The organism is Brevibacterium sp. JSBI002 (assembly GCF_026013965.1).
GTDB lineage: Bacteria > Actinomycetota > Actinomycetes > Actinomycetales > Brevibacteriaceae > Brevibacterium.
Window position 1 is genome coordinate 3571609 of the sequence record NZ_CP110341.1, and the last position, 57671, is coordinate 3629279.

Consider the following 57671-nt stretch of genomic DNA (forward strand, 5'->3'; position numbering starts at 1 on the left):
TCCACCCCGCCGAGGCGGCCGTGCAGTTGGCGCAGATCGCCGCCGAGGTTGCCGCGGAGTCCGACAGGTAAAGCGCGAGTGCGAACTGAAGAGGCCCGACCGTGACAGTCGGGGCCTCCTCTTCGTCGGCGAGCTGAGAGGCGAGTTCAGCTGAGCTGAAAGTTGTCCGGGTTCTTGTAGGGTTCGATCTCAACCACCGGGGCGCCCTTGCCCATCAGCAGTTTGGAGATGGGGCAACGAGCGTGCGCACGAGCAGCGTACTTCTCGGCGTCGGTGTCCGAGACCCCTTCGATGGAGATGAATGCCTTCGGGGTGAAGTAGAAGCCGTTGCCGGAGGGTTCGTTGTGCAGCTCGACCTCGACGCGCACGCGTGAGAGCGCTTCGATCTCATTGACCGCGAGGACGACCTTGAGCGTTTCGCCGAGGCACGTCGACCAGGCCATGGCGAGGAACTGTTCCGGGTTGTTGCCTTCTTCGACCCGTGAGGTCGGGGCCGTAGGCAGGGTCTGGCCGTCTTCGACGCGCACCTCACCAGAGGTGCCGCCGAGGTTCTCGACCTTCGCGGTGTAGATCGGCGCACTCGGGCTCTTCGGCTCATCCGCGTCTCCGGTCGGAGCCTGCGGCTGAGCGTATCCGGGTTTCTCAGTCATTGCACCATGCTACGACAGGCACGCAACAAGGTCACTGGCGTTTCAGTGAATGGTCAGTGACAAAACCCGCAGACCCATCCGCCGCCCCGGTGGCTCCGAATGATCACTATGAATCGGAAAACCCGTGCAACCCACCCTTTCCGCGGCACGTCGGCAGGCATCGTCGCCGCAGTCATGATGTTCGGCCTCGCCGACCTCATCGCGCGTGCCTTCACCCCGAGCGCGGCACCCCTGCTCACCCTCGGTCAGGCGATCATCCCACTGGCTCCCCCGGCAGCGATCAAACCCGTCATCGCCCTCTTCGGCGACAACGACAAACTGGTCCTCGTCCTCTCCACCGGGCTCGGGGCGCTCGTTCTCGCCGGGCTCATCGGAGCCCTGGCCGCCTCCCGCCGGCGTCTGGCCACGGCGCTGCTGATCGTCGCCGGTCTCGTACCCGCCGTCGTCATCATCCTGCGCCCCGAGGCGGGCGTCCTCGACATCATTCCCACGCTCATCGGCATCGCGGCGGGAGTTGCCGTCTTCGTCGTGCTGCTGCACCTCGGGGTACCTGAAACCCCCGCCGAGGCGGCCGACCGTGCCGATACCGCGCGCAGTATCGCGCCCGGTTCACGGACGTCGGATCCTTCACGAACTTCGGATCCGCTCAGCCGCCGCCGCTTCTTCGGCCTCGCCGGAGCCGTCGGCGCCATCGGAGCCGTCACCATTGCCGCTGGCCAGACCGTTGTCTCGCTGACACAGGACGCCGGAGCCGCAATCGCCAAACTGGTTCTCCCCACCCCCGCGAAGAAGGCGGCAGCGATCCCGGCGGCCGCGAGCACCGACGTCGACGGCACAGCCCCCTTCGTCACCGAGGCGAAGGACTTCTACCGCATCGACACGGTGCTCTCACCACCGGTCATCGACCCGGAACAGTGGTCCCTGCGCATCCACGGCATGGTCGAGGAGGAGGTGACCCTGACGATGGATAACGTCCTCGGCCTGCCGTTGGAAGAACACCACATCACTCTCACCTGTGTGTCCAATCCCGTCGGCGGGGACCTCGTCGGCAATGCGACCTGGCTCGGATATCCCGTGCGCGACCTGCTCGCCCGAGCACGCCCGAACTCGCAAGCCGATATGGTTCTCTCTCACTCCTTCGACGGATTCACCGCCTCGACCCCACTCGGTGCGCTGACCGATGACCGCGCCGCCCTGTTGGCGGTGGGAATGAACGGCGAACCACTCACCCCGATCCATGGCTTCCCCGCCCGCCTCGTTGTTCCCGGACTCTACGGTTTCGTCTCCGCAACGAAATGGGTGACCGAACTCGAGGTCACCCGCTTCGATGAGAAGACCGCCTATTGGACCGACCGCGGGTGGGACGAGAAGGCCCCCATCCTCGTCGCTTCCCGCATCGAGGTGCCGGGGCCCTTGGCCAAGGTCGCTGCCGGGGACCTCCGGGCCGGCGGCACCGCCTGGGCGCAGCATTCAGGGATCGAGCGCGTCGAGGTCAAACTCGACGACGGCGAATGGACGCAGGCGGATCTGGCCGAGGAGGTCACGGTCGACACTTGGCGACAGTGGAGGGCCGAATTCGCCGAGGTGGCCGCGGGCTCACATACCCTCACCGTGCGCGCAACGGACAAGGACGGCACAGTGCAGACAGCGAAACGTCGGGATTCCATCCCGAACTCGGCCACCGGGCATCACCACATCCAATTCCGCGTCGAATGACGGTCCCTCCGCGGCCGCCTCGGCGAAGGAAATCTTAAGATTTCTTCCCCATCCACCCATCCGAACCCGACACCACACCGAATACCCAGTACACAGCGAGCAATGGAGACCACTTCACAGCTGTGGGTTCATCCGCATCACTGTTTAAAGGAGAAGAACAATGAAGACACTGCTTCGCACACGCACCGCCACCATCCTCTCGGCCGGCGCCATCGGCCTTCTGGCTCTGAGCGGCTGCGGAATGGATTCCGGTTCCGGCGGGGAGGAGTCCGGTTCGGAATCGGGCAGCTCCGAATCTCAGCCCGCTGACACGGGCGAGTCCGAGATGCCCGACGAGTCCGGCGACTCCTCGATGGCCGATTCCGACCTCGTCGGCAAGGGCTGCTCGACCTACGCGGAGGCGAACCCCGACGGTGCCGGATCTGTCGAGGGCATGGGTCAGGATCCTGTCGCCACCGCCGCCTCGAACAACCCGATGCTCACGACCCTGACCAAGGCTGTCTCGGGCAAGCTCAATCCCGATGTCGACCTCGTCGACACCCTCAACGGCGACGAGTTCACGGTCATCGCCCCGGTCGACGACGCCTTCGCCGATGTGCCGAAGGACGACCTCGACGCCCTGGCCAAGGATTCGGATCAGCTGACGAAGGTGCTGACCTACCACGTCATCCCCGGTCAGCTCTCTCCCGATGAGATCGCCGGTGAGCACGAGACCGTCGAGGGTTCGAAGGTCAAGATCTCCGGTGAGGGCGAGGACATGAAGTTCGACGATGCCGGACTGGTCTGCGGCGGAGTCAAGACCTCCAACGCCACGGTCTACATGGTCGACTCCGTGATGATGCCGAAGAAGTGACCGGAGAGTCCACAGCGAGAGAACACCACGATGCAGTGGCCGGGAACCGATCAGCAGCAACAGGATCGGCTCCCGGCCGCTTTCGGTTCCTCGCCGGTCCGGGCGGCTTCAGACGAACGTCGACTGACCGTTTCGGCAGCACACGCCCACACCACTGCGCCCACCCCGCTCGACTCGCTCACCTGGGAAGGGTGTGATCGGCTTCTGCATGCATGGCATGATTGGGCAATGAGTTCTGATCACCAGCCGGCGGATTCCGCCGATCCCGGCGGTGCCCTGCTGATCCGCATCGCCGAGGGTGACCGGTCCGCATTCGAAGAACTGTTCACCACTCATTCGCGCATCCTCATGGCCGTGATCGTCCGGATCGTCAAGAGCCGAACACTGGCCGAGGAGGTCCTCCAGGACTGCTTCACCGAAGTCTGGACCCGGTGTTCGGGCTTCGACCCGGGGCGCGGCAGCGGACGGGCGTGGCTGATCACCCTGTGCCGCAGGCGAGCCATCGACTGTGTGCGCAGCGTCCAGGCTCAACAGGACAGAGACTACGCGGACGGGCTCCGTGCCACCGCCGAAGCAGGCGACCAGGTGGAGCAGACCGTCATCGCCCGTGCAGAGTCGGACCGGACCGTCTCGGCTCTGCGGATCCTCCCGGATGAGCAGGCCGAACCGATCGTCATGGCCTTCTACCAAGGCATGACCCACACCCAGATCTCTGAGAATCTCCAGGTGCCACTGGGTACCATCAAGTCACGGATCAGGGACGGAATGAAGAAGCTGCGAGAAGAGTTGGAGGCAAGCCGATGAGCGCAGATCGTGACTATCTGGCTGCCGGGCTGGCCCTCGGCGGGCTCAGCGACTCAGAACTCACCGAGGCTCAGGCGCTGGCCGATACCGACGCCGACTTCCGCGCCGAAGTCGCCGCCTATGCCGACGTGATGGCCGAAGCAGCCGAATCCGATGAGCCGGTCGAGGTCAGCTCGGTGACTCGAGAGGCGATTCTGTCGATCCCTGAGAGCCACCAGCAGGAGTCGCAACAGGAAACGTCCCCCGTTGCCGAGCCTGAGACCTCCGCGGTTGCTGCGGATGCCGACAGGGATGCACTGACCGCACCGACATCGCTCAGCGAGCATCGGGAGACCCGCCGATCCAACGCGCGCGCTGAGGACAGCGATGAGCTGCGGTCCGGCCGCGGTCCCTGGCTGCCCTGGGTGGCGGCCGCGGCGGCGATCGTCGTCGCCGCAGGTCTCGGTGCGACCGTCTGGCAGCAGAATCAGCGGCAGAACGAGCTGGAAGAGGACCTGGCCGCGACTCAGCAGCAGCTGGATGATTCCGCTCGTCTCATGGAGGCCAGCGATCTGCAGACGAACACCGCGGATATGCCGGAAGGCGGCACCGTCACCGTGTTCTCCTCCGAGAGCGAGCAGCTCATCCGTCTCAGTCCCAAAGACATCGGACAGCCTCCGGCCGGAAAGTCGATGCAGATGTGGGTCATCGGTGCCGACGGCCCGGAGAGCGCCGGTCTTATGTCGGGCGAGCCGGTGACCATCGCCGGGGAGAAGTTCTCCGCCGGCAGCGTCTTCGGCATCACCGTCGAACCCGAGGGCGGCTCGAAGCAGCCGACCACGGATCCGATCGTCGCCATCGACCTGTAGGGCCGCGAGGAGTAGGCTTCGTCGCACCGGCGAAGGAGCTGACATGTCCGATTTCGAGTGGGATCCGGAGACCTACCTGGCGCTCATGGCCGAGGAGATCCCCGATTACCCGCGCCTGCAGACCGAGGTGGCAGCTGCGGCGGCCACCGGGGCACCGAGGTCAATCCTCGATCTGGGCGTCGGCAGTGGACTGACAGCACAGCGCGTCCTCGAGGCACTCCCGGAGGCCGAGCTGCTCGGCATCGACGCGAGTTCCGAGATGCTCTCCGCTGCCGAGTCGACCCTTGACCCGGAACGCACCCGGTTGCAGCTGGGCCGCCTCGAAGAATCATTGCCGAAAGGGCCGTTCGACCTGGTCATGTCGACGCTCTCCGTCCATCATCTCGACGGCCCCGGCAAGGCCGACCTCTTCGCCCGCATCGCGGCGGTGCTCGATTCCGGCGGGAGGTTCGTCCTCGGTGACCTCATCGTGCCCGCCGATCCGGCGGACGTCGTCACACCGATCGACTGGATCGACGACACTCCCAGCTCGCTCGCTGAACAGCTGACCTGGCTCGCCGAGGTGGGGCTGTCCACCCGCGTGCACTGGCAGCACCGGGACTTGGCAGTCATCGTCGCGCAGAAGGACTGAGCGGGTCTCACCGACAGTCATGGATCGTGCCGCCTCCAGGATCTGTTCCGACCCGCACCTCCACCACCAGTGGGAGAGGGGACCCGCGAACTCCTCACTGAGGCGGATGCCGACTGACCCGACAACTGTCTAAGCTGGAAGGATGACGGAGAACGAGTCATCCACACGAACCACCAAGGGCGATGTCTACATCGTCGTTGCCTTGTCCGTGTCCTCGGTGCTCTTCGCCGTGCTCTACAGCGCCTCCAGCATTCAGGTCCTCGAAGCCCCCTTGTGGGCGTGCGCCCTTGCGTCAGTGCTTCTCACGGTCCCTCTGCTCTATCGCCGCCGTTATCCGAGTCAGAGCGCTACCGTCATCTGCCTCGTCTATTCGGTGGCGCTGGTCAACAGTGCCATGGAGATCGGTGTCTCGCAGATCATCCTGTTCCTGGGAATCTATTCGATCGGTCCGTGGCAGCGCAGTCGACGAGTGGCCTTCTGGTCGCGTCTGCTGCTGTGCATCGGTATGGCGGTCCTCTTCACGGTGTCGCTGACTGTCCTGTTCCGGACGCTCGGGGACTTCACCGTCCTGCAGTTCGCGGCTTCGGGCGGGGTGTCCTTCTTGACGAATGTCGCCTTCTTCGGTGGAGCGTGGGTCTTCGGCAACAGGGCATGGAAGCAACGCAGACTCATGGCCGATCTCCGAGCCGCCAATGACGAAGTCCGTGCACAGGAGAAGCAGCTGACCCGGCAGGCTCTCGATCTCGAACGGGTGCGCATCGCCCGCGAACTCCACGATGGGGTCGCCCACCACATCGCCGGAGTCGGCATCCACGCCGCAGCCGCACGCCGCAGTCTCGAGAAGAACCCCGACAAAGCCAAAGAATCGCTCAGGGTCATCGAATCCTCGACTCGCGAGACCGTCGACGAACTCCGCGCCCTCGTCTATACGCTGCGCGATACGGACTCCGCGACCGACAGCGCCGCCACAGCGGACGAAACGGCCGCGGCCGGCGACTGTACGGTCGACAGCGCAGCTGCGGCATCGACGAAAGGCAACCCCAGCCTCGGCGACCTTCCGGAACTCATCGAATCGGCCCGACGATTCGACCAAACCGTCGAGTACGCAACGATCGGGAACCCTCGCCCGCTCACTCCGATCACCGAGATGTCGATCTATCGTGTCATCCAGGAATCCCTCACCAACTGTTCCCGCTACGCGGGCACCGGCGCCGAGGTGGCTGTGCGGCTGCGTTATGGCAGCACTGATCTTGAGGTCGAGATCAGCGATTCCCGCCCGGCAGGTGCGACCGCGCCGGCGCAGTCCACAGATTCCCGATCTGTCACCGAGGGGCGCCCCGTGAGCGAAGGGCTCGGCCTCGGCATCGTCGGCATGAGGGAACGCATGACCGCTCTCGGCGGAAGCCTCGAAGCCGGCCCGAAGTCCCGCGGTGGATGGATCGTGCGCGCCCGCATCCCCTATCCGCGCAGCACTGCAGATCACTCGTCCCCCGATACTCCAGCGAAGGCATCCGCATGATCCGAGTCCTCCTCGTCGACGACCAGTCCATGGTTCGCACCGGCTTCCGCACGATCCTCGAAAGCGAGGTCGGCATCGCCGTCGTCGGCGAGGCCGAGAATGGGAAGATCGCCATCGACAAGGCACTCGAACTGTCCCCGGATGTCATCTGTATGGATGTGCAGATGCCGGTCCTGGACGGGCTCGAAGCGACAGAGGAGATCGTCCGCCGCGGCGCTGCCGGAGCCGTCCTCATGCTCACCACCTTCGACCGCGACGACTTCCTATTCCGGGCTCTCGCCGCAGGCGCCAGCGGATTCCTCCTCAAGACTGCCGAGGCCGAACAGCTCATCGACGCAGTCACCGTCCTGGCCGCCGGAGACGGACTGCTCTCCCCCGAGGTCACCCGCCGAGTCATCGAACGCTCCGTGTCCACCCCGGAACCGGCGGCACCGAGCGCGCCCGAACTCGCGCAGCTCACCGACCGTGAGCTCGAGGTGCTGCGGCTGATCGCGACCGGGGCCAGCAATTCCGAGATCGCCGACGGCCTCTTCGTCGGCGAAGCGACCGTGAAGACCCACGTGTCGAATCTGCTGTCGAAGCTCGGCATCCGCGATCGCATCCACGCGGTCATCTGGGCGTACGAGAACGGAGTCATAGCCATCGGTCAGCAGGACCGAATGCGATGAGGTGGTCTGAGTCAGCCGCCTCGGCGAGGCGATCGTCCCTTTCGCCGCAGGCAGCGCATAACAATTTCGGGCAAAGAATTCTCCCCCATCGACAACGGGAGTAATGTTGTTCACGTCGAGTCCCGAAAAGCGACTCGTCCCTCCCCACGGATACCCACCCTCCCATTCACGGTCACCCCCGGCGAACAGGACTGCGGCCCGCACGGCTGCCCCGTTTCGCAGACCGGAAAGGCTGCACCCCCATGCACAGTGTGGACAGTTTCGTCCCCGTCGACCCCGCCTATGACCGCCTCGTGCATCTGGCGCCGACGCGCAGCCGAGAATCGAACCAGATCCTCGATCTGCTCCGCTCCGGTCGCTCCGTCATCGTGGCCTGTCTGACCGGCGACGGTGCCCTGGATTTCGGACGTTCGCTGGCCGTTGCTCTTGGTCGTCCCGGTCAGACTCTGCTGCGGGTCGGTGCGCACACCTCCGCCGAGGAGGTCGCGGAGTTCGTCGGCGCCAGCAGGCTCGGCGGCGGACCGAGGATCATGAGCGGGGCTCACCTGCTCACGGACGACACCGCATCCGTGGTCGACCAGGCCCTCCACGTCTCGCGAGTACCGATCGCCTACCTCGTCGATGGGGATTTTCTGCGTGCGGTTCACCAGGGCGGCAACAGTGTGCTCAAACAGATCGCCTTGAGTTGGAGCGCCGGGGAAATCGATCGCATCGACCTGGCACCACTCACCGGCAGCGAAACCATGGCCCTGGTCGCGGGTCTGTCTGCAACGGCTCCGCTCGATGACCTGCAGCTGCGCACGCTGGCGGCGTTGTGCGGCGGCAGGCCGTTGGTCGCGGCAGATCTCGTCGCCTGGGCGGAGGAGGATCCCGATCGGGTGCCCCGTCACTACCCGCATGCCAGTTTCGGGGCTCCATTCTTCGGCACACGCGTGCTCTCGCGCCTTGCTCCGCTGTATCCGCGGATGCGGGAAACCACACTCATCGCTGCCCGCCGCCTCGGTGATCTCAGCCCCATGCCCACTCGAACGGCCAAACAGCTCTTCGGGGATGCGGTGGTGTCCCGACTCATCGACCTGCGTCTGGCCCGAGAGTTCGAGGTCAGTGGCCAGCTGTCCGTGGCTGTCTCGCCGCTGCACATCGATGCCATGGGCAACCAGTTCATCGGAGAAGCCGATTCCACGGACGAGGAGCAGTTCAATCGCCGTCTCGCAGTTCTGTGGAAGGCCGGCTACCCGGTCGGTGATGCCGCAGAGATCGCTCTGGCACGCCAGGTCATCGGCGAGGGCCGCGAGATCGACCGCTCCGATGTATCGCTCCTGCTGAAAGCGGCGCGCACGCTTAACCGCCTCGGCGATCCGACGGAAGCTTCGATCATGCTCCACATGGTCGAAGGACCGACCGGAAATGATGCGCCGATGCGCCTCGAATGGAAGCTGCAGACGATCACAGCTCGACTGCTGAGCGGCGATCGGACCGGTGCCGTCGAACTCGTCAGAACCGGTCTCGAGCACTGCCCGCCTGGTTTCGAACGCGAACCGGTTTGGTTCGAGCTGCTGTTCACCTCGGCCGCGACGCTCGCGGGAGAACCGGAATTGCCCCGCTGGTGGAAGGACCACCTGCGAAACGCATTGGACCCGGTCATTCCCGGAATCGCGAATCTCGTCACTTCGTTCGCCGGCAGCGGGATGACTCGTGTCGAGGACGCACGCGCGGTCGTCGATTCACCGTTGTCTCCGCATTCCCTGCGCTTCGCTGCATATGCGGCTCTGTGCCAGTATCACCTCAAGACCGACAATGCCGAGGCGCTCGCAGCCGCAGCCAAGGAAGGGTACGAATACCACGTCGAACTCACCGGCGCCAGCCCCACGTCACTCACGGGCTTCACCTACACCATGGCCTGGTACTTCATGGTCGGAGCGACGGTGAATTGCCTGTTGGCCGGAATCGAACCACAGCGATCGGAACTCATCACCCGCAAACTGCTCGAGGCGGCCAGCGGAGCCTCCACTCACAGCGGCTGGCAGCTGAATGCGACAGCATCCTGGTGCATCGGCATCCAACGCCTGCTCGACGGAGAGACCGATCTGGCCGCACGGGACTATGAGGCCGTCGCAGCCACTGTCACCCCAGCACTGCTGGCGGTGGGATGGGGATTGCGCGACACCCTCGGACGGTGGCAACGCAGCAATGCGCCGTACTATCGCCCGAGGTCGGGCGATGGCTCGATTCCGACGCAAGGCTATCGCTTCCACGATGGCTTGGCCGCCTTCCTGCTGGGTCCTGGTGCGTCGAATCCCGGCCCGACGCCTGCGTGGATGCATACCGTGTTCGCTCATGCGCGAGTCCTCGACGGCACCATCACCGCCGTCGAGGCGGTCCAGAGTCTTCCGGACGAATCCGCCGACCTGAATCTGCCCGGACCGCGTGCCGCACGTCGACATCTCGAGGCCTCGGCCGCTGAGGACGCCGAGGCGCTCCTGGCCGCAGGTCTGGAACTGCGGTCCGTCGGCTACCGGGGTGCCGCCCGCCATGCCTTCGCCGAAGCCAGGGCGCTGTTCCTCTCTCAGCGTCTCAGTTCCCGCGCACGGGTAGCCGGTGAGGGGCTCGGTGCTTTGCGCCAGCGAGCGGTCACGCCTCCGGAAGATCCGCAGCCGCGCGAGGACACTGCGATCTCCGATGCCGCAGCTCCTTCCGTCACTCTGACCGAACGAGAGCTCGAGGTGTGCCGGCTCGTCGCTGAAGGCCTGACGAATGTGCAGATCAGTCAGCGTCTCGTCCTGTCTGTGCGCACGGTCGAATCGCATGTGCTACAGGCGCGCGCGAAGCTCGGTGCCGAACGTCGCCGCGATATCCCGACGCAGATGCTCAAGCTCCGCGACACCGGACGGATCAATGCCGCGGGCCGCGCGCGGGCTTAGCCCTCTTCGTACGGGACTGCTCGGCCGCCTCGGCGGGGGTATCGGTCTCTGCCTTCTCACCCTTCGAGCGCACCGGACGCCCGGACCACCAGACGTAGATTCCCGCGGCCACGAGGCCTGCGGCCATGATGACGATCCACCAGGGGAACCCGGGCAGATCGGATTCGGCGAGCCCTGATTCCTGGTCGGCGGCCGGGGTCGGGTAGACGCGTTCGGCGGTGACGAGGATCCGCTGGGAGTTGATGCCCAGAGGCGTGCAGGTGACGAGGGTGACGAGGTCGCGGTCGGAGATCGTGCCCAGGGATTCGGTTTCGTCGGGGTCGACGACCTGGGTGCGCACCACCTGGTAGCTGAGCACCTGGCCGAAGGTCGTCAGTGTGAAACGGTCGCCTTTGCCGACCTTGTCGAGGTTGGTGAACATGGTCGCCTCGGCGAGTCCGCGGTGGCCGGTGATGACCGAGTGGGTGCCGTCTCCGCCGACGGGCAGGCTCGTGCCCTCGAGGTGGCCGAGCCCTTTGAGCAGAGTGTCGTCGTCCGTGCCGTGGTAGACGGGCAGGTCGAGGTCGATGGAAGGGATGCGCAGACGCGTCATCACTCCGGGTCCGCCGTCGTCGAGCACATCCTCATACGCCGGAGCACCAGCGGACGAGATGCCTTTCCCGGACGGCAGACGGTGGTGCGATTCCAGCTGCGCACCCGACTCGAGGGCCCGGTTGTACTTGTGGGCGAGCGCGATCTGACGAGCGTTCTCGGCCTTGTCGCCTTCGGTCACCCCGGCTGCGTTGTCGACGATCTTCGCCTGGTCGAGCTGAGAGAACCACGCTGCCGCACTCGGGTAGGTCCAGATGCCCAGACCGGTCAGGGCGATGAGCGCGATGACGAGGGAGAGAACAGGCACGCGCCAGCGGCGCCCGTCGGTGGACGGACGCCGCGTGGACGTGCCCGGCACGGCAGTCTGGGTGGGCTGCCTGCCGACAGGTGAGTGGGTCACACCTGGTTCTTACGGCGGTTGGCTGCGACGATGCCTGCACCACCGGCGATGAGCATGAGGCCGATTCCGGCGATCATCGCGAGCAGTTTGCCGTCAGCACCGGTCAGCGGCAGGTCGGGGTGGCCCTGCTGGGTGTTGGCGAATTCGTACTTGACTGCGGCAGCGGTCTCGCCGGCCTTCACGGTGACTTCATTGATGCTCTCGTCGAGGATGTAGCCGGTCGGAGCCTTCGTCTCCTTGACCCAGTACTTCTTCTCGGTGACATCGTTGTTGCCGACCCACAGGGTGATCGAAACAGTGCCGTCAGCTGCGGTCTTCACCGAGGCGACCTTGTTCTGTCCGTCCTTGTCAGAGAAGATGTCGAACTCGGCGCCAGCCAGGGTGCGCGCTTTGTCGCCGGCGACGTGCTTGATGATCTGTAGCGAGCCCCAGTTGGTGCTCACTGCCGGGGTTTCGACGGACGAGTCGTTGGTGTTGACCAGCGCGGTGTTCTCGATGGTGCCGTCGCCCTGCGAGGTGACCTTCGTCGTGACGGTTGCAACGACCTTCTGCCCGGTCTCGAGCTTGCCGATGCCGGCTGCGGTGAAGTTGATGGTGATCTTCTGACCAGCTTCATCGATCGTGTAGTCGGTGCCTGCGGTGAAGCCGGCGACCTTGGCTGAGACGAAGCTCAGACGTGGGTCGAGCTGGTCGACGATCGAGAACTTCTTGATGCCGTTGTTCGCGGCCGGAATCGGTGCGGTGATCGTCCAGTCGACGGTCTCACCGAGGACGGGCGCCGAGGGGTTCGAGACCTCCTTGGTCGGTTCCGTGTTGTTCACCGAGTTCTTCGGGTAGACGTTGACGTCGTAAAGCCACTTGCCGTTCGACTGTGCTAACGGCAGGGTGACGAGGAACGGGTCGGTCGTCGACGTCGCGTTCGTCGGAGCCTTGGTCTCTTCCACGAGGTAGAGGCCCAGCGGCAGTCCGCCGAAGGTCGCAAGTCCGCCGTTCGCGGTGGTCTTCGAAACACCGTTGCCCAGCGAGAATCCTCCACCCTTGACATCGGAGGCCTTGAGACCGCTGATGAGGTCCCAGCCTTCGGGGGTCTTGAGGTCGATGGTCTGGCCGTCCTTGGCCGTGACCTGCTTGACCGTGAACTCAGCACCGTCGAGTGGCTTGCCGAGGTTCGAGGTGTCGGTCTTCACCGATCCGTCACCGCCGTCGGTGCCATAGGCGCCGTCGTACTTGTGGACGATGATCGAGCCGGTCTTTCCGGTGTCGATGTTGCCCACGTTGCTGTCGGCCTGCGCCGTGCCGGCCAGGCCGAGCACGCTCAGCGAGGCGATCGCGGCCACCGCGGTCAGACGCCGCAGAAGACCCATTTTCTTAACTTTCATTGTTTCCCTTTCAGTGCTTCCGGTTCCTGCGGCGCAGGCCCTTGAGAAGTGCGATGGCACCGGCGGCTGCGAGCAGTGCTGCTCCGCCGATGAGGTAGATCTGGCTTCCGGTTCCACCCGTGAGTGGCAGCGCCACCTGGGGCTTCTGCTCGTTGGTGTACGACCCAAGCTTCTTGTCGAGCTCGGACCCTGAGACCGTGAACGTGTGTGGGGTGTCGTCGAGGATGTATCCTGCCGGGGCCTTCTTCTCCGTCAGCGTGTAGTCGCCCCATTTGAGGCCGGTGACCGAGAATTTCCCTGCCACCGGGTCCTTGTCCTGACCGTTGCATTCACTCGCCGAGGCGGCTGCGCAGTCCTCGATGGTCAGTTCGGATCCGTCGGGTCCGGTGAGGGTCCACACCGATCCCTTGAGTGCGTTGCCGGATTCGTCGGTCTTGCCCCAGGTCACGGCGCCGGTCTTCGCGGTGTTCGTGATGGTGCAGGTGACGTCGTCACCGGACTTCAGGGTCACGGAGCTCTTGTCAGAGGTGACGACTCCGGAGCCGGAGGTCGGCTTGCACACCCAGTCGGAGGCCTCGTAGCCCTTCGGAGTACCCGCCTCGGACAGTGAGTACTTGCCGGCCTTGACCTTAGCCTTCGTGACTTCGGTCGATCCGGTCTTGCCTTCGATCGTCTTGTTTCCTGAGGCGGTGTCACCGGCTGCCTTGAGTGTCCAGTCGGTGTCCTTGGCGGTGCCGGCGGCGGCCTTGTTGTCGACCTTCTTCACCAGGGTCAGCGCGGTGTCGCTGACCTTGTTGACGTAGGCGCAGTCGACGTTGTCGCCCGGCTTGATTCCGGTGAGATCGGTGCTCTTGTCGCTGGTGAGCTTCTTCGTGTCCTTCGACCCGTCGAGATGGGTGATCTCGCAGGAGCCGCTCTTGAACTCGAAGCCGTCCTGCTGGGTTTCGGAGATCGCAACCGTGGCCCGGCCGGTGGTTTTCGAGAACTTCAGTCCCCACTTCGCGTCGCCGTTAGAGTTGGTCTTCTGTGTGGCAGCGGTGGGGTTTGAGGTCACCGAGTCAGTGGTGGCCGTCGCTTTCGCGCCAACTGTCCAATCCTTGCCCGGCTTCTTGTTCTCACCGTTCTCGTCGACGACGTCCTTATGGATCGAGACATTGGCGGTCAGTGGAGCATTCGTAATCGTGCAGACCACGGCGTCACCGGTGGTGGGAATGGTCACCGTGCCCGAGGTTCCGGTACCGGCGGAACCCGAAAGTGCCTTGCCATCGACGGCGCACGAATAGGTGCTGGCGTAGTTGCCCAGGTCGGCACCTGTGGCAGCGGATTCGGAGAAGACAATCTCGGCGCCGCGCTTGGCGGGCAGTGGTCCGACGATCTCGTCCTGGATCCCGGCCTGAGTCCCAGTGGTTGTGGTGGCACCGAGTTCCGTGCTGCCCTGCTTAAGGGAGAGACCGAACTGATCGCTCGATTTCGCACGCCCGCCCTGCACGTCCTTCTGAAGAGTGATGGTCGCCGGCGAGGAGCACGACGCGAGGTCGGTGCTCGACCAAGATCCGCTGGCGAACGAATGCTTGTTCGACCAGTTGGGCATGTCGTAGCTCGTGATGGTGTCGCCGGTGCCGAGATACGCCTTGCCGGCGGCGTCGAAGGACACGCCATTCACATTGGAGTTCGTCGTGAAGCCCGCGGACTTCGACGAGGAGATGGTGCCGCCGTTTGCCTTCGCCAAGTTGGCCGAAGTCACTGAGAAGACGGTTGTTGTGGTTCCAGATCCCCTGACGATGAAGAGGTTGCCGTTGGTATCGAAGGCGATGTCACCGTTGGCCGCGCCACCGGAGCCGGCGCTCGTATCGATGGTGCCCTTCAACGAGATGCTGTTGTCGGACGAATCGTAAGAGTACAGGCTAAACGTCGTACCTCCGCCGTTGAACCCGCCGAAATAGAAGGTGCCGGTCGACAGATCGACCGCACCGCCGATGAACTGGACACCGCTCCGGCTTTGTTTGGCTCCGGTTGATTTCCAGGACCCTGTCGAAGAATCGAATCGGTAAATCTCGACAGTCTGTGCCGAGTTTGTTCGTTCGTATGCATAAATGGGCGACCCACTTTCGCCGATTCCCAGCCCATTGAACGAAGTCACCGGCACATCGCGGTTGCGATCATCCTTCTTTGTGGCATAGTCACCGACGTTCTGCGAACCGGCAGAGGTAATCTTACGCAGTTGCCCACCGGCCGACACCGAATAGACGACGCCGGGCTCGCAGCTGATCGACACCGGTGCCGCCTGGACAGGAGCGGCCGGCAGCACGATGGCACCGCCGGCGGCAACCAGGAGCACAGCGGTGAGTGCAGCCCACCAGGCGCGCACGCGCAGACCTAACCGGGTCATACATTCCTCATTTCGAAGTCGAGCAAGGTGTTTCAGCTCGCTTCGGGTCCCTGAGCGCGCACGACGAAGTGCGATCGATTTCGGGGATGGGGAGAGAGGAGCTGGTCGAACTCCTCCAAGCTATGGAATCGCAGCCTCAACTTCATTGCTCAGACCCTGCCCTTCAGCAGTATTCGAGTAGTCCGCGACCATCTGAGTAGTTTCGGTTTCGACTACTCAGTAGTTAGCTTTTCAATTACAAAGACGCCGGCCCACCGCCGGCCTCCCCCGCAGGTAGAAGCTCGAATTCACCCTTAAGACTGATCCGCTGGCACCGGTCTCCGCATAGCGTTGAGACATGATCACCTTGGAGAACATCAACCGCAGCTTCGGCGACAAACAGGTGTTGCACGATCTCAGCTTCAACATCGGCGATGGCAGGATGACCGGTTTCGTCGGGTCGAACGGCTCCGGCAAGACCACGACCATGCGGGTCCTCCTCGGCGTGCTGGCCGCGGACTCCGGACGTGTCCTCGTCGACGGCAACCCCATCACCGCCGACCACCGCGGCGCGATCGGCTATATGCCCGAAGAACGCGGCCTCTATCCGAAGATGCCGATCATCGATCAGCTCGTCTACCTCGCCCGCTTCCACGGCCTCACCCGCCAGGCGGCGAAGAAGCGCGGCCTCGACCTCCTCGAACAGCTCGAACTCAAGGGGGAACCCACCGACACCCTCGAATCGGTCAGCCTCGGCAACCAGCAGAAGGTGCAGATCGCGGCGGCACTCATCCACGGCCCGCAGGCGCTCGTCCTCGACGAACCGTTCTCCGGACTCGACCCCGTCGCCGTCGACCGCACTCTGAACGTCCTCACCTCGTTCGCCTCCTCCGGCGCGCGTCCTGTTCTCCAGCCACCAGCTCGACCTCGTCGAACGCCTCGTCGACGACCTCGTCATCATCAATGACGGCCGCCTCGTCGCCGCCGGCACCACCACGGAGCTGCGCCGCCAACGCAGCCTGCCCGAATGGACGCTGCATACCGATGCGGACCTCGGCTGGGTGCGCGGTCTGCCCGATATCTCCGTCGTCGAACTCGACGGCAATTGGGCCCGGTTCACCGCCCCGAATGCCGATGCCGCCGAGGCGGTCCTGCGCCACGCACTCACCGTGTCCTCGGTGACGTCGTTCGCTCCGCACGAAGTCGCCCTCAACCGTCTCTTCCAGGAGGTCACGCAGTCATGAGTACCACCGATACGACCACCGCAGCCGACAGCACCCCCACAGCCCGCACCGCCACGAGCCGTGCCGGCTTCACCACCGCTATGGGGCTCGTCGTCGAACGCGAGATCATGGTCCGTCTCAAGTCGAAGGCCTTCATGGTCTCGACGATCCTGTCCATCGTCCTCTTCGGTGTCCTCGTTGGGGTCTCCGGGGCGCTGCCCTCACTGTTCTCCTCCACGGACGAGGTGGCGGTCACCTCGGCGGGGGCGAAAGCCATCGAAGGGATCGACGATGTCGAACCCGTCGCCGTCGCTGATGTCGACGAGGCGAAAGCCCTCATCAACTCCGAGAAGGTCGAAGCTGCAGTCGTCGAGTCAGAGGATTCGCCGACCGGGGTTGCCGTCCTGTCGCTGCGGTCGGCTCCGGAGTCGCTCATCGGCTCACTCAGCCTCACCCCCGAGGTGGAGCTGCTCGACCCGGATGCCCCGGACCCGGTGCTCACCTACTTCATCGGGCTCGGGCTCGGGCTCGTGTTCTTCATGGCGGCGATGACGTTCGGAAACACGATCGCCTCGTCCGTGGTGGAGGAGAAGCAGTCACGGATCGTCGAGATCCTGCTCGCATCCACCTCGGCGCGGGTGCTCATGTTCGGCAAGGTCATCGCGTGCACGATCCTCGCCTTCGCGCAGATCGGGCTCACCGCCCTCGCGGTCCTTGCGGGCGCCGCCATCAGCGGAAACGACATGGTGTTGGGCAAGGTTGCCGAACCGATCGCTTGGTTCATCCCGCTCTTCATCGTCGGCTTCGTCATGGTCGCCGCGCTCTACGCGGCCGCCGCCTCGATGGTCTCGCGCACCGAGGATCTGCCCTCGACGAGCACGCCGATCATGATGCTCATCTTCCTGCCGTATATGGGCGTCATCATCTTCTCGTCGAATGAAACGGTCATGGCGGTGCTGTCTTACATCCCGTTCTCGGCGGCGGTGGCCGTGCCGATGCGCGTCTTCCTCGGCACCATCGAATGGTGGGAACCGCTGGTGTCCCTGCTCATCCTCATCGTCACCACGTTGCTCGCCCTTCTGCTGGCCACAAGGATCTTCGAGCGCTCGATCCTGAAGTCGGGTCCGAAGCTGTCGTGGGGGCAGGCGCTGAAGCGGTGACAGAGCGAGCATGTCTGAGATGTCGAAAGTTAACAGCTGAGCTCTAACATGTCCTCGACGGCGAATTTCAGTATCACCGATCCTGACAACATCGGCTGTCACAAAATGGCAGACTGGAAGCATGTCCGAGAATTTTTCTGATGACGCCCGGTCGCCGGAGGTCGATCCGCCGCCGGTCAGCCGTCGACAGCGCCGTGAAGAAGAATTCGCGGACTCCCGCTCCCCCTGGAAGCGCCGATTGGGCATCGTCCTTCAGGTGGTCGCGTGGACACTGGCCGGCATCTTCGCGCTCATCATCGTGGTCACGGTTGTGGTGCCGAAAATCATCGGAGCAGAGCCGTTCACGGTGATCTCCGGATCGATGGAGCCGACCATTCCGACCGGCTCGATCGTCGTGTCCAAGCATGCCGAAGCCGGCGAGGTCGCATTCGGCGATGTCGTGACCTATCAGCTGAAGTCCGGAGAGCCTCTGACAGTGACACACCGCGTCGTGGCGGTGGATGTCGTCGAAGGCAAAACTCGCTATCGGACCCAGGGAGATGCGAACAACGCCGAAGATCCCCTCCCTGTCCGCCCCCAACAGATCCGAGGAGTCGTCACTTACCACATTCCCTACGTCGGATACCTCGGCCAGTTAGTGCCGATGGGCAGCCGACAAACCATCGCCACGATCGTCGGAGTCTGCCTCATCGGCTACGCAGTCATCATGTTGATCCGCAGCTTCATCGAGCATCGACGGACGAAACGCCCTTCATCTGACCCCGGTATCAAACAATGAACTCTGCGGTCAAGGTCACTCCTTTTTCGCACAATTTACATTGCCTGTTGTAACTTTCACGGCTACCATCATTCATGGATGCTGAATATGTGCACCATGGCGCAGGTGAAGTTCGGTAAGTGACTATTTGATGACTTCACGCGTCGACAACCACCCCTCCCGTACACACAGGAGCACACGTGAAGAAATCAACGAAGGCACTCATCGCAGGCGGCATCGGCGTCGCTCTCCTCGTCGGCGGTGCCAGCACCGTCTCGTTCTGGACCGACGAAGCAGAAGGCGGCGACGGAGTCATCTCCTCTGGAACTCTCGACCTCGGCACCCCCGCCGGTGGTGGCTGGGAGATCAGCCACGAAGGCGACGGATCCGGCACAGCGACCGAGCCGGTGGCGTTCAACCCCGGTTCTGACCAGATCGTCCCCGGCGACATTCTCACTTACACGCAGTCGATTCCCGTCACCCTCGAAGGCGAGAACATCAAGGCTGAGTTCAACGGCAACCTTGATGTGACGCCTTCTAGCGCCGCTGATGCTGACGCGGCACTTGCCGAAGCCATCACGGCCCAGGATCTCGCGGCCAGCGGCCTGACTGACGCGACCGGAGGCCTCACCCTCGACGGCGAAACGCTCACCGGTGAAGGTGACGGCTCGGTCGAGGTGACGACCACGATCACCTTCCCGTGGGGAACCGAGGGTCAGTACAACGATGCCAAGCTAGGTGCACTCAACTTCGCTGTGGACTACACCCTCACCCAGGTCCCCGGCAACTGATCAACATCACCTTCAGGGTGGGTTCGGCTGTTTCGGACCCACCCTTCGACTCTTCCTCAATCCCCGTCTCTACCTGAGGAGTACGCACATGTCTCTCCGTCGCGCAGTGTTCGCTGCCGCAGCCGCCGCTGCGGCCGGCGCACTGCTCATCGGCGGCGGAGCGACGTATGCGGCGTGGTCTGATTCTGCAGAATCCGAAACTGCGAAGATCAGTGCAGGGAGTCTTGAGGCTGACATCTCTCAGTCGGGTCCCTCGGACGTGTCGTACGGTACGAATCCGAGTATCTACCCCAGTTCAGGCAGCAAGGGAATCATCCCCGGAGTCCAGGCTCAACGGTGGACATACACAATCACGAACTCGACGAAGTCGGCGACCGCTGCAGTGGGGACAGTCGATATCGTCGGGTCTCCGTCGAACGACGATGACTACGCAGCTATGCGTTCCTATCTGCGCGCTTCCGCCACCATCGACGGCACGAAGAAGGTCATTCCCAGCTCCGCTTTCGGTTCCAGCGGGTTCTCCCACAAAATCGATCTCGGCAAGACTCTCAAACCCGGTGGCACGGCGACCTTCACTCTCGATCTGTCGATGCCGGCAACTTCGACGAACTCGGCAGGGAAGAAAGTCGACGTCGCCGTCGAACTTCTCAACCGCCGCAGCGCCAGCCTGGACGTCCAGTCCATCTTCACGATGAGAAACTCGCTACAGCTCAAACAAGCAGGCAAGCCTTGACGCATCGCTTTCCGAAACCGACGACGCGTAAAGCGTGGATGGTCATGGCAATCCTTGCCGCACTTCTGCTGCTCGTCCCAGTGAGCGTAACGACGGCCTACCTCACCAGCCGAGCGACAGCGGGCCAGACCGCTGGCGGCGTCGGTCGCTGGTGCTCGGTTCCCAATCCGACGGAGCACCCTAATGTTTACCGGCTGAACGAATTCGACCGACAGAACTGGGGCGGATCAGAAGTGTCATATATGATCATCGTCCCTGTAGTCCGGAATGGAGAATTCGGCGCTGGCGGAGGGGACGGCCGGCTGGGGATTCGAACCTGGGCCTGCGACTCCAGCCGGTTGACTAACAACTCCAGTCTCAAGGTCACCGCGTGGCGCAACGGAAGTGCATCGACGGACTTCACATGGTTGCCGCCGAAAAACGGTTCTGGACTTCCTTCTCGACGACTCAGTCCTGCTTCTGGCTTTGGGCAGATCATCAGCAAGCTTCATCGGAACGGCACCTCAGGCGGCACTCTGAAAGACAACGACAGACAGTTATACTCCTGGCTTCTGTCCTCAGGGCGCACAAAATCCGATCCGACGAAGGTTCCGCCTTATACAACCCTGACTCACAACTACGATGTCACCCCGGCCCCTACATTCGCCGCAGCGTTCAACGGGGACACCGGGAGCTCAAGGAAATTGACGAACAGTGTCCCGTACCGGGCTAACGCGTATTGGAAGGACGCGGGCACATGGACCGGCTCGTTCTTATCTCAGCCCACCGTTCAAACCGTGAACCTCGCCCCATACGGCAATTATCTTTCAAGCTCCGACGGGCGTCAGGTCGAATGGGTAGTCATGGAATGGTGGGGCTCGACCACTCCAACCGATGACATGGTGCTCGAGGTGTTCGTGGAATGAGCCACCACACTGTTCGAGCCATCATGGCAGCAACAGCCGCATTCGTCCTCAGCTCGGTCCTCGCGACCTTCGCCCCCATCTCGGCAAGCGCCGATGGGCAGATCGTCGTCACCCGTCCCGATGGGAGCGCACCCGGCAAGCTCTTCACCGACCTCACCTTCGTGCCCGGCGACACGAAGACAGAGAAGCTCGTCGTCTCGCAGACGACCGAAGCGGACGTCACGACCGGGATCCGGTTCGAATCCACCTCACCGCATGGCCCACTCCATCACTCCGCCGAGGTCACGATCAGCGGTTTCGGCGACTCTGTATCCTCACCCCTCGGCGAAGCACTTGATACCGAATCCCCATTCTGGCTCGGCACGCTCTCCCCAAGTGACAAGGAATCAATTACGATCTCCGTTCGCCTCCCCGAATCTGCAGGGAACGACACCAAGCGAGAACAAGCGCGATTCCGCGTCATCGTCACCGCTCAAGGCGATGGCGTCGGACCCACGCCTCCGCCGAAGGACTCCACGGCCGATTCCGACGACAGTGCATCGAGCAGTGCAGATGTCTCCGGCTCAGATCAGGATGACGACTCTTCAGCAGACGGCGGCAGCGAAGCCACTGCCACTTCAGATTCGAAAGCGAACGCCGACGAGAGCACCGAGGCCGACGGCGGCTCAGGTTCAGGTGCTGATTCGGACGCTGGAAGTGGAAGCAGTTCAGACGCCGACGGCACAGATCGTGGCGAGTCAGACACAGCTGCGGACACAAACGCAGACTCAGATTCCGATGCCGACGGTTCGCTTCCGCGGACAGGCCTCGGGTCGGTGTCGGTGCTCCTCGTCGGTGCCGGACTGCTGCTCCTCGGCGTCCTTGCCGTCTCCATTGTGCGATGGCGCAGAGGCCGAACTGCGAGTTAACTCAGGCTTCACGTTCCCTCCACTCACCTTGTGTGAATGCTGAGTAGGTTGGAGGCCGTCTGCTCGCACACGACGCTCACGCACTCGTCCGAGCCCTGCCTCCGGCACCGCTCGAATCGTCCCGACAACTCCGCTTCGGTGAGCGTCTGTGCACCTCAACGAAAGGACTGCACATGGCCAGGACAACCCTGCGTCTCGCCGCGGCAACCGGCGCACTCAGCCTCGCACTCTTCGGATTCGCAAGCCCCGCCCAGGCTTCAGGAATCGACGAACCCGGCGGAGCCCGCCAACTCGACGGGGACAACACCGACGCCATCCGCGACGCGGTCGAGGACTCCGGCGCGAAGAACGTCATCCTCCTCATCGGCGACGGCATGGGCGATTCGGAGATCACCGCTGCCCGCAACTATGCGAAGGGCGCCCACGGTCGCTTTGACGGTCTCGATGAGCTGCCCCTGACCGGCCAGTACACGACGTACGCGGTGGACAAGGACACCGGTAAACCGGACTACGTCACCGACTCCGCAGCGAGCGCGACCGGCTGGTCCTCGGGCACGAAGACCTACAACGGGGCGCTCGGCGTCGACCGCAAGGGCAACCCGCACAAGACTCTCATTGAGATGGCCCGCGCCAAGGGCATGAAGACCGGCGACGTCTCGACCGCGGAGATCCAGGACGCGACTCCGGCCGCGCAGCTCGCCCACATCAGCCAACGCGGCTGCTACGGCCCCGAGGAGACGGCCAAGGACTGCTCTGGTGAGGCGCTGGAGAACGGCGGCCTCGGGTCGATCAGCGAGCAGATCCTCAATGCTCGCGCCGATGTCACTCTCGGCGGCGGTTCGGCCTCCTTCGAGCAGAAGGCCACCGCCGGCGATTGGAAGGACAAGACGCTGCGTGAGCAGGCGCAGGACCGCGGCTACCAGCTCGTCGACGACTCCGACTCACTCGATTCCGTCACCGAGGCGAACCAAGATGCACCGGTACTCGGTCTCTTCACAGAGGGCAATTTCCCCGTTCGCTGGGAGGGACCGAAGGCCACCCACGGAGGCGGCACCGAACCGGCCGTGAAGTGCAAGAACAACCCGGAGCGCACCTCGGACGTGCCGAAGCTCGATCAACTGACGAACAAGGCCGTCGATCTGCTCGACAATGACAAGGGCTTTTTCCTCCAGGTCGAGGGGGCGAGCATCGACAAGCAGGATCACGCAGCCAACCCGTGCGGTCAGATCGGTGAGACCGTCGACCTCGACGAGGCGGTCAAGACAGCCCTCGACTTCGCGAAGGAGGACGGCGAAACTCTCGTCATCACCACCGCAGATCATGCTCACACCAGCCAGATCGTCAGCGCCGGTTCGGACACCCCGGGTCTCACCCGGACCCTGACCACCGCCGACGGCTCCGACATGACGATGAACTACGCGACCGCCGACGAAGAGGAGTCGCAGGGTCACACCGGCACGCAAATCCGCATCGCCGCCTACGGCCCGGGTGCGGCCAATGTCGTCGGACTGACCGACCAGACCGACATGCACCACACGATCGCCGACGGCCTGGGACTCGATCCCGACGCCGAAGTGCCCGGCGACCCGGGCGACGACGCGAACGGCAACGACGACTCGAACGGATCTGATGACGCAAACGGCTACGACGATGCCGCAGGCTCGTCCGATGCCAGTGGCAACGATGGTGCGGCAGGCAGCGACGACTCGAACGGGTCCGAGGACTCCAACGGATCGTCCGATTCTGCCGGAGGCGGAGCGGACGCGAACGGCGGAGACGAAGGCGGCGAAGGCAATGCATCGACCGGCGGCGGAGACGAAGGTCCGGGCCTGGCGGGCGGTGGCGGTGGAACCCTGCCGCGCACCGGCGTCGAGATCGGTGCGGCGATCTTCTTCGGCGTGGCCGCAATCATCGGCGGATCAGCCCTGATCCGCATGGCCAAGCGCCGCGGAATCCTCACCGCCTGACATAGCCCGACTGCGGCCAGACTGACAACGGTGCCGGACGCTTCCCAGCGAAGCGTCCGGCACCGTTCGTCTTTCCCACAGGTCGACCTGGCACAGTGGGCACATGGAACCCCTCGACTTCCCGCTGACCACCGACCGCTTGCGACTGCGCACCTACGTCGAATCGGATGCCGAGGAGCAGCTGCGGATCTTCTCCCGCGAAGACGTCGCCCAGTTCCTCCTCGAAGATCCCTGGACCGCCGAGGTGGCCCGGACCAAGGTCTCAGAACGCATCCCGAGAACGGGGCTCGAGACCGAATCCCGTGCCCTGGCCCTGGTCGTCGAAACCGCTGACGGACTCAAAGACATCGAGGGATCACGCGTCATCGGCGACATTGCGATCTGGCTCGACAACGACAGCGATGAGAAGGCGGAGGTCGGGTGGATCCTCGATCCCGCTGCCAGTGGTCATGGATTCGCCACCGAGGCGGCCATCGCCGTCCTCAACGTAGCCTTCGATCACTACGGCCTCCACCGGGTGTTCGCGCAGATGGATGCTCGGAACACCACCTCGGCGAACTTGGCGAAGAGGATCGGGATGCGGCAGGAAGCGCACCTGCGCAAGGACTTGTGGTCCAAAGGCGAATGGACCGACACACTTGTCTTCGGGATGCTCTCCAGCGACCGGCACCAGGCGTAACCGATCCGCCACCACGCCGGTCCGAGCTGATTTTCTGAGATCTCCGCCTCTTTGTGTCACCCTCCGTAGTCGCCTGCCCCTCCGATATGAGACTCTGAGGTGGCCGCAGACGCTCCTTCCGGATCCAGAGGGCAAGCCGGTCACGGGCAGCCCACGAGAAGAGGACAGCAGACACCGATGGCATCAGCCGACCACGACCGCACTGAGTCGCGTCCCACCGCCGAATCCACCGCCTCCACCGCACCCGTCGAAGATGAAGGCAACGCCGGTCTGAAGAGGGGCCTGACTGCCCGCCATATCCGGTTCATGGCGTTGGGCTCCGCCATCGGCACAGGACTGTTCATGGGTTCCTCGGAATCCATCCAAGCCGCCGGACCCGCCGTGCTGCTCGCCTACATCATCGGCGGAGCTGCCGTGTTCATGGTCATGCGGGCACTTGGCGAACTCGTCGTCCGCCACCCCGTCTCCGGCTCCTTCGGCCAGTTCGCCTCCACCTATATCCACCCCTTCGCAGGGTTCCTCGTCGGTTGGACGTTCGCCTTTGAAATGGTCCTCGTCGCCGTCTTCGACGCCACCGCGATCGGCGTCTACATGGGCTTCTGGTTCCCGGATGTGCCCAAGTGGATCTGGGTGCTCGCCGTCGTGTTCTTCATCGCCGCGATCAATATGCTCGGCGTCAAGGTCTTCGGTGAGCTCGAGTTCTGGTTCGCACTCATCAAGATCGCCGCGATCATCGCCCTCATCGTCGCAGGCGTAGGCATCATCATCTTCGGCTTCGGCATCGTCGACCATGACCAGATGGGGCCGCAGGCGCTGTTCCACAACGGCGGCTTCTTCCCCAACGGGTTCTGGGGTCTGCTCTCGTCGTTCACCATCGTCATGTTCGCCTTCGGCGGCGTCGAGATCATCGGCGTCACCGCTGGTGAGGCAAAGAATCCGAAGCAGGTGATCCCGGCCGCGATCAACTCGGTGCCGGTGCGCATCCTCCTCTTCTACGTCCTCACCCTCGGCGTCATCATGTGCATCCTGCCGTGGAATCAGATCACCTCCGAGATCAGTCCCTTCGTGGCGATCTTCGACTCCGTCGGCTTCACCGCGGCCGCCGCCATCCTCCAGATCGTCCTCATCACCGCTGCCCTGTCCGCCATGAACGCCGATATCTTCGGCGCCGGACGGATGCTCCACGGCCTTGCCGAACAGGGGCAAGCTCCACGGTCCTTCGCCCGCACCTCCCGCAATGGCGTGCCGGTGATGACCGTGATCACGATGATCATCGCCCTCCTGGCCGGCGTCGTCCTCAATTACCTCTACCCCGATCAGGCGCTGTTCCTCCTCGGCGCGCTCGCGACCTTCGCCACGGTCCTCGTCTGGCTGATCATCCTCGTCGCCCATATCCGGATGAAGAAGGTGATCGCCGAGGAGGCCCGCCTTCCCAGCGAATTCCCTGTTCCGCTGTGGCCGGTGGGGTCGTGGGTGACGCTCGCGTTCATCGTCTTCATCGTCGTCATGATCGGGGTCGTCCCCGATTCCCGCCCGGCCCTGTGGGTCGGTCTGCTGTGGGTGGCGGCACTGTGGCTGTGCTACATCGCGTTCGTCCGCGGGCAGGGACGTCGGCCATTCGCGCTCACCGACCGCACCGAACCCATGGGCTCCGGAAGGAGCTGACGACCCGGCTCGTGAGGTCGCTGCGACTCACGGCGTCCGGCGGCGCAGCGTCAGCGACCCGACGGTGACGGCTCCGACGATCCAACAGGCGATGAAGCCCACCCGCAGCCAGATGTAGGCATCGTCCTCACTGCCCGTCGACACCGCGACGTTGGCTGCTCCACCGTCCGAGTCCGAGGAGACTCAGACAGGACACCACAGTGGCGAGAACAGCGAAGGTGACCGTCGACGCAACAAGTCCAGTGAGCACCGCCAGCACGCCGACCCCGATGATCGGAGCCGACATCGCCAGATAGGCGAGAATGAAGTACGACGTCGTCACGGCTGTCCGGTTGCGGACCTCGGTGACGGCGGTGATCGCCCTCATCCCCGTAGCAAATAGGAAACCCTGGCCAGCTCCGCCAAAGAGAGCGGAGACGACGAGAAGTACAGTCGAGTCAGTCAGCAACGCAGCCGCCAGAGAACCCATGCTGGCGATCTGGATGATGCCACCACACAGGACCAGAGTCCGGTCAGCCAAGCTCTGGAACAGCAGCTGACACGCCGCAGAAGCTCCGAACAGTGCGAAGACCACCGCTCCGATGACAGCCGACGACTGAATGCCGAGGGCTTGATGCATGAAGCTCGGGGCGACGGCCGAATACAATCCGGCAATGGCGAAGCTCGACACAGCTCCAGGTGCAGCCCGAATGAAGACAACGCGGGACTCTGGCGGGATCGCCGGAAGCTGCATGGCCAGAGAGTGCGAACGGGTCGTCACGCTCTCCCTCACACCCAGCAGCGCAGCGCCTGCGAGGCCGAGGAGGATCACGTGGATGAGGAACGGTGTGAACAGGGGTCGCGGCAGCGCTGCCGCGACCGCTCCCGACATGAGGTTTCCGAGCCCGAGACCTCCGATATTTGCGGCCGTCGCGAGCGAGGTCGCCAAACGGCGACGGCCCTCAGGGGCGTTCTCCAGCACAGCCACCGTTCCGGTCGCAGTGAAGATGCCCGCCGCGACTCCAGACATCACACGCCCCGTGTACAGCAATCCGAGGTGACTGCCGTACATGAAGAGCAGGGCGGAGACCACTGACAAGAGGACTCCAGCGCTCAGCAGCGGCTTGCGCCCCCAGGCCTCGGACAATCTGCCGAAGAAGATGAGAGAGACGATGACAGCTACGGCATAGACCGAGAACAATAGAGTCGTCTGTGTGCTGCCGAACCCGAATTCTGCCTGGTAGCGAGGGTACAGCGGGGTCGGCAGGGTGACACCGATCATCACCACGGCGAACACATAGGTCGACGCAGCCAGAGTCCACCCACTGCCTGTGCGTCGACTATTCGATACGACCGCCGCCTCCGCTCTGCGTTGTTCGCTCACAGTGCCCTGTCACCTCCGCTCACATTCTCTCCTTCCAGTATCTCCTCCACCACTCTCGCCTGTCACAGCGAGGGGCGATGGTGCCCGTGCCCCGTCGCCGCCTCGAAGCAGCGAGCGACGTGGAGGACCATCTCCTCACCGCCGACGGGGCCGATGATCTGCAGTCCGATCGGCAGTCCGGAAGCGCTGAAACCGGCAGGCACGCTCAGTGCCGGGCACCCGGTGGCGGAGAACAGCGTTGTGGAATCGACCCATGCCATATAGTCCTCGACCGGACGCGAGTTGATCATCTTCGGATACTCGTCCTCGGCGGAGAACGGCAGCACTTGGGCCGTGGTGGTGACGAGGACGTCGTGTGTGGTGAAGTAATCATTCATCGCCGAGCACAACCGCACGCGCGCACGATCGAAGTCGAAGAGATCATCGGCAGTCAACGCCAACCCGGCGTCGACATCAGCCTGGAGCGAGGCCTTCAGAGTCCCGGGATTCTCCCGGTTGATGTCGCGCAGGTTGGCCGCGAACTCATAGGCTCTGGCGGTGCGGAACACGTTTCGGGCCTCGCGGAGATCAGGCACGGACTCGCTGAGTCTCGCCCCGAGCCCGGTGAGAACCGGCCCCGCCGCCTCCACCACGGTCTGCACCTCGGCTTCGAGTTCCAGCCGCCCTGCGAGATCGGGCGAGAAGCCTGCCATAATGCCCTGCAGGTCGACTGCGCCGCGGGACAGGATTTCCGACCCGCGCATGTCTCGGCGCTGTGCGCTCGGACTGGTCAGCTCCATGAGCCACGCGACGTCGTCGACAGTGCGTGCCAGGAACCCCGGTTGGCTCAGCCATTGCCACGGGTCCTCCGGCGGCACCTTCGGCAGACGGCCGTGCGAGGGGCGGAGGCCGACGATGTTGGCGAAGGAGGCCGGCAGACGCAATGATCCGCCGGTGTCCGATCCGTCTCCGGCGGCCTGAATGCCACTGGCGATGGCCACAGCCGCTCCGCCGGACGACCCCGCAGCGGAACGGGTGAGGTCATAGGGATTGAGCGTCGTGCCGAACACGCGGTTGGAGGTGTGCGCTCCTGCCGCGAACTCGGGGACATTCGACTTGCCGGTGGAGATCACCCCCGCCGCCTGCAGACGGGCGACGATGGAGCTGCTGCGCTGCGGAACATGATCGGCGAAGATCTCACTGCCATAGGTCGTGCGCATCCCCGCGGTGTCGTGGGTGTCCTTGTGGGTCATCGGAATCCCGAGGAGCGGCGGCAGGTCGTCACCTCCTGCCATACGTCGTCGATCCGCTTCTCTGGCGCCGGCGATCGCCCGCTCGGGTTCGAACGTCACGATGGCGTTCGTGACCGGATTGACCTTCTCGATGCGGTCAAGGTGCGCGGTCACCAATTCGACGCTGCTGATCTCACGGCGTTCGAGTGCAGCCGCCTGTTCGGTCAGGGAGAGCCAGGTCAGAGCCTCAGAGGTCACCGACGACCGGCCACGATGCCGAGGCAGACGCCGAGCAGCGCCGCACCCGCTCCGACGGCAGCCCCCGCGAGGAAGCTGTCTCCGACTGGTCGGCACGCCCCCGGCGCACAGCAGTTCGCGCTGGTCCCGGGGCCTGCCTGCGCACCGACGGCCTCCGGGGCACCGAGCCCGGACGCGCTCCCGCGCCCGGCAGCCTCGGCGCCGTTGCCGGCGGCGAGAACGGTGCCCTCCTCTGCTGGACTCCCAGCGTCTCGGGACATGGCTGCCTCCGGAACGCCGTCGCGGATCGCGGCGTCGATATCGGCGAAGAACTTCTTGGCGATGCGTTTGGCGACTCCGCCGAGCATCCTCTGGCCGACTCCGCCGATGGGTCCGCCGAGGACGGCGTCGGCCTCCCAGGTGATGTCGCTGCCGCCGTCGGCGCCGGGCGCCAGGGCCACCGAGATGTCCGCACCGATGGTGCCGGGCCCGCCCGCCCCCTTCGCGCTGAGAACGAACGACGTGTCTGCGACCTCCTCGGAGAACGCGACTGTGCCTTTGTACGTTCCCTTGATCGCGGCGACGCCCATGGTGAGGACGACGTCGAAGCTGTTCTCACCGGTTCGGGTGAAGCTTTCGACGCCGGGGATCGTCGCGGCCAGGATCTTCTCGTCGTGGAAGGCGGCGTACGCCGTAGCCGGATCTGCGGTCATGGTGGCCGTGGAAGCAATGAGCATGAGTATCGGTCCTTCGTGTCCGGTTGAGGTCAGCGGGAGTGGGCGGCGTCAGCGGCGTGGTCCGCCCGCATGTGCCACAGCGTCGAGGGATCCAGCGGCATGGATCGGATCGCAATCCCTTCGGCGTCTTCGATCGCCGAAGCGATGGCGGTGGCAGCGGGGATTGTTCCGGCCTCGCCGGCGCCCTTGATCCCCAGTGGGTTGAGTGGGCTCGGCGTCTCGAGATGGTCGGTTTCGACGTGCGGGATCTCGGAGGCGAAGGGCATGAGGAAGTCCATGAATGACGCGTTGAGCAGCTGGCCGTCGGTGTCATAGGCCATCTTCTCGTAGAGCGCTCCGCCGACACCTTGGGCGACTCCGCCGTGGACCTGGCCTTCGACGACGAGCGGATTGACCATCGGCCCGCAGTCATGGACGACGCAGTATCGGAGTATCCGGATATCCGCCGTCTCCGGGTCGGTTTCGACGATCGCGGCATGGATGCCGTTGGCAACGGTCGAGCGCAGAGGCGAGAAGAACTCCTGCTCTTCGAGCCCCGGCTGCTCCCCCGGACGGATCGACGGCTCGTCCTCGTCAGATTCCTTGGCGAATTGCGTGGCGGCGCGTGCACTCTCGTCGAACGCATAGCGAAGCGGATTCGACAGGACTGACACCGCTGCCAACGGCATCGACGCACTCGCATCGCCCTTGACCTGGACCATTCCCTCGACGATCTCCAGATCTTCGGGGTCGGCTTCGAGAGATTCACCCGCGATCCGCAGCGCCTTCTCACGCACCTTCTTCGCGGTGAGATGAAGTGCATTGCCTGCCATTACCGCCCCGCGCGAGCCCCATGTGCCCACCGAGTACGGCAGTTTGCGCGTATCTCCGGTCGTGACGTGGACCGTGTCGAGCGGGACTCCCAGTTCATCGGCGACGATCTGAGCGAATACCGTTGCATGGGCTTGGCCGTGTGAGGTCAGCCCCGTCCACACGTTGACCCGTCCTGAGGACTCGATCTCGATGTGGCCGCCTTCATAGGGCCCGGCTCCTGTGCTCTCGATATAGCAGGCGAGTCCGATTCCGACCTGGCGGCCTTCGCTGCGCGCCTGCTCACGATACGACTCGAACTCATCCCAGCCGACGAGTGACTTGAGCTTGTCGAGCGACGTGACGAAGTCGCCGGAGTCAATGCAGCCTTCCGCTCCGTCCTGCATCCGCAGGCCCATGGGATGGGGGAATTCGCGGACGAAGTTGCGCAGACGCACTTCGGCCCGGTCGAGGCCCAGTTCGGCCGCGATCGCGTCCATCGTCCTCTCCATCATGAACACGGCGTGAGCTCTGCCCGCGCCGCGATACGGGGTGACCATGACGGTGTTCGTGTAGAGCGACCAGTACTCGACGCGGAACGCCGGGATCGCGTAGGGGCCCATGATGTGCGTCGAGGTGTTGAGCGGGACGATCACCCCATAGGGCAGGTAGGCGCCGTTGTCATGCCAGAACTTGACGTCGAGCCCGAGGATCCGGCCCTCGTCATCGAAGCCGACCCTGACCCACTGGGTCTGGGCCCTCTCGTGGGCGGAGGAGATGAAGTGCTCGCGACGGTCCTCTGTCCATTTGACCGTGGTCTCGAGCGCTCGGGCGGCGCAGGCCACGGCGAGTTCCTCCGGCCAGGGATGGTTGATCTTCACTCCGAAGGCTCCGCCGACATCAGGTGTGATGACCTCGACCTTAGTCAGCGGAAGTTCGAGCTTGGCGGCCAGAACGGCCCGCAGACCGGTGCTCGTCTGCGTCGAGGAGTGAACTTCGAGGCTGCCGTCGCCGGAATCCCACCGTGCGACGACGCCTTTGCCTTCCATCGGCATGCAGGCGCTGCGTTCGAACTCGAGGTCGAGTTCGAGGACGTGGGGTGCTCCCCCGAGTCCCGAATCGATGTCGCCGACCTCCTGCACCAGGTGCGCGGCGACGTTGTCGGTCATTCCCTCATGGACGATTCGCGTCCCGGCGCGCGAGGCTTCGACGCCGACGACCGGATCACAGAAGCGGTAGTCGACTTCGATGCGGTTCGCTGCGTCTTCGGCGATATAGCGGTTCTCGGCCACGACCATGACGATGGGCTCGCCGACGAAATTCACATGGTCCTTGGCCAGCGCGTACCCGGTGTGAGGGGCGACGATCGAGGGATGCGGGATGAGCATCGGCAGCCGCTGGGCGGCCTCGCCGGGCAGGTCCTCGTGCGTCCACACCGCAATGACGCCGTCGACGTCGAGGGCGCCGGAGACATCGATGTCGATGATGTCCGCATGGGCGTGTGGACTGCGCACGAATGCCGCTGCAATCGCCGAGCCGGAGACATCATCGACATAGCGTCCGTGACCGGTGAGCAGACGGGGGTCTTCGCGCCGGGTGATCTTCTGGCCGAAGAGGCGGGTGGTCATTGCGAAGCCCCCTCAGCGCGCAGCTCGGCGGCTCGTTGCACGGCGGAGACGATGTTCTGATACCCGGTGCAGCGGCAGAGGTTTCCGGACACCGCCTCCCGCGCTTCCTCCTCGCTCGGGTGCGGGTTCTCGTCGATATAGGCATCGATGGTCGTGATGAAGCCGGGGGTGCAGAAGCCGCATTGGAGCCCATGGCAGTCAATGAATGCCTGCTGCACATCGGCCGGATGCTCGGGATCGTCGCCGATGCCCTCGACCGTCGTCACCTCATGGCCCTGCGCCGAGCCGGCGAACATGAGACAGGAGCGCACAGGTTCCCCGTCGAGCTGGACGGTGCAGGCCCCGCATACTCCGTGTTCGCAGCCGACATGTGTTCCGGTGAGCTCCAGATCCTGCCGCAGCACATCGGAGAGCAGCTTCCGGTCGGGGACTTCGAGCACGTGCAGAGTGCCGTTGACGGTGAGACGGATGGTCGATGTCGGTTCGGTGTCGAGGCTCTCTGTCATGCTCGTCCTCTCTTCGTGTCGGTTGCTGGTCTCCGGGTGCCGCCGGCCCGCTTCCGTGGGTTCTCACCGCGGCACAGGCGTCGGAACAGTCGAGATGCGAGCACTCCGGTGAGGTGGCGACGGTAGTCAGCCGAGGCGTGGATGTCCCCGCCGGGATCGATGAAGTTCCGCACCGCATCGACGACTGCATCGGCGGCCTCGGGTGCATCGTTGAGCCCGGTCCCGGACACGAGAGCGTCGAGGTTGAGGATTTCGGGGACGTCGGTGACTGAGATGAAGCCGCAGCGCAGGCCCGTCACGGTGTCGTCGTCGACGTCGACGATCATTCCCACGCCCGCAAGTCCGTAGTCCCCGCTGCGCCGGGCGAGTTCGTCGAAGCCGGCCCGAGCCCCGGCCGGCAGACCGGGGAAGACCGCGCGGGTGATGAGTTCGTCAGCTTCGAGACAGGTCTCCAAGGGGCCGACGTTCAGCTCGTCGGCTTCCAGGGACCTTTCTCCCCGGGTGCTGCGAACGTCGACCCGTCCGCCGGTGAGCGCAAGGATCATGGGCATCTCACCATTGGGGTCGGCATGAGCGATGGAGCCGACCGTCGTCCCCCTGTTGCGCACCGCCGGATGGGCGACGAAACGCAGCGCCTCACCGAGGAGGGGATTGGCCGCGGCGATCTCCGCGGAGCGTTCGACCCGGCGATGCGTGGCCCTGGCCCCCACGATGATCTCGGTCTGCCCGTCATCGCCGGTGACCAAGAGTTCGTCGAGTCCGGACACTGCGGTGATATCGATGAGATCGCTGGGAGCGGCGAGCCGCATGTTTAGTACGGGGACGAGACTCTGGCCTCCGGCGAGCACCTTGCCCGCGGCCGAGTGCTCACTCAGCAGATCGAGGGTGTCCTCAAGCGTCGTCGGCCGGTGGATCCGCAATGGTGGTGGCTTCATCGTTCTTATTCGCTCGATTCCGGTTCGCGACGACCACGGTTGTGCTCAACCGTGGCGGCGACCTGTGCTTGGTGCCCTTCTCTGCCGACGGACAGCACTGCTCCCCCGGCTCCCCTTTCGGAATCATCGCGCAGGCCAGCAGGTGCCAGCCACCGCGCAACATGGTACATGACCAGCATAGATATCGTTCCCAACGCGATTCCGGAGAGCACGAAGTCTTCGCTGAATTTCAGGCTCACGTCGCCGATGGCGATGATGAGTCCCGCAGACACGGGCACTATGTTGAGCGGATTGGCGAAGTTCACGCGGTTCTCAATCCAGATCTTCGCGCCGAGCATGCCGATCATGCCGTAGAGGACGACGGTGATGCCTCCGAGCACTCCGCCCGGCACGGCAGAGATGAGAGCACCGAACTTCGGTGAGAGACCGAAGAGGATCGCCACGAGCGCCGCAACCCAATACGCGGCAGTGGAGTAGACCCTGGTTGCGGCCATCACACCGATGTTCTCTGCATAGGTCGTCGTCGGTGAGCCGCCGACCGACGTTGCGACGACTGTGGCAACGCCATCGCCGATGACCGCCCGACCCATGTACTTGTCGAGTCGGTCGCCGGTCATCTCCTCCACCGCTTTGACGTGACCGACGTTCTCGGCCACGAGGGCGATGATGCCCGGCAGCATGACGACGATGGCCGCCGCGTTGAAGACGGGGAGGTGGACTCCGACGACTCCGGCCGCCGTGTCGGTCATGGGAGGAAATCCGATCCACGGGGCCGAGGCGACACCCGAGAAGTCGACTCGGAAGTGTGTCGTCACTTCTCCGGCGGTCGCGCTGAAGGAGGTGATCTCACCGAAGACGCGGTCGAAGATCCAGGAGAGGGCATAGCCGAGGACCAGACCGAGGAACACTGCGATCCGCCCCAAGAAGCCGCGCACCCACACGGAGACGAAGACGATGAAGATCATGACGATGACGGCGATCCACTGATCCTGCGGCCAATAGGTGCTCGCCACCACCGGAGCGAGGTTGAAGCCGATGAGCATGACGACGCCGCCGGTGACCACAGGCGGGAGCACCTTCATGAGCGCTCCGGAGCCGACGAAGTGGATGAACGTGCCCACGAGCGCGAGAATCACGCCTGAGACCATGATCGCACCGGTCACCTCGGCGGGTGTGCCGCCTTGGGCAGTCACGGCGGTGACACCGCCGACGAACGCCGCGGAGGTGCCGACGTAGCTGGGGACCTTGCCTTTGACGATGAGCAGGAAGATGATGGTGCCCACACCGGACATCATCACGGCCAGCTGCGGATTGAGCCCCATGATGATCGGGAAGACGAAAGTCGCACCGAACATGGCCACGACGTGCTGGACGCCGAGGCCGACCGTTCTGCCCCAGCTCAGGCGCTCACCTGGGGCGACGGCACCTCCCGGCGCAATGGTCTTTCCATCTCCGTGAAGTGTCCAGGAAAACATCGACATATGCCTCTCCTCGCCCTCGGGCATCACAGCGAACGATCCCCTACTCGCGGTGGAATGGCCACCAGAGCTGACAACCAGGTGCTGACGGACCGTTCCAGCTTAGGTTCAGACTCTATTGCCCCAGTGAGTCATACATCACGTCATTATCTGACAAATACGCCGCATTCCCTTCGGCATTCTTCGCCAGAGTCTGCGATCACGGCAGCTTCATGATCTGGAGTGCGAGCGCCAGAGACAGGCGCAGACCTGGATCTTCGGTGAAGGGACCGACGATGTTCTCGAGTTTGCTGATCCGATAGCGCAGCGTGTTGTAGTGGAAGAAGAGCGCACGGGCGGTCTCCGCAACATTGAGATTGTGGTCGAGCAGCATCTGCAGAGTCTCACGCAGACCCGCATATTCCTCTTTGGCGTCGGTAGCAAGCGGCCCCAGGACCTCCTCGGCGAATCTCCGCAGCTCGGCCTGCTCTCCGACCTGCAGCAGCAGTCGATAGACTCCCAGCGAATCATAGTGGCGAAGCCCCTGGCCGCCAGCGAGCTGACGCCCGACCTCCAAGGCGCGCATGGCCTCCTGATAGGCCGCGGCCAATCGTGAGACGTCATCGGCCGGACGAGAGATTCCGACGGAGAACTCCCGCCGACCGCCCCCGCCCAGTCCGCGGACCGACGATGAGAAATCACGCAGACGTGCGATGACGTCCTCGCGTGATTCCGCTGCCAGCAGCAGGATCACCTGGTCACCCGATCCGACGACCGCTGCGTGCGGATCGTGCTGGGCGACGGTCTTCGCCCAGGCGTCGGAGAACAAAGATTGCATCGCACGTTTGTCTCGGGCTTCGGTCATGTCGGATTCGGTATCGATCTCAGCGACAGCCACGCTGATCGGGCGATTGAGGTTCCACCCCAGAGAGTCCGCACGTGAGAGCACTCTGTCCGTCGACACGATGTGCCCGCGCAGCACCTCGAGGACGAAGTCGGTGCGATATTTGCTCTCGACCTCCGTGATGGCCCGCTCACGCGTGATGACCAAAGCGGCAGCCGCCGCGGCCTGTTCGAGCAGTCGGAAGTCGTCTGCGCCCAGCTTCCGATCGCTGAAGGCAACGACGCGACCGAGCGTCTGCGAATTCGTCGGCACCTCACTGTCGGACCGGCGGCCACCTTCGATGACGACGTTCGCCCAGGTAGGACCCGATACGGGTCCAGGGCGACTGCGTCCGGACGGTTCATCTTCGACCCGGAAGCGGCCGGAGGAGTCGAAACACGACAGTCCGAGGACATCATCGTTCGAGTAGTCGCCTGCATTTGAACAGATCGACCGCACCCGACCGTCGAGCGTCGTCACTGCGGCGGCCACCCCAGTCCACTGCGCGAGCATCCGACACACATCATCCAATTCTCCTCCGCCGATGATGACGTCGACGAGTTCGCGCATCGTCTGTTCCGTCCGCGCGATGACCTTCGCCCGCCTGTCGAGGCTGCCGGTGAGCACCTCGTGCATGATCTCGTCGAACCCCACGCCTTCGCCCAGGTGGATGAGGGGGAGGCCGAGGGAGTCGGCTGCGGCGATCGCGGAATCGGGAATCTCTGCCATATAGCGTCCCGATTTGATTCCGATCGCCGAGATTCCATGCTCGTCGAAGGTCTCGAGCAGACCGGCGAGGTTCTCAGGATGCTCGCGGATCGGGTATGCGGTGGTCAGCAGCAGCTCGTGCGGCTTCACCCAGGGCAGGATGTCGGGGACTTCCATGACGTTGGTCATCTCCACCGGCCGCTCGAGCCCCGAGGCACCGGCGACGAGCCGTGTGCCCTGCATGCTCGGCAGCTTGAGAACATCGGCGACCGTGAAGGTCCCGGAGGCGAATGTGCGGTCACCGCGAACCATGGATGTCAATTCCTGCTGACTGGCAATCGATTCCTTGGCATCATTTGACATCCATTGACGATAGCAGGCCGGGATACTCTGTCGAAATGAGGTCTCGGTCCGTGATTCTGCCTGGCACCGCCTCGGTGCTGCCGTGTCCCAGGATCCCAGGGGATGCGACCGCGCGTGCCTCGCGTCGCCCGACCGCACAGCGCGATCTCACGTGCGAAGCCGAGGTCATTCAGACCTTCGCTTCCGGCTTCTACCTCGCCGTCGACGACCCCGGCCCTCACGCACCACCTCACCGGTGGATGCTCCCGATCATGGGGCCCGAGGCCATGGTGCTGCCTTTCGGCGTCGTCGTTCCCACGCTCGACAGCACCCATCTTCGGTCTCTGCAGACCGGGACCCGCGCATCGGTTGTCTGGGAGCCCCCACCGGCTCGGCCGCAGAGCTCGCACCCACGCACGGCTGCGCACGGCAGCCAGCCGACAGAACCGCCGGTCATCCGAGAGATCGAATTGCCCGACTTCACCGTCGATGTCGTCCGCGAACACCGGCCGATGCGGGTTCCCGCGCTCCGTTGGCCCGACATCGACCGCGCACGCGTCACGGAGCTGAGCAGGCGCCTGCACCCGGGATCTCCCGATCTTGCGGACCGCTCCCTCGCTCTCGCATCGGCGCTGTGCACAGGTGATGCGGCAGGTGCTCAAGCCGGTGTGAAGGCACTTGTCGGGTTCGGGACCGGCAGCACCCCCAGCGGCGACGACGCCTTGTGCGGAATCGCTCTCGGCCTCCGCTGCCTGGGGAAAGACAGGGACGTGGATCTGCTGCGGCAAGTCCTCGATCCGATGCCGCTGGCGACGATGACTCCCGTCATCTCCGGCGCGCTCATCCGTGCCGCGGTCTCCGGCTTCTGCGTGCCCGCGGTCGCAGCCGCAATCCGTACCTGCCACCGCCTCCACGCCTCAACCTCCGGCGGCGAATCCCTCGTCGGCGACGTTCTGGAGCCTCTCGACAGGATCGGCCACAGCTCCGGTCATGATCTGTTCACCGGCTTCCTTTCCGTGCTCACCACCGCCTCGGGCACCCGCGCTCCGCATTCTCCGCTCCGCTCCGTGACAGAGTCTTCTTCGAAAGGATCCTCACCATGCCTCGTTCACTGATCGTTCGACACGGCGTCTATGTCGACTCCGTTGCTCTCATGCAGGTGTCAACGGATATCAAGGCCACTGAGGGAGTCGACGATGCCCTCATCGGCATGGGCTCCGAGCTCAATCTCGAGCTCATCTGCGCCGCAGGATTCAGCATCGAAGAAGACATGACTCCGAACGATCTGCTCATCGCGGTGAACGCTCGGTCCGAGGAGGCGCTCGCCGCAGGACTGGCTGCCGTGGACGCGGCTTTCGACAGGCTTGCCGCCGCAGGCCGCGACGCGTCGGGCCTCGGCGGAACCGTGCAGCCGGCACTCACAGTCGAATCCGCTGCAGCCCGATCCGATGCCGCTCTCACCTTCGTCTCCGTTCCCGGCGCGTATGCCGGAGTCGAGACCCTCGCAGCCTTGGATTCCGGCTCCTCCGTGCTGCTGTTCAGCGACAATGTCGATCTGGAGACCGAGGTCGACCTCAAGACACGCGCTGCCGCCGACGATCTCATCGTCATGGGCCCCGACTGCGGAACGGCGATCATCTCCGGAGTGGGTCTCGGGTTCTCCAACCAGGTCCGCCAGGGCAGCTTCGGCGTCATCGCGGCCTCGGGCACGGGCGCCCAACAGGTGTCGGTCCTTCTCGACGCGGCCGGAGTCGGCGTCAGCCACCTCATCGGCACCGGCGGTCGCGATCTGTCTCGTGAAGTGGGCGGCATCAGCGCCCGCCAGGCGCTGCGAGCTCTCGCCGCCGATGCCGACACCGAGCAGATCCTCGTCGTGTCGAAGCCGGCCGACACCGGAGTGGTCGCAGAGATGGAAGCTCTCGCTGCCGAACTCGGCGTCACGGTCACCTGGGCGGTTCTCGGCCCCGATTCGCCCAACCTCACAGCGGGAGTCGAATCCACCCTTGCGGCCGCCGGGCACACTGTCCCGGTATGGCCGAATTGGGGAGTCTCCGGATCCCCGACGCCGCGTTCGGGCTCGCTCATCGGCCTCTTCTGCGGAGGCACCCTCGCCGACGAGGCGATGCTCATCGCCCGGTCCGCGCTCGGCCCGATCACCTCGAACATTCCGCTTCCGGGCGCCCCGTACGTGAGCGGGACCGAAGCGAGCGGCGAAACCCATACCGTCATCGACTTCGGCGATGACGAGATGACCGCCGGGCGCGCACATCCGATGATCGACCCCTCACTGCGCCTGCAGGCGATTCGGGACCTCGGGCCCCGCGCAGGTGTGCTTCTGCTCGACCTCGTCCTCGGTTACGGGGCACATCCGGATCCTGCTGGTGATCTCGCCGCTGCGATCTCAGAGGTGCGCACGTCGGCTGTTGAGGCCGGACACGATCTCCCCGTCGTCGTCAGCCTCATCGGCACGGATGCCGACCCTCAGGGTCTCGAGGTCGCAGCGAATGCTCTCACCTCTGCCGGCGCCGAGGTGTTCCTCTCCAACGCCGAGGCCAGTCATCGGGCGCTCGCCCACCTCGGACACGCTGACACTGCGGTCTCCGAGCGAGGATCAGCGGTGACCGGCCAGCCGGCCGCCGGTGCCACGCCCACCGCACGGCGGTCGAATGATTCTGCAGCCGCGGCACCGCTGTCCGGCCTGCTGGAGACCGCTCCCGCGGTCGTCTCCGTGGGTCTCGGACTCTTCGCCGAGGCACTGCGCGCCCAGGCAGTGGACGTGACCGAGGTCGACTGGAAGCCGCCCCTCGGGGACCCGGTCGCACTTTACTCGGCCATGGCCGACTCGCGCCGGCACGAGGCGAACGCCGTGGCGATGGAGCGCATGCTCGCGGCTGGAGCAGAGCTCGTCGGCTTGCGGCCGGCCAGCGAATGCCTGGGATTGCGCGAGAACGAATTCCTCCACTCCGGCCCGCCGCTGGAATGGGAGCGGGCTTCAGGACCGATGCGCGGGGCCTTGGCCGGAGCAGTCGTCTTCGAGGGACTCGCAGACACGCTCGACGAGGCCGAAGCCGGGCTCGCCGACGGACGTTTCTCCTTCGCACCCTGCCATTCTCGTGACGCCGTCGGCCCGATGGCGGGAGTCGTCAGCCCCTCGATGTGGATGTTCGAGCTCGTCGACCCCGTCTACGGCAACCGCGCCTACTGTTCGCTCAACGAAGGCCTCGGCAAGGTGCTGCGTTACGGGGCGAACAGCGAAGAAGTGCTCACTCGCCTGCGATGGATGCGCGATGTGCTCGGTCCGGTGCTGGCGGCAGCGCTCAAGGCCACGGGACCGCTGGACACGAAGAGCTACGTCACGCAGATGCTCCAGTCCGGAGACGAGGGACACAATCGCAACCGGACTGCGACGCTGCTCTTCCTCCGCGAGATCATGCCGACTCTGTTCACTCTGGACTTCCCTGCCGACGACCTCGCCGAGGTCGCGCGCTTCCTCGGCGCCAACGACTATTTCGCTCTCAATCTCGTCATGCCCACATGCAAGCTCGCCATGGCGGCGGCGAAGGGCATCCCCGGCTCCACACTCGTCGTCACCATGGCCCGGAACGGCACGGACTTCGGCATTCAGCTCGCCGGCACCGGCGACCAGTGGTACACGGGCCCGGCACAGATCGCCGAGGGACTCTATCTGGGGTCCTACGGTGTCGACGATGCCAATCCCGACATCGGCGACTCGGCCATCACGGAGACAGCCGGAATCGGCGGCCTCGCGATGGCTGCGGCTCCCGCGGTCGTGCGCTTGGTCGGAGGGGACGTCGCCTTCGCAGTCGACACCACGCGGCGGATGTACGAGATCACTCTCGGCGAGCATCCGCAGCACCAGATCCCCGTGCTCGAATTCCGTGGGGTTCCCAGCGGAATCGATCTCACGAAGGTGCTCCGCACGCAGGTGCTGCCGCAGATCAACACGGGCATGGCGGGGAAGGTGGCCGGCGTCGGTCAGGTGGGCGCGGGTCTCGTCACCCCGCCGATGGAATGCTTCACCACCGCCGTCGAGGGACTGAACGCACAGCGCGTCTCACCCGACCCTGAATGCGCTCCGCTCACCTGACCCGAGCGCAGTGCACCCCACGAGAGGCGTGGTCGGCGAACGCGGGATGCGCCGTCGGCGAACGCGGGATGCGCCGTCGGGGATGGCGAAGTGCGCCGTCAGCGGTGGATCTGGCCGGTCGTCGTCCTCAGTGAGGCGCCGGTTGCGCCCGATACCTCGGCGAGCACCTCGGCGAAGATCGAGAGCGCAGTGGCCTCGGGCGATCTGGCACCGAGGTCGAGGCCGATCGGTCCGTGGATCCGGGCGATCTCCGCCTCGGCGGCACCGGCCTCGCGCAGGGCATCTGTGCGCTGAGCGTGGGTGCGTCGACTGCCGAGAGCGCCCACGTAGCCGGCCTCCGAACGGATCGCTTCGAGGAGGACGGGAACATCGAACTTGAGGTCGTGGGTGAGCACCGCGACGACGGTGGAGTCGTTCACTCGTCCGGCGGCCGCCTCGGCGGCGAAGTAGCGGTGGGGCCAGCTGACCACGACTTCGTGAGCTGCGGGGAACCGTGCGGAGGTGGTGAAGACCTCCCTCGCGTCGCAGACCGTCACGTGATATCCGAGGAAGCGCCCCAACTCCGCCAACGCGGCCGCATAGTCGATCGCTCCGAAGATGAGCAGCCTCGGCGGTGGGGTCGAGGTCGTCACGAAGATGCGGGTGCCCGCGCCGAGGCGCCGACCCGTGTCGTCGAATTCGAGAGTTCCAGTGGATCCGGCGGCGATCATCGCTGCCGCGTCGGTGGCGATGTGCTCAGTGAGGCGGGGGTGGCCGAAGTCCCCGTGCACGATCCCGTGCTCGTCGAGAGCGAGACTGCGGCTGGGTCCGCTCAGGCTGCCGCTGACCTCCTCGGTGGGGCCCGGCAGCTCGAGGGCGAGGGCTGCGGCCTGTGCACCGGCGACCGCCTCGAGGTAGATCCGCAGACTCGACGCCTGTGCTCCATCGAGGACGGGCGTGACGAGCACGTCGATCTGACCGCCGCAGGCGAGCCCGACTGCGAAGGCGTCCTCGTCACTCGTGCCATAGTGCGCCGTGGCCGCGCGACGGGTTGCCAGACAGTCGAGGGCGAGTTCGTGCACGGCGGATTCGACGCACCCGCCGGACAGGCTGCCGATGACTTCGCCGTCTGCGGCGACGGCCATCATCGCGCCGGCGGGTCGCGGTGCCGATGACCAGGTCTTCGTCACCACGGCGAGTGCGAAGTCGCGATGAGCACCGAGCCAGCTGAGGATGGATGCGGCCTCGTTCACGCGCGGACCTCCGATCCGCCTCTGACGGCAGAGCGCTCGCCGTGGTGCTGGGCTCGTGCGGCGATCGCATCCGCCGCCACCTGCCATTGCGCGACGGTCGTCGCCGGCAGAACCGCGTGAGCGTGAACGGCGGCGACGCTCAGTCCTCGCGTGCGGGCTGCGAACCCCGCGCGTCCGGCGCGTGGATTCACCCAGAGGAACCTGTGGCTGAGTCGGGCCAGGCGTGCGCACGATCGTTCCAGCTCCGCGCAGTCGCCCTGCTCCCAGCCATCGCTGATGACGACGAGAACGCTGCCCCGGACGAGGTCCTTTCTGCGACCGGTGAGCAGCTCACCCAGAGAATCGCCGAGGCGGGTCCCGCTCCCCGCGTCGAGGACATCGGTCAATCCCGTTCGCAGACGACCGCGACCCGACCGTGTGTTCGCGCTGGCGTGGGGTCTGTCCACCCTGGTCAGCCGTGTACCTGCGGTGAAGCAGCGCGCCCTGAGCTGGTCGGCGCCGCGGTCGAGGAACCTGAGCACGGACTCGCGCCAGGGCGACATCGATGCCGACACATCGGCGACGAGGGTGACTTGGCGCAGACGGTGGAGGGAGCGTCGGCGCGGGATGGACGAGAGTTCCTCGGCTCTGACGAGCTGGCGCAGCATGCGGCGTGAGTCGATGTCGCCGGCATGCCAGGGCCGTGACCTGTACGGCGATCCGAGTGGACGTCCGAAGGTCAGGCGGTCGATGAGGGCTGCGGCTTCGGCAGTGTCGTCGAGTCCGAGATCGACGTGGCGCAACCGCTCCCGGCGGCTGGCCGCCGTGATCTCGGCCGACTCGGCTTCACCGGCGCCGTCGAGACTGAGATGCGGCTGGGGGATCTCAACCTGGATCCCGGAATCCTCTGCTGCGCCCGCGACCCGGAGTCCGAAGGTCGAGTCGAAGACAGCGTCATGGATGCGCAGATGCTCGTGCCGGGTGCACGTCAGCGACCGCGACGCGGCGCGGATCTGTCGCGGGTCGAACGGATCGAGGGATGCCGCTGCCGTGAGCAGCGAGCGCACCGCTTCCATATCTGCCGGCAGTCCCGCCGCGCGCAACCGGGCACTCAGGAGGATCAGCGTGTCTGCAAGGTTCGTCACCGGCTGCCGCCTCCGAGTGATCTCAGGGCAGAGCCGGCGGGATCGAGGTCATCCGCTTCCTTGAGGACAGCGGAGAGGGTCGCGGCTGCCGACGGTTCATCGAGTTCTTCGAGACCGAGGCTGTGCAGGGCCCGGAGCCAATCGATGGTCTCCGCTGTCCCGGGCGGTTTGATGAGATCGACCCTGCGCAGTCGATTCGCCGCATCGATGACAGCCTCGCGCAGGGACGACTCCGCCTGTGGCACATGCAGCGACAAGATCCGTGATTCTGCTGCGGCATCCGGTTGTTCGAACCAGTGGTAGAGACAGCGTCGGCGCAGCGCATCGTGGAGATCTCGCGTGCGGTTCGAGGTGAGGATGACCAGCGGAGGGGTCTCGGTCGAGATCGTGCCGAGTTCGGGGATGCTGATCGACCAGTCGGCGAGGGCTTCGAGCAGAAGAGCGTCGAATTCGTCTCCTGCGCGGTCGACCTCGTCGATGAGCAGCACGGGCCTCGGATCGTCTGATCCCAGACCCTGTGAGTCTTCGATGGCCTGCAGTATCGGGCGCGCCAGGAGGAAAGCTCGATCGTGGAGTTCGTCGTCGAGGCGCAGCGCATCGATCGGCTCGCCCGCCACCGTCGAGGCCGCTTCGATCGTTCTCACATGGAGGATCTGCTTCGCGAAGTCCCAGTCATAGAGAGCTTGGCTGGATTCGAGACCGTCGTGACATTGCAGGCGGATGAGCGGGCCACCTGAGGCGCGGGCGAGCGCTCGAGCCAAGCTCGTCTTGCCGACGCCCGGAACGCCTTCGCACAGGAGCGGCTTCCCGAGCCGATGGGCGAGCACGCAGGCGGTCGCCAGTTCGGACGTGACGATGTGTCCTGCCCGTTCCAATGCCTGCTCCAGGGATCGGGGATCACTGAAAATCGTCATGTCGCCATCGTCTCCTCTGACTTGATTCTACCGATCGTCCGAGGTCACCACGGTGCCGACAGTTCCGGACACGGCGGCCGCGAGCTGGGCGAGCTCGGTGATGACGGCTCGCTGTCCGCCGTTGTCGACGAAGTCGATGATCGCGTCGACCTTCGGCCCCATCGACCCGGAGGCGAATGTGCCTGTGCTGCGCAGCTCCTTGAGCTGTGCCGCGCTCACGGCTCCGACGTCGCGTGCCTGAGGTGTGCCGTAGCCGGCAACGGCACAGGGGACATCGGTGGCGATGATGAGCAGGTCGGCGCCGACTGAGGCGGCGAGCTTCGCGGCACTGAGGTCTTTGTCGATGACGGCGGAGATCCCGGTGCTTCCTCCTTCTGCAGGAACAACGGGGATCCCGCCGCCGCCCGCAGCGACGACGACCCAACCGGAATCGGCGAGGAAAGAGACCATCGGAGTCTCGAGGATCTCCACCGGTCTGGGCGAGGCCACAACCCGGCGCCATCCTTTCTCCCCGAAGTCCTTCCACGTCTGTCCGTGCGCCGTCATCTCGGCGGCGAAGGCAGCGTCTTGGTACGAGCCGATCGGCTTGACCGGGTCGGCGAACGCAGGATCGTCAGGGTCGACGACCGTCCGCGTCACCACAGCGGCGACCTTGCTGTCGAGTCCCCGGGTGCAGAGTTCACGTTCGAGTTCGCTCACGATCGTGAACCCGAGCGTGCCCTGTGTCTGCGCTCCGCACCAGTCCAAGCCCACCGGCGGAAGTTCGTGCGCTGAGAGTTCGTTCTTGCGCAGGATGTTCCCGACCTGCGGGCCGTTCCCATGGGTGATGACGAGTTCATGTCCGGCTGCTGTGAGGTCGGCCAGATGAGCTGCCGCGGCGGCGATCGCACGCTGCTGGGCGGGCGGAGAGGCGTCTCCGCCCGGTCCCGTCATCGCGTTGCCCCCGAGGGCGACGAGGACTCTCACAGCCAGTCGACCGCCGCGGCTGCGGACCCATCGCCGGAGAGCTGAGCGTAGCCGGGTCCCCGGTCGAAGAAGGGCCTGTTCTCCTCACGGTCACCGCGCATCTGCGCACGCAGCGTCTGCGTTGCCGCCTCATCGACCTGTGCATCGTCGACGCCGGCCGCATCGGCGCCGACCGTGGAACTCAGGTCGGCGGTGATGACGACACCGTAGGCCTCACGGGCGCCGTCGATGCTCACCTTGCCCCATCGCACGTCACGCAGAACTTCGTCGCTCGGACGATCGAGGGGGTCTCCCCAGCCTCCCCCGCCGGTGGTTCTGATGCGCACGATCTCTCCGGCGCGGATCTCTTCGGCGTCGGCGAGCGCATCGACCTCACGCTCGTTCGGACCGCCCGGGTCGATGGTCACTTGGAACGGTCGGCCTGCCTTTCCTCCCTTGACACCCCAGCAGGCCAAGATCGAGCGGTCGGCGATCGACATGAAGTGAGCGTCCTTGAGCATCCGAATGTGCTTTTCGTAGCCGAGGCCCCCACGGTAGCGGCCTGCACCGCCCGAGTCGACAGCCAGTCCGAGCCGCTCGACACGGAAGGGGAAGCGGGACTCCGTGAATTCCGTCGGCAGGTTCCGAGAATCCGGGACGACATGGATTGTGTCTTCGCCATCGGAGTAGTAGCGTCCGCCCGATCCCCCGCCGAGGACCTCGCGCATGAGGTAGTCCTTGCCGTCTCGATCCTTCCCGTAGACACCGGTGTAGCGGATCGTCTCCTGGTCAGCCGGCATGCGACCGTCCACGGCCTTGGCGACGACGCCCGCGAGGACACCGAGGAGGCGGAGGATGACGAATGTGCGCGCATTGGTCGGGCCGGGGAATTCAGGAGTGAGCAGGGTGCCTTTCTCCGGGAATCGCATCTCGATGAGGGGGACGATCCCCTCGTTGACATCGAGCTCGGCCATGCGCTCAGGGGTATCGGCGAGATTGCGCAGGATCGGGGCGAGCCACTTCTTGAGGAAGTTCCCTCCCACATAGTCTCCGCAGTGGTTGATCGGGCCTGCCGCCTGCGCGGCTGTTCCCGTGAAGTCGACGATGAGTCGGGGGCCATCGTCGGGACCGCCGGTCGCCGTCTTCGTCAAGGTGATGCGCTGCGTGTGGAGCATCGGGTCGGAGACGCCGTCGTGCTCCGCGTAGTCCTCCCAGACATATTGGCCGTCCGGAATCTTCGACAGGATCTCGCGGCGATAGATCTCGGTGGAATTCTGCAGAATCGTGTCGAAGGCGGTTTCGACGGTCTCAACTCCATAGCGGGTGAAGAGCTCGGACAGACGGCGCGCCCCCATGAGGCAGGCCGAGCATTCGGCGTCGAGGTCGGCCGAAAGCGAATCGGGCATCCGTGAATTGCGCGTCATGATCCGCAGTGCTGAGGCGTTCGGGGTGCCTTCGGACCAGAGTCTGATCGGCGGGATCATCAGCCCCTCTTCGAAGACGCTCGTGGCCCCCGAAGGCATCGAACCCGGGCAGGCGCCTCCGATGTCGTCATGGTGGCCGAAGGCCTGGACGAAGCATACGACGCGCCCTTCGGCGAACACAGGAACGGTCACGCACATATCAGGGAGGTGGCCGATGCCGCCTTCGGATTCGTAGACGTCGTTGTGGAAGAAGACATCCCCTTCCCGCATCTCCTCGATGGGGAAGTCACGCACGACCGGATGGACCAGCGCTGAGTATGAGCGCCCCGTGAGCTTGCGCAGCTGGCGATCGTGGATGCCTGCACGGAAGTCGTGGGCGTCGCGGATCATCGGCGAACGTGAAGTGCGCGCTATCGAGGTTTCGACTTCCATCTCCACGCTCGCGAGTGTGCCTTCGACGATCTCGACGATGATCGGATCGACGCTCGACCCCGGCGCGGTCAGGCGATTGCCGTGCTCATAGGCGGTCGGCAGCCCTGCGGGGTTGATCGGTGAGGCGGCGATGTAGTCGGCGAGCTCTTGGCCCTTCAGGGCTTCGGTGCGCAGCATCGATCCCGAGTCGACGGCCGATGTGCCTGCAGCTGTGGTGGTCATTTGCTGTCCTCCTGACCGGTCGTGCGGGTGATGATGATGTTCGCGGCGCGATCGATGCGCGCGGTGAAATTCGGATGGAGCGGCACCGTGGAGCCGAACTCCTCGATGACCGCCGGTCCGACGATCTCATCGCCGTTGAGCAGGTGCTCACGCCAGTAGACCGGGGTGTCGACGAAGTCCTCGGCCGCGTCGAAGCAGACGGGGCGGCGACCGGTCTGTGCCCTCTCGTCGAGAGCCGGCGCATTCTCTGCCGACTCGATGTGGCGGGTCTGGGGCCGGGTGATCGGCCCGATACCGGACACCCTGAGGTTGACCCATTCGACGAACTGATCGTCTTTGTCGGCGAAGTCGTAGCCGTAGAGCTTGCGGTGCTCGGCGTGGAATGCCTGTGTGACCTCATCGGCCCAGTCCCTGGTGATCGGCCCCGCCGGCGCAGGGACGCGGACTTCAAAGGCCTGTCCGAAGTACCGCAGGTCGACCGTGCGGTCGAATTGGTGGTCGTCGCTCGGGAAGCCCTCGTTGTCCAGAGCCTCGGCAGCCCGATGCGTCAGTCCCGCGAAGATCGCGGAGACCTCGTCGATATCGAGGCGGTCATCGCGGCTGACATGTGTCTGCACGTAGTCGTTCTTCACGTCGACGGTGAGCAGACCGAAGGCGGAGACGTTGCCGGGGTTGAGAGGAACGACGACTCCGGCGAGGTCGAGGACGTCGACGAGGGTGCAGGCGAGCAGCGAGCCCGATCCGCCGAAAGTTGCGAGCATGAAGTCGCGGACATCGAGCCCCCGCTGCACCGAGATCTGACGCAGAGCATTCGCCTGGTTCCAGGCTGAGATCTCGAGGATGCCGGTTGCCGCCTTCTCCGCGGTCAGCCCGAGTCGCTGAGCGATCTCGTCGATGCCGGACCTGGCGGCCTCGACGTCGAGCGGGATTTCTCCGCCGAGGAGGTGGGGCGGGATCCGCCCGAGGTAGACGTGGGCATCGGTGATCGTCGGCTCGGTGCCGCCGTTTCCGTAGCAGATGGGGCCCGGGTCGGCGCCCGCCGACTGGGGACCGACCTTGAGCTGGCCCTCTGGGGTCGTCCACGCGATCGATCCGCCGCCGGCGCCGACGGTCACAACGTCGATCATCGGGATCTTCGATGGGTATACGCCGACGCTGCCTTCGGTCGTCAGGGCCGGCTCACCGTCGATGACGACGGTGACATCCGTCGAGGTACCCCCGCCGTCGCAGGTGAGCACCTTGTCGAATCCGGCTTCCCGGGCGATGAGACCGGCGCCAAGGGCTCCAGCGGCCGGGCCGGAGAGTACGGTGGTGATCGGCTGGTTGACGACTTCTTCGGCAGACAGGACTCCGCCGTTGGACTTCATGATGTAGAACGGCAGCGCGGAGTCTGCGCCGACGCCGGTGTAGGCGTCGAGGCGGTCGTGGATGTTGCGCACATACTTCGAGACCTTCGGCTTGACGGCCGCGTCGACGAGCGTCGTCATCGACCGCTCGTACTCTCGATACTCTCGCAGCACCTCGGAGCTCAACGACACCGTCGCCTCAGGGTGGATCTCGGTGAGGATCTCGCGCATCTTCTGCTCGTGAGCCGGGTTGGCGTAGGCGTGGAGGAAGTTCACGCCCAGTGTCATGACGCCCTGATCTTTGAACCACTGGGCGACCTCGCGCGCCTGAGCCTCGTCGAACGGGCGGACTTCGCCGCCCTCGAAATCGAGACGCCCCGAGACGGTCTTGACCAGATCGGCAGGGACGATGCGCTCCGGCTTGACCCAGAAGTACGAGTTGCCGTAGCCGTCGGGCACTGCCTGACGTGCGATCTCGAGGACGAATTCGTAGCCTTCGGTCGTGATGAAGCCGAGGCGGTCGAGCTTGCCTTCGAGGAGTTGGTTGGTGGCCACAGTCGTTCCGTGGCTGACAGCGCTGATGTGCTCCGCTGTGACGGAATCGCCGAGCATCGCCAGCACTTTGTCGATGCCGTTGATGAAGCCGTCGGCCGGGTTCGAAGGCGTCGACGGCGTCTTCGTCGTCGTCAGTGTGCCGCTGGTTTCGTCGAAGGCGACGATATCGGTGAATGTTCCACCGGTATCGATGCCGATGCGGATTCGAGGAGCGTTGGGCGACATCGTCGTCCTTCCTGGTCGCGTGGGATTTGTCACCATCTTTCCCTGTGACTGGGCTCACTGAACCGGCAAGAGCTGACAAATAGCACGAAGCTTGTTGGCGAGATTTCACAGTCACGTGGCGGGTGGTGACTCGTGCGGCGGGACTCGCCTCAGGCGACGAGCAGCTCCTCCGCGAGCACCTCGTCGAGGCCGCGAGCATCTCGTCCGAGGATGGCGGGGATCCCCGCCGCCCCACAGGGCAGGCCATAGCGGTCATAGTAGGCGAACATCGCCGTCAGCCATTCTCGTTCGCGCGCATCGAGTCCGCTGCCGTTGTGCTCCTGCCCGGCCGCCCACGCGCGTGGACTCGTCACCTCGAGAGCCACCTCGGTGCCGAGCACTGCCTCCGCGGCTCGGGCCACATCGCGCACCGTCACGAGCTGCGGTCCGCCGATTTCGAGAGTCGCCCCGATATGACTGTCGCCTGCGAGCAGGTGCGCGGCCGCTTCACCGACGTCGCGCAGGCTGATGAGCCCGAAGGGAGTATCCGGGTCGTACGGGACGGTGATCTGAGGGTCATGACCGCGCAGCCCGGGCAGGAAGTTGTCGATATACGCGCAGGGTTCGACGATGGTGAAGGGCAGCGAACTGCGGCGCACGCGGTCCTCGGACTCGGCCTTGGCGAGATGGTGCGGCATCGCCGGGGCGTATGGTGAGGCCACCGAGTGGTAGACGATCCGTTCGACACCGGCGGCGTGGCAAGCCCCAAGGAGCATCTCGATGAAGCCGACTTCATCGCTGTGCAGGTTCGGCGCCATGAGGTAGACGGATCGGCATCCCTGCAGCGCGGTGATGGGATCGGCGAGGTCTGCCCGCCCCAAAGTCACTGGCACGCCGCCTGCGGAGCTCACAGCTGCCGCGACGGCACGGCCTGTCTTCCCGGTTCCGGAGACGATGCCGATCCTGTCCGCTCTGGCTTGTGGTTTCACGATGAGCTTCCGTTCATGAGTGGATGTCTGCGAGGTGCAGTCCGAATCGGGCTGCGGCCTCCGGGGTGTCGATGTCGGCCAGCCCGTCTCGACCGGCTGGCAGCAGGTCCGCGCATTCGATGCCGGAGACGCCGCCGCGGCTGGAGTGGCGGCGGAGCATGACCCGCAGTCCTTCGTCCCCGGCAGCGGCCGCGTGCGCTTCGGCGATGTGTGCACGACCGAGGCCGACGGGGTGACCGGGAACCGAGTTCCAGTGTGCGCGGGCGAGGTGCTCCGGAACCGTCGCATCGAGCAGGCGACCGTAGGCCTCAGCTGGGACATCGGGAAGATCGAGCAGAGAGATGACGACTCCGGCAGCTATGTTCGGCACCGCGCTCAGCCCAGCGCGCAGCGAGGTGCTCAGGCCCTGTCGGTGCTCAGGGTTCTCGACGATCCGTGCTCGGCCCGGCACCAGTCGGGAGGCCCGATCAGCCGCCGGGCCGAGCACGACGATGACGTTCGAGTCGCATCCTCGGGCGGTAGCCGCGGTCAGCATCCTTTCGACCTGCACGGTCAGCAGCGCGGTGCCGTCCGCGTATTTGAGCAGTGCCTTCGGCCCGCCCATCCGAGTTCCGCTGCCGGCCGCCAACAGCAGCAGACTCGGGATCTCTCTCACCTGCTCCATGTGCTCAGACTGGCACCATTGTCACCTTCGCGCCACTGCACAAGTCACCAAAGACGGCCCGCCTTCGTCGTCAGATCTCGTGGTAGCCGACCGCGGCCTCTGTACGTATCGCTCACGGCGTCCGGCGTCGCAGCGTCAGCGAGCCGACGATGACGGCGCCGACGATCCAGCAGGCGATAAAGAGCACCCGCAGCCAGATGTAGGCATCGTCCTCACTGCCCGTCGACACCGCGCTCAGCGCATCGATCGCATGGGACAGCGGCAGCCAGTCGCCGATCACTTCGAGCACATCGGGCAGCTGATCGCGCGGGAGGAAGATCCCGCCGAGCAGGATCTGCGGGAACACGAAGACCGGCATGAACTGCACGACCTGGAACTCTGTGCGAGCAAAAGCACTGGCCAGCAGGCCCAAGGCCGTGCCCAGCAGCGCGTCGGCGATCGCGACGACGAAGAGCAGCCAGACCGGCCCGTCGATCTCGAGACCGCAGACCAGAGTCGCGTAGCCGACGGCCACGGCCGTCTGCACGACGGCGAGCAGGCCGAACGCGAGGGTGTAGCCGAGGATGAATTCGCCGCGCCCCAACGGCATCGACAGCAGACGTTCGAGCGTTCCGCTGCGGCGTTCGCGCAGGGTCGCGATGCTCGTGACGAGGAACATGACGATGAACGGGAAGAGCGCAAGCATCGCCGGCCCGATGTCGGCGAACACCTCGGTCTCGGCGAAGATCCAGGCCACGAGCCCGATCAGCAGGCTCGGCACGATGAGCAGCAGGGCGATCGTGCGCGGATCGTTCCGGATCTGGACGAGCACACGTCCCGTCGTCGCCAGAGTGCGCAGCGGGCTCATCGCCGGCCTCCCTTCCCCGCGCCGCGGCCCGCGCCGCCGCGACCGCCTCGGGAGAGCAGTCGGGTCCCCGACCGACGGCTCCGTCCGGACGGTCCCGCCCCGTTCGCATCCGCTTCGATGATGTCGAGGAACGCTTCCTCCGCCGAGGCGGCCCCCGTGCTGGCGAGCAGATCATTCGGTGTCGTATCGGCGATGATCGCCCCCTCCCGCATGAGCAGCAGCCGATCACAGCGCGTCGCCTCATCCATGACATGGCTCGAGACCAGCAGAGTCGTCCCCTCGTCGGCGAGGCCGCGGAAGAGGTCCCACAGATCACTGCGCAGAACAGGATCGAGACCCACGGTCGGTTCGTCGAGGACCAGCAGGTCCGGGGATCCGAGCATCGCCGCGGCCAAGGACACCCGGTTGGCCTGACCGCCCGACAGCGTCCTGGCCATCTGATCGGCCTGACCGGTCAGGTCCGTCCGCTCGAGGACCCGCTCGACATCGGCCTTCGACGCTCCCTGCACCCGTGCGAAGTAGCGCAGATTCGCCCGCACGCTCAGGTCCTCATAGATGCTCGCCGATTGGGTCATATAGCCGACCCGATGCCGCAGATCCGCAGATCCGGCGGCCCGGCCCAGCACCTGCACCCGCCCGCCCGCGACGATCTGGACCCCGACGATGGCGCGCATCAGCGTCGTCTTCCCGCTGCCGCTGGGCCCCAACAGCCCGACGATATCGCCTCTGGACACCGCGAGGTCCAGTGAATCGATGACTGTCGTGCGGCCACGGCGGATCGTCAGTCCTCGGGCTTCCACCGAATTATTCATCATGTGATGAATATGGTATCCGGGAGTGCTGTGGTCAAGGGTTCTCACGAAGAGATCTCATGACCGCCGCCCCTTCACCGGTCAGCGGCGGCCGCGCTGGAGCCCAGCGGGCTCATTCCACGTCGCCGACCCCATCGATATGGCACTGCACCGCCGGTGCCAGTCGTGCGATGAGATCGTCGACCGGCATCGACGCCAGCGGTTCGAGTTCGAGGACGTGGCGGAAGATGAGCGCACCCGCCATCTGGGTGAGGACGAGAGTGGCCCGAACATCCGCCTCTGCCGGGTCGACGCCGCTCGACTCGAGCCTGCCCGCCACCGCTCCTTTGAGCTCACGCAGCAGAAACTGCCTGATCAGACGGCCGGCCGCCGAGTCGCTCACGGCAGAGCGCAGAACTGTCACCCCGATAGACTTCACGGTCGAACGTTCCCAGGCGCTGAGCACCGTGCGCACGAGGGACTCGCCGAGGCGGTCATCGTCGGTATCCAAGGCCGAGCGGACGATGCGGTCCGGTCGCACGGGAAGCTTGACCACCTCGGCGAACAGTCCGGCCTTGGACTCGAAGTAGTGGTGGACGAGCGCGGAGTCGACCTGGGCCCGACGGGCGATGCCGCGAATCGACGTCTTGTCATAGCCCTTTTCGGCGAATTCGGCCGAGGCGGCGTCAGCAATCGCCGTCCGCGCGTCGCTGCTGCTGTCCTTGCGCGGGCGCCCTCTCCGGCGGGGCCCCGGGTTCACATCCGCCATGCCTCCCAGAGTATCGTGAGCCCCATCTGCAAAAGGTCTGCACAACGGTCCTCCGAACCGAGCAAAGGTCTGGGAAACGGGCCTCTGTTTGGTCAGAACCACCTCGGCGGGGGTCCTAGCGTGGAGGTAGCAGCAGTCGTATGAAAGGTTTTCCGGTTCACATGTTCAGGCAGTCGTCGAAGTTGGCCAATGTCCTCTATGACATTCGAGGACCCGTCCTCGAAGAGGCCCAGGCGATGGAAGCCGCCGGGCACACGATCCTCAAGCTCAACATCGGCAACCCTGCCCCCTTCGGATTCGAAGCCCCCGAGGCGATCGTCCAGGACATCGCCGCGAACCTGCCGGTGACGCAGGGCTATTCCGACTCGCGGGGAATCCTCTCCGCCCGTCGCGCGGTCGTCCAGTACTACGAGACCCGCGGCATCCACAATCTCGGCACCGACGAGGTCTACCTCGGCAACGGAGTCAGCGAACTCATCACCTTGAGTCTGCAGGCGCTGTGCAATCCCGGCGATGAGATCCTCGTGCCCGGCCCTGACTACCCGCTGTGGACCGCCTCGGTGGCACTGTCCGGCGGCACCCCGGTCCACTACCGCTGCGCGGAAGAGGACGCCTGGCAGCCTGACCTGGCCGACCTCGAAGCCCGGATCACCGATCGCACCCGCGGCATCGTCGTCATCAACCCGAACAACCCGACCGGCGCCGTGTACTCGAAGGAGACGCTGCAGAAGATCGCGGACATCGCCCGCCGCCACGGCCTCATCGTCTTCTCCGATGAGATCTACGAGAAGATCACCTACAACGGCGTCGAGCTGGTCAACATGGCCACCCTCACCGGCGACGACGTTCTGTGCCTGACCTTCTCCGGACTCTCGAAGGCCTACCGGGTCGCCGGCTACCGTTCCGGCTGGCTGGCGATCACCGGACCGCTGGACGAGGCGCACAGCTACCTCGAGGGCATCAAGCTGCTGGCGAATATGCGCATGTGCTCGAACGTTCCGGCCCAGCACGCGATCCAAGCGGCCCTGGGCGGGAAGCAGTCGATCGACGATCTCGTTCTGCCGACCGGCCGCCTCGGCGCGCAGATGCAGGTAGCCTACGAGGGGCTCAATTCGATCGACGGCGTCTCGGCTCACCGGGCCGACGGCGCGCTGTACATGTTCGCGAAGCTCGATGTCGAGAAGTTCGGCATCACCGATGACGAGCAGTTCGCCCTCGACCTCCTGCGCGAACAGAAGATCCTCGTCTCCCACGGCACGGCCTTCAACTGGCCCAAGCCCGACCATTTCCGACTCGTCACCCTGCCCTCGGTCGAGGTGCTCACCGAGGCGATCGAACGCCTCGACACGTTCCTCTCCGGCTACCGGCAGGTCGCTCCCACGACGTGCGAGCTGCCTGTGGTGCGCGAACATGAGGTACGCGGAGCCGCAGCCGCCGGTTGACGGCGTCGATCGCTCGGGCGAAGCACCCATCCGATGCCGGGTGCGGCGGAGGCACCGAGCCCCTGCGACACTGGTCTCATGACAGAGATCGATGATGAGCCGGGGACCGTGTCCGCCACCGCCGTGGCCGAGATCGTCGGAGCTCTCTCCCGCGGGGTAGATCTGGACCGCGCTGCCCTGGCCCGCTGTTTTGAGCACCACCCCGACCTCATCGACTCCTTCTCCGATCTCTCGGCGACCATGACCCGGTGGAAGCAGAAAGATCGCGAGCGTTCGGCCCTCCTGGAAAGCGCCTCGGAGCTCATCCGCGTGCGCGACACCGAGAAGCTGCTGCAGAAGCTCGTCGACCGTGCCCGAACACTCATCGGATGCGATATCGCCTACCTCTCCCAGTACTATCCGGAGACCGACGACCTGCGTGTTCAGGCAAGTCGCGGAGCGATCTCGGCGAATCTCAAAGAACTGCGAGTGCCTCCCGGCGTCGGACTGGCAGGACAGGTCGTGCGTGATCGCTCCGCACAGTGGACGTCGAACTACGATCTGACCCGACTGCCTCACGAAAGACGCGTCGACTCCGCGGTGAAGGCCGAGCGCATGGAATCACTCCTCGGAGTGCCGATGCTCGTCGACGGCGAAGTCCTCGGCGCCCTCTTCGCGGCCAACCGCTACCCACATGACTTCACCACCGACGAGATCACCCTGCTGTCGGCTCTCGCGGACCATGCTTCCGTGGTGCTGAAGACGGCGCAGCTGATGGGAGACCTCGCAGAGGCGGCCCAAGCCTCCGCGGAAGCCGAGGAGACGGCAGCCGCGCAGGCCAGCACCCTCCAACGGCTCGTCGAGGTCGAGGAGCAGCTGACGCAGCTCGTCCTGCAGGGACAAGGAGTCCCCGCAGTTCTCGCCGCCATCTCCGAACTGCTCGAGGCCGACGTGATCGTCGTCGACAGCGGACGTCTCGGCTCTCCGAGCTTCCCCGCCGATGAGGCGTTCTTCGACGGCATCACGGTGGACGATGCGGACGTCCGAACGGCACTGAGTCACAGTCGGGCGACAGGCCGAAGCGCGCAGGTCGCTGGTGCACAGCACATGTACGTCGCCTCGGTGGCATCCCACCGCCGACAGCACAGCGCACTGTTCGTGCGTTTCGACGACGAACCGGCGGACGGCGACGCGAACATCGTCGCCCAGGCGGCGCAGACGCTCGCGCTCATCCGAATGAACGAACAAGCCCGGGCTGATGCCGAGAACCGAGTCCGTGGAGAACTCGCAGTCGACATCATTGCCGGCACTCGTGATCTCAGTGAGCTCGAAGCCCGTTCCCGAACCGGCGGCTTCAGCCTCTCCGGACCCTGGAGACTCATGACGATTCAGGGCGACATCGAAAACGATGACCGCATCGCCGCTCGCCTGGTCCGCCTCGAGCCGCGCATTCTCATGACGCAGCGATCCCCCGGGATCACGGTGCTCCTGCCCAGCGCCGTGATCCGCGACAGGCCCACCCTGGACACCCTGTTCGAAGAGTCGGGCGCCTCGAAAGTTCGCTGGTGATCATCTCCGACACCGATTACGACAGGAAGCAGCTGCGCACTGCCGAGGACGAAATGTGGTCGTGCATCCGCGTCCTCAATTCCCTCGGCATCAGCGAAGGAATCTTTGCCCCGGAGGATTTCGCGCCTTACACCGCAATGTTCGGCACCGCGCCGGAGCAGACGGAGAGATTCATGCACCGGATGCTCGAGCCGCTGCGCCGATGGGACCGAACCCATTCAGCCGAGCTGCTCTCGACTCTGCGGGAGTATTTCGAGTCCGGCATGAGCATCCGCAGAACCGCGACTCAGATGTCAGTGCATGTCAACACCGTCAAGCAACGACTGGAGAGAGCGGATCTCGTGCTCGGTCAGGAGTGGAAGACACCGGACCGGGCGTTCCGCCTCCAGGTCGCGCTCCGCCTCGACAAGTTGAAGTCATCCTTCTAAGCCTCTATGTCTGGAACAGCCAAAGCAGAGCGATATTCACATCCGAAAAAGACATGGCAGATTCACTCGTGCATTGTTTGACTGATCTCTGCGGAGGAACTCCGACCGACAGCCTATGTCGGCCAATGACGACCTGACTGGAGATACACGATGGCAGTGAACAGCCGAATTGCCGACTTCCGAAACATGTCGGTCGGTGATCGCAGGAAAGCCGTCGCAGCCTCGACTGGGCTCGACCCCCAACTGTTGAGCCAGCTCGATGCGGATGCCTTCGGTCCCGAAGACGCCGTCAACCTCAGCGAGAACATCTTCGGCGTGTTCTCGCTTCCTCTCGGCGCAGCTACCAACTTCACGATCAACGGCACCGACGTGCTCGTACCCATGGCGACCGAAGAGGCCTCGGTCATCGCCGCCGCCAGCAACGCAGCACGAATGGCGCGTCCGCACGGCGGCTTCTTCACAAGCTCGACCGAGCCCGTCATGCAGGCACAGATCCAGCTCATCAACGTGGCGGACCCGCAGGCCGCGCGCACACGTGTCCTCGAACGCCAAGCAGAGATCATCGACCTGGCCAATGCGCAGGACCCCAAGCTCGTCGAGGTCGGTGGCGGAGTCAAGGGCCTCGAGGTCCGCCTCGTCGAGGCGAGGACGACGACGTATGTTCTCGTCCACCTGCTCGTCGATGTCCGAGACGCAATGGGGGCGAATGCGGTCAACACGATGGCTGAGGCAGTCTCCGGAACCGTGGCAGCCAT

Annotated in this window: 47 protein-coding genes and 1 pseudogene (2 of these 48 only partly in view); 25 read left to right on the plus strand and 23 right to left on the minus strand. The window is 64.9% G+C overall.

Annotated elements, in window-relative coordinates; all coding sequences use genetic code 11:
- Positions 1 to 71, plus strand: the 3' portion of a protein-coding gene (locus LJ362_RS16140; RefSeq protein ID WP_264800026.1) for an alpha/beta hydrolase. 802 nt of this gene lie to the left of the window's left edge; 71 of the gene's 873 nt are visible here — the last part of the coding sequence; the start codon falls outside the window, past its left edge; it ends in the stop codon at positions 69 to 71.
- Between the two features lie 75 nt (positions 72 to 146).
- Here the strand turns inward: LJ362_RS16140 and LJ362_RS16145 are convergent, their stop codons facing one another.
- Complete coding sequence (locus LJ362_RS16145) at positions 147 to 650, minus strand: OsmC family protein (protein ID WP_264800027.1); 504 nt, start codon at positions 648 to 650, stop codon at positions 147 to 149.
- A 108-nt stretch (positions 651 to 758) separates the two neighbouring features.
- Here LJ362_RS16145 and LJ362_RS16150 point away from each other — a divergent pair, with 108 nt between their 5' ends.
- The 8 genes from LJ362_RS16150 to LJ362_RS16185 all read left to right on the plus strand — a co-directional run bounded on the left by LJ362_RS16150 (position 759) and on the right by LJ362_RS16185 (position 10610).
- The gene (locus tag LJ362_RS16150; protein ID WP_264800028.1) at positions 759 to 2366 is read left to right on the plus strand and encodes a molybdopterin-dependent oxidoreductase; all 1608 of its coding nucleotides are present in this window, start codon (positions 759 to 761) and stop codon (positions 2364 to 2366) included.
- A gap of 160 nt (positions 2367 to 2526) precedes the next feature.
- The gene (locus LJ362_RS16155; protein WP_264800029.1) at positions 2527 to 3219 is read left to right on the plus strand and encodes a fasciclin domain-containing protein; all 693 of its coding nucleotides are present in this window, start codon (positions 2527 to 2529) and stop codon (positions 3217 to 3219) included.
- Positions 3220 to 3447: 228 nt separating this feature from the next.
- Positions 3448 to 4023, plus strand: coding sequence for a sigma-70 family RNA polymerase sigma factor (locus LJ362_RS16160; protein ID WP_264800030.1), 576 nt, complete (start codon positions 3448 to 3450; stop codon positions 4021 to 4023).
- Positions 4020 to 4871 (plus strand): anti-sigma factor, encoded by an 852-nt coding sequence (locus LJ362_RS16165; protein WP_264800031.1) that lies wholly within the window; start codon positions 4020 to 4022, stop codon positions 4869 to 4871. The genes LJ362_RS16160 and LJ362_RS16165 overlap by 4 nt, the downstream gene beginning before the upstream one ends.
- 43 nt (positions 4872 to 4914) lie before the next feature.
- Positions 4915 to 5502, plus strand: coding sequence for a class I SAM-dependent methyltransferase (locus LJ362_RS16170; RefSeq protein WP_264800032.1), 588 nt, complete (start codon positions 4915 to 4917; stop codon positions 5500 to 5502).
- Between the two features lie 142 nt (positions 5503 to 5644).
- A complete protein-coding gene (locus LJ362_RS16175; RefSeq protein ID WP_264800033.1) occupies positions 5645 to 7021 on the plus strand; it encodes a sensor histidine kinase in 1377 nt (458 codons plus the stop codon).
- Positions 7018 to 7689, plus strand: coding sequence for a response regulator (locus tag LJ362_RS16180; protein ID WP_264800034.1), 672 nt, complete (start codon positions 7018 to 7020; stop codon positions 7687 to 7689). The genes LJ362_RS16175 and LJ362_RS16180 overlap by 4 nt, the downstream gene beginning before the upstream one ends.
- A gap of 242 nt (positions 7690 to 7931) precedes the next feature.
- Positions 7932 to 10610, plus strand: a complete 2679-nt coding sequence (locus LJ362_RS16185) for a helix-turn-helix transcriptional regulator (RefSeq protein ID WP_264800035.1) — start codon at positions 7932 to 7934, stop codon at positions 10608 to 10610.
- Here the strand turns inward: LJ362_RS16185 and LJ362_RS16190 are convergent.
- The 3 genes from LJ362_RS16190 to LJ362_RS16200 are packed head-to-tail and all read right to left on the minus strand — an operon-like array spanning position 10582 to position 15369.
- Positions 10582 to 11601, minus strand: coding sequence for a class C sortase (locus tag LJ362_RS16190; protein WP_264800036.1), 1020 nt, complete (start codon positions 11599 to 11601; stop codon positions 10582 to 10584). The two genes, LJ362_RS16185 and LJ362_RS16190, sit on opposite strands and share 29 nt — an antisense overlap.
- Positions 11598 to 12980, minus strand: coding sequence for a SpaH/EbpB family LPXTG-anchored major pilin (locus LJ362_RS16195; RefSeq protein ID WP_264800037.1), 1383 nt, complete (start codon positions 12978 to 12980; stop codon positions 11598 to 11600). The genes LJ362_RS16190 and LJ362_RS16195 overlap by 4 nt, the downstream gene beginning before the upstream one ends.
- Before the next feature lie 10 nt (positions 12981 to 12990).
- On the minus strand, positions 12991 to 15369 hold the full coding sequence (locus LJ362_RS16200; RefSeq protein ID WP_264800038.1) for a SpaA isopeptide-forming pilin-related protein: 2379 nt from the start codon (positions 15367 to 15369) through the stop codon (positions 12991 to 12993).
- Positions 15370 to 15706: 337 nt separating this feature from the next.
- Between LJ362_RS16200 and LJ362_RS16205 the strand changes: the two are divergent.
- From LJ362_RS16205 to LJ362_RS16250, 10 genes and pseudogenes are all read left to right on the plus strand, one after another.
- Positions 15707 to 16592, plus strand: a pseudogene (locus LJ362_RS16205) (ABC transporter ATP-binding protein).
- Positions 16589 to 17731: an ABC transporter permease gene (locus LJ362_RS16210; protein WP_264800039.1), complete on the plus strand. Its 1143-nt coding sequence runs from the start codon at positions 16589 to 16591 to the stop codon at positions 17729 to 17731. The pseudogene LJ362_RS16205 and the gene LJ362_RS16210 overlap by 4 nt, the downstream one beginning before the upstream one ends.
- A 121-nt stretch (positions 17732 to 17852) precedes the next feature.
- The gene (locus tag LJ362_RS16215; RefSeq protein ID WP_264800040.1) at positions 17853 to 18509 is read left to right on the plus strand and encodes a signal peptidase I; all 657 of its coding nucleotides are present in this window, start codon (positions 17853 to 17855) and stop codon (positions 18507 to 18509) included.
- A gap of 179 nt (positions 18510 to 18688) precedes the next feature.
- Entirely contained in the window at positions 18689 to 19279 is a 591-nt protein-coding gene (locus LJ362_RS16220) for an alternate-type signal peptide domain-containing protein (protein WP_264800041.1), read from the plus strand.
- Between the two features lie 88 nt (positions 19280 to 19367).
- Positions 19368 to 20012 carry a SipW-dependent-type signal peptide-containing protein gene (locus tag LJ362_RS16225; RefSeq protein WP_264800042.1) on the plus strand — a complete coding sequence of 215 codons (645 nt, stop codon included), beginning with the start codon at positions 19368 to 19370 and terminating at the stop codon, positions 20010 to 20012.
- A 44-nt stretch (positions 20013 to 20056) separates the two neighbouring features.
- Positions 20057 to 20917, plus strand: coding sequence for a hypothetical protein (locus LJ362_RS16230; protein WP_264800043.1), 861 nt, complete (start codon positions 20057 to 20059; stop codon positions 20915 to 20917).
- Positions 20914 to 21825, plus strand: coding sequence for an LPXTG cell wall anchor domain-containing protein (locus LJ362_RS16235; RefSeq protein ID WP_264800044.1), 912 nt, complete (start codon positions 20914 to 20916; stop codon positions 21823 to 21825). The genes LJ362_RS16230 and LJ362_RS16235 overlap by 4 nt, the downstream gene beginning before the upstream one ends.
- Positions 21826 to 21998: 173 nt before the next feature.
- On the plus strand, positions 21999 to 23792 hold the full coding sequence (phoA, locus tag LJ362_RS16240; RefSeq protein WP_264800045.1) for an alkaline phosphatase: 1794 nt from the start codon (positions 21999 to 22001) through the stop codon (positions 23790 to 23792).
- A gap of 103 nt (positions 23793 to 23895) precedes the next feature.
- On the plus strand, positions 23896 to 24471 hold the full coding sequence (locus tag LJ362_RS16245) for a GNAT family N-acetyltransferase (RefSeq protein WP_264800046.1): 576 nt from the start codon (positions 23896 to 23898) through the stop codon (positions 24469 to 24471).
- Positions 24472 to 24648: 177 nt separating this feature from the next.
- Positions 24649 to 26136: an amino acid permease gene (locus tag LJ362_RS16250; RefSeq protein WP_413774215.1), complete on the plus strand. Its 1488-nt coding sequence runs from the start codon at positions 24649 to 24651 to the stop codon at positions 26134 to 26136.
- 127 nt (positions 26137 to 26263) lie between these two features.
- Here the strand turns inward: LJ362_RS16250 and LJ362_RS16255 are convergent, their stop codons facing one another.
- From LJ362_RS16255 to LJ362_RS16290, 8 genes are all read right to left on the minus strand, one after another.
- A complete protein-coding gene (locus LJ362_RS16255) occupies positions 26264 to 27499 on the minus strand; it encodes an MFS transporter (protein WP_264800047.1) in 1236 nt (411 codons plus the stop codon).
- 62 nt (positions 27500 to 27561) lie between these two features.
- On the minus strand, positions 27562 to 28968 hold the full coding sequence (locus LJ362_RS16260) for an amidase (RefSeq protein WP_264800048.1): 1407 nt from the start codon (positions 28966 to 28968) through the stop codon (positions 27562 to 27564).
- Positions 28965 to 29684 carry an SRPBCC family protein gene (locus LJ362_RS16265; RefSeq protein WP_264800049.1) on the minus strand — a complete coding sequence of 240 codons (720 nt, stop codon included), beginning with the start codon at positions 29682 to 29684 and terminating at the stop codon, positions 28965 to 28967. The genes LJ362_RS16260 and LJ362_RS16265 overlap by 4 nt, the downstream gene beginning before the upstream one ends.
- Before the next feature lie 29 nt (positions 29685 to 29713).
- The gene (cutA, locus tag LJ362_RS16270; RefSeq protein ID WP_264800050.1) at positions 29714 to 32101 is read right to left on the minus strand and encodes an aerobic carbon-monoxide dehydrogenase large subunit; all 2388 of its coding nucleotides are present in this window, start codon (positions 32099 to 32101) and stop codon (positions 29714 to 29716) included.
- The gene (locus LJ362_RS16275; protein ID WP_264800051.1) at positions 32098 to 32607 is read right to left on the minus strand and encodes a (2Fe-2S)-binding protein; all 510 of its coding nucleotides are present in this window, start codon (positions 32605 to 32607) and stop codon (positions 32098 to 32100) included. Before LJ362_RS16275 ends, cutA begins: the two co-directional genes overlap by 4 nt.
- Positions 32604 to 33542 (minus strand): FAD binding domain-containing protein, encoded by a 939-nt coding sequence (locus tag LJ362_RS16280; RefSeq protein ID WP_264800052.1) that lies wholly within the window; start codon positions 33540 to 33542, stop codon positions 32604 to 32606. Before LJ362_RS16280 ends, LJ362_RS16275 begins: the two co-directional genes overlap by 4 nt.
- A gap of 5 nt (positions 33543 to 33547) precedes the next feature.
- Positions 33548 to 35023 carry a uracil-xanthine permease family protein gene (locus LJ362_RS16285; RefSeq protein WP_264800053.1) on the minus strand — a complete coding sequence of 492 codons (1476 nt, stop codon included), beginning with the start codon at positions 35021 to 35023 and terminating at the stop codon, positions 33548 to 33550.
- Positions 35024 to 35219: 196 nt separating this feature from the next.
- On the minus strand, positions 35220 to 36953 hold the full coding sequence (locus tag LJ362_RS16290) for a PucR family transcriptional regulator (protein ID WP_264800054.1): 1734 nt from the start codon (positions 36951 to 36953) through the stop codon (positions 35220 to 35222).
- A 50-nt stretch (positions 36954 to 37003) separates the two neighbouring features.
- Between LJ362_RS16290 and LJ362_RS16295 the strand changes: the two genes are divergently transcribed.
- Positions 37004 to 38047 (plus strand): DUF2877 domain-containing protein, encoded by a 1044-nt coding sequence (locus tag LJ362_RS16295; RefSeq protein WP_264800055.1) that lies wholly within the window; start codon positions 37004 to 37006, stop codon positions 38045 to 38047.
- Complete coding sequence (locus tag LJ362_RS16300; RefSeq protein WP_264800056.1) at positions 38032 to 41040, plus strand: DUF1116 domain-containing protein; 3009 nt, start codon at positions 38032 to 38034, stop codon at positions 41038 to 41040. Before LJ362_RS16295 ends, LJ362_RS16300 begins: the two co-directional genes overlap by 16 nt.
- Before the next feature lie 98 nt (positions 41041 to 41138).
- Here LJ362_RS16300 and LJ362_RS16305 read toward each other — a convergent pair whose 3' ends face one another.
- From LJ362_RS16305 to LJ362_RS16355, 11 genes are all read right to left on the minus strand, one after another.
- The gene (locus LJ362_RS16305) at positions 41139 to 42272 is read right to left on the minus strand and encodes an XdhC family protein (RefSeq protein WP_264800057.1); all 1134 of its coding nucleotides are present in this window, start codon (positions 42270 to 42272) and stop codon (positions 41139 to 41141) included.
- Positions 42269 to 43396 (minus strand): VWA domain-containing protein, encoded by a 1128-nt coding sequence (locus LJ362_RS16310; protein WP_264800058.1) that lies wholly within the window; start codon positions 43394 to 43396, stop codon positions 42269 to 42271. Before LJ362_RS16310 ends, LJ362_RS16305 begins: the two co-directional genes overlap by 4 nt.
- Positions 43393 to 44310, minus strand: coding sequence for an AAA family ATPase (locus tag LJ362_RS16315; protein WP_264800059.1), 918 nt, complete (start codon positions 44308 to 44310; stop codon positions 43393 to 43395). The genes LJ362_RS16310 and LJ362_RS16315 overlap by 4 nt, the downstream gene beginning before the upstream one ends.
- Before the next feature lie 27 nt (positions 44311 to 44337).
- Entirely contained in the window at positions 44338 to 45276 is a 939-nt protein-coding gene (locus tag LJ362_RS16320) for a carbamate kinase (RefSeq protein WP_264800060.1), read from the minus strand.
- Complete coding sequence (locus LJ362_RS16325; RefSeq protein WP_264800061.1) at positions 45273 to 47333, minus strand: hydantoinase B/oxoprolinase family protein; 2061 nt, start codon at positions 47331 to 47333, stop codon at positions 45273 to 45275. The genes LJ362_RS16320 and LJ362_RS16325 overlap by 4 nt, the downstream gene beginning before the upstream one ends.
- Positions 47330 to 49459, minus strand: a complete 2130-nt coding sequence (locus LJ362_RS16330) for a hydantoinase/oxoprolinase family protein (RefSeq protein WP_264800062.1) — start codon at positions 49457 to 49459, stop codon at positions 47330 to 47332. Before LJ362_RS16330 ends, LJ362_RS16325 begins: the two co-directional genes overlap by 4 nt.
- A gap of 149 nt (positions 49460 to 49608) precedes the next feature.
- Positions 49609 to 50427 carry an NmrA family NAD(P)-binding protein gene (locus LJ362_RS16335; protein WP_264800063.1) on the minus strand — a complete coding sequence of 273 codons (819 nt, stop codon included), beginning with the start codon at positions 50425 to 50427 and terminating at the stop codon, positions 49609 to 49611.
- 13 nt (positions 50428 to 50440) lie between these two features.
- Positions 50441 to 51091: an NTP transferase domain-containing protein gene (locus LJ362_RS16340; RefSeq protein ID WP_264800064.1), complete on the minus strand. Its 651-nt coding sequence runs from the start codon at positions 51089 to 51091 to the stop codon at positions 50441 to 50443.
- 112 nt (positions 51092 to 51203) lie between these two features.
- A complete protein-coding gene (locus LJ362_RS16345) occupies positions 51204 to 51938 on the minus strand; it encodes an ABC transporter permease (RefSeq protein WP_264800065.1) in 735 nt (244 codons plus the stop codon).
- Positions 51935 to 52753, minus strand: coding sequence for an ABC transporter ATP-binding protein (locus LJ362_RS16350; RefSeq protein WP_264800066.1), 819 nt, complete (start codon positions 52751 to 52753; stop codon positions 51935 to 51937). The genes LJ362_RS16345 and LJ362_RS16350 overlap by 4 nt, the downstream gene beginning before the upstream one ends.
- Positions 52754 to 52862: 109 nt before the next feature.
- Entirely contained in the window at positions 52863 to 53498 is a 636-nt protein-coding gene (locus tag LJ362_RS16355) for a TetR family transcriptional regulator (RefSeq protein ID WP_264800067.1), read from the minus strand.
- A gap of 161 nt (positions 53499 to 53659) precedes the next feature.
- Here LJ362_RS16355 and LJ362_RS16360 point away from each other — a divergent pair, with 161 nt between their 5' ends.
- From LJ362_RS16360 to LJ362_RS16375, 4 genes are all read left to right on the plus strand, one after another.
- Positions 53660 to 54940: a pyridoxal phosphate-dependent aminotransferase gene (locus LJ362_RS16360; protein WP_264800068.1), complete on the plus strand. Its 1281-nt coding sequence runs from the start codon at positions 53660 to 53662 to the stop codon at positions 54938 to 54940.
- Positions 54941 to 55018: 78 nt separating this feature from the next.
- Complete coding sequence (locus LJ362_RS16365; protein ID WP_264800069.1) at positions 55019 to 56488, plus strand: GAF domain-containing protein; 1470 nt, start codon at positions 55019 to 55021, stop codon at positions 56486 to 56488.
- The gene (locus LJ362_RS16370) at positions 56485 to 56916 is read left to right on the plus strand and encodes a helix-turn-helix domain-containing protein (RefSeq protein WP_264800070.1); all 432 of its coding nucleotides are present in this window, start codon (positions 56485 to 56487) and stop codon (positions 56914 to 56916) included. The genes LJ362_RS16365 and LJ362_RS16370 overlap by 4 nt, the downstream gene beginning before the upstream one ends.
- Before the next feature lie 150 nt (positions 56917 to 57066).
- Positions 57067 to 57671, plus strand: partial view of a hydroxymethylglutaryl-CoA reductase, degradative gene (locus LJ362_RS16375; protein ID WP_264800071.1) — the beginning only. Its footprint extends 670 nt past the window's final position; the window shows 605 of its 1275 coding nt (coding positions 1-605); the start codon lies at positions 57067 to 57069; the stop codon falls past the right edge of the window.

What these genes read in the sequence shown, in the direction of transcription:
- LJ362_RS16345 (WP_264800065.1), bottom strand. Translation starts at nt 51,938, where the DNA reads ATGAGCCCGCTGCGCACTCTGGCGACGACGGGACGTGTGCTCGTCCAG.
- LJ362_RS16300 (WP_264800056.1), top strand. Translation starts at nt 38,032, where the DNA reads ATGCCTCGTTCACTGATCGTTCGACACGGCGTCTATGTCGACTCCGTT.
- LJ362_RS16330 (WP_264800062.1), bottom strand. Translation starts at nt 49,459, where the DNA reads ATGTCGCCCAACGCTCCTCGAATCCGCATCGGCATCGATACCGGTGGA.
- LJ362_RS16180 (WP_264800034.1), top strand. Translation starts at nt 7,018, where the DNA reads ATGATCCGAGTCCTCCTCGTCGACGACCAGTCCATGGTTCGCACCGGC.
- LJ362_RS16210 (WP_264800039.1), top strand. Translation starts at nt 16,589, where the DNA reads ATGAGTACCACCGATACGACCACCGCAGCCGACAGCACCCCCACAGCC.
- LJ362_RS16200 (WP_264800038.1), bottom strand. Translation starts at nt 15,369, where the DNA reads ATGACCCGGTTAGGTCTGCGCGTGCGCGCCTGGTGGGCTGCACTCACC.
- LJ362_RS16230 (WP_264800043.1), top strand. Translation starts at nt 20,057, where the DNA reads ATGGCAATCCTTGCCGCACTTCTGCTGCTCGTCCCAGTGAGCGTAACG.
- LJ362_RS16280 (WP_264800052.1), bottom strand. Translation starts at nt 33,542, where the DNA reads ATGAAGCCACCACCATTGCGGATCCACCGGCCGACGACGCTTGAGGAC.
- cutA (WP_264800050.1), bottom strand. Translation starts at nt 32,101, where the DNA reads ATGACCACCCGCCTCTTCGGCCAGAAGATCACCCGGCGCGAAGACCCC.
- LJ362_RS16245 (WP_264800046.1), top strand. Translation starts at nt 23,896, where the DNA reads ATGGAACCCCTCGACTTCCCGCTGACCACCGACCGCTTGCGACTGCGC.
- LJ362_RS16315 (WP_264800059.1), bottom strand. Translation starts at nt 44,310, where the DNA reads ATGACGATTTTCAGTGATCCCCGATCCCTGGAGCAGGCATTGGAACGG.
- LJ362_RS16160 (WP_264800030.1), top strand. Translation starts at nt 3,448, where the DNA reads ATGAGTTCTGATCACCAGCCGGCGGATTCCGCCGATCCCGGCGGTGCC.
- LJ362_RS16285 (WP_264800053.1), bottom strand. Translation starts at nt 35,023, where the DNA reads ATGTCGATGTTTTCCTGGACACTTCACGGAGATGGAAAGACCATTGCG.
- phoA (WP_264800045.1), top strand. Translation starts at nt 21,999, where the DNA reads ATGGCCAGGACAACCCTGCGTCTCGCCGCGGCAACCGGCGCACTCAGC.
- LJ362_RS16325 (WP_264800061.1), bottom strand. Translation starts at nt 47,333, where the DNA reads ATGACCACCACAGCTGCAGGCACATCGGCCGTCGACTCGGGATCGATG.
- LJ362_RS16290 (WP_264800054.1), bottom strand. Translation starts at nt 36,953, where the DNA reads ATGTCAAATGATGCCAAGGAATCGATTGCCAGTCAGCAGGAATTGACA.
- LJ362_RS16235 (WP_264800044.1), top strand. Translation starts at nt 20,914, where the DNA reads ATGAGCCACCACACTGTTCGAGCCATCATGGCAGCAACAGCCGCATTC.
- LJ362_RS16225 (WP_264800042.1), top strand. Translation starts at nt 19,368, where the DNA reads ATGTCTCTCCGTCGCGCAGTGTTCGCTGCCGCAGCCGCCGCTGCGGCC.
- LJ362_RS16350 (WP_264800066.1), bottom strand. Translation starts at nt 52,753, where the DNA reads ATGATGAATAATTCGGTGGAAGCCCGAGGACTGACGATCCGCCGTGGC.
- LJ362_RS16185 (WP_264800035.1), top strand. Translation starts at nt 7,932, where the DNA reads ATGCACAGTGTGGACAGTTTCGTCCCCGTCGACCCCGCCTATGACCGC.
- LJ362_RS16165 (WP_264800031.1), top strand. Translation starts at nt 4,020, where the DNA reads ATGAGCGCAGATCGTGACTATCTGGCTGCCGGGCTGGCCCTCGGCGGG.
- LJ362_RS16275 (WP_264800051.1), bottom strand. Translation starts at nt 32,607, where the DNA reads ATGACAGAGAGCCTCGACACCGAACCGACATCGACCATCCGTCTCACC.
- LJ362_RS16265 (WP_264800049.1), bottom strand. Translation starts at nt 29,684, where the DNA reads ATGCTCATTGCTTCCACGGCCACCATGACCGCAGATCCGGCTACGGCG.
- LJ362_RS16355 (WP_264800067.1), bottom strand. Translation starts at nt 53,498, where the DNA reads ATGGCGGATGTGAACCCGGGGCCCCGCCGGAGAGGGCGCCCGCGCAAG.
- LJ362_RS16145 (WP_264800027.1), bottom strand. Translation starts at nt 650, where the DNA reads ATGACTGAGAAACCCGGATACGCTCAGCCGCAGGCTCCGACCGGAGAC.
- LJ362_RS16150 (WP_264800028.1), top strand. Translation starts at nt 759, where the DNA reads ATGAATCGGAAAACCCGTGCAACCCACCCTTTCCGCGGCACGTCGGCA.
- LJ362_RS16195 (WP_264800037.1), bottom strand. Translation starts at nt 12,980, where the DNA reads ATGAAAGTTAAGAAAATGGGTCTTCTGCGGCGTCTGACCGCGGTGGCC.
- LJ362_RS16215 (WP_264800040.1), top strand. Translation starts at nt 17,853, where the DNA reads ATGTCCGAGAATTTTTCTGATGACGCCCGGTCGCCGGAGGTCGATCCG.
- LJ362_RS16360 (WP_264800068.1), top strand. Translation starts at nt 53,660, where the DNA reads ATGTTCAGGCAGTCGTCGAAGTTGGCCAATGTCCTCTATGACATTCGA.
- LJ362_RS16250 (WP_413774215.1), top strand. Translation starts at nt 24,649, where the DNA reads ATGGCATCAGCCGACCACGACCGCACTGAGTCGCGTCCCACCGCCGAA.
- LJ362_RS16155 (WP_264800029.1), top strand. Translation starts at nt 2,527, where the DNA reads ATGAAGACACTGCTTCGCACACGCACCGCCACCATCCTCTCGGCCGGC.
- LJ362_RS16170 (WP_264800032.1), top strand. Translation starts at nt 4,915, where the DNA reads ATGTCCGATTTCGAGTGGGATCCGGAGACCTACCTGGCGCTCATGGCC.
- LJ362_RS16175 (WP_264800033.1), top strand. Translation starts at nt 5,645, where the DNA reads ATGACGGAGAACGAGTCATCCACACGAACCACCAAGGGCGATGTCTAC.
- LJ362_RS16365 (WP_264800069.1), top strand. Translation starts at nt 55,019, where the DNA reads ATGACAGAGATCGATGATGAGCCGGGGACCGTGTCCGCCACCGCCGTG.
- LJ362_RS16340 (WP_264800064.1), bottom strand. Translation starts at nt 51,091, where the DNA reads ATGGAGCAGGTGAGAGAGATCCCGAGTCTGCTGCTGTTGGCGGCCGGC.